This is a genomic window from Methylobacterium frigidaeris, assembly GCF_022179185.1.
Lineage (GTDB): Bacteria > Pseudomonadota > Alphaproteobacteria > Rhizobiales > Beijerinckiaceae > Methylobacterium > Methylobacterium frigidaeris.
The window spans coordinates 57413-113677 of the sequence record NZ_BPQJ01000021.1 but is presented as its reverse complement, the minus strand read 5'-3'; the positions used below and the strand labels follow the sequence as shown (position 1 = coordinate 113677).

50 protein-coding genes (2 of these 50 only partly in view) are annotated in these 56265 nt (G+C 71.3%); 15 read left to right on the top strand and 35 right to left on the bottom strand.

Annotated elements, in window-relative coordinates:
* Positions 1-1160: the 3' portion of an MFS transporter gene (locus tag MFF64_RS21320; RefSeq protein ID WP_099908459.1), read on the top strand. Its footprint begins 100 nt before the window's first position; the window shows 1160 of its 1260 coding nt (coding positions 101-1260); the start codon falls outside the window, past its left edge; it ends in the stop codon at positions 1158-1160.
* Positions 1161-1270: 110 nt separating this feature from the next.
* On the opposite strand, the gene MFF64_RS21315 is transcribed toward MFF64_RS21320, so the two are convergent.
* A complete protein-coding gene (locus MFF64_RS21315) occupies positions 1271-2014 on the bottom strand; it encodes a ComF family protein (protein WP_099908475.1) in 744 nt (247 codons plus the stop codon).
* 247 nt (positions 2015-2261) lie between these two features.
* On the opposite strand from MFF64_RS21315, the gene MFF64_RS21310 reads away from it, so the two are divergent.
* Positions 2262-2504 carry a hypothetical protein gene (locus MFF64_RS21310; protein ID WP_099908461.1) on the top strand — a complete coding sequence of 81 codons (243 nt, stop codon included), beginning with the start codon at positions 2262-2264 and terminating at the stop codon, positions 2502-2504.
* Positions 2505-2588: 84 nt separating this feature from the next.
* Here MFF64_RS21310 and MFF64_RS21305 read toward each other — a convergent pair whose 3' ends face one another.
* Positions 2589-3356 carry a restriction endonuclease gene (locus MFF64_RS21305; RefSeq protein ID WP_099908477.1) on the bottom strand — a complete coding sequence of 256 codons (768 nt, stop codon included), beginning with the start codon at positions 3354-3356 and terminating at the stop codon, positions 2589-2591.
* A 290-nt stretch (positions 3357-3646) separates the two neighbouring features.
* On the opposite strand from MFF64_RS21305, the gene MFF64_RS21300 reads away from it, so the two are divergent.
* The gene (locus MFF64_RS21300) at positions 3647-4441 is read left to right on the top strand and encodes a DUF1194 domain-containing protein (protein ID WP_099908464.1); all 795 of its coding nucleotides are present in this window, start codon (positions 3647-3649) and stop codon (positions 4439-4441) included.
* Between the two features lie 61 nt (positions 4442-4502).
* On the opposite strand, the gene MFF64_RS21295 is transcribed toward MFF64_RS21300, so the two are convergent.
* Positions 4503-4958 carry a Ros/MucR family transcriptional regulator gene (locus tag MFF64_RS21295; protein WP_099908466.1) on the bottom strand — a complete coding sequence of 152 codons (456 nt, stop codon included), beginning with the start codon at positions 4956-4958 and terminating at the stop codon, positions 4503-4505.
* A gap of 663 nt (positions 4959-5621) precedes the next feature.
* A complete protein-coding gene (locus MFF64_RS21290) occupies positions 5622-6662 on the bottom strand; it encodes an adenylate/guanylate cyclase domain-containing protein (RefSeq protein WP_238192353.1) in 1041 nt (346 codons plus the stop codon).
* 314 nt (positions 6663-6976) lie between these two features.
* Between MFF64_RS21290 and MFF64_RS21285 the strand changes: the two genes are divergently transcribed.
* Positions 6977-7210: a hypothetical protein gene (locus MFF64_RS21285; RefSeq protein WP_099908470.1), complete on the top strand. Its 234-nt coding sequence runs from the start codon at positions 6977-6979 to the stop codon at positions 7208-7210.
* A gap of 80 nt (positions 7211-7290) precedes the next feature.
* Here MFF64_RS21285 and lanM read toward each other — a convergent pair whose 3' ends face one another.
* A complete protein-coding gene (gene lanM, locus MFF64_RS21280; protein WP_099908472.1) occupies positions 7291-7698 on the bottom strand; it encodes a lanmodulin LanM in 408 nt (135 codons plus the stop codon).
* Positions 7699-7824: 126 nt separating this feature from the next.
* Positions 7825-9147, bottom strand: coding sequence for a hemolysin family protein (locus MFF64_RS21275; RefSeq protein WP_099908473.1), 1323 nt, complete (start codon positions 9145-9147; stop codon positions 7825-7827).
* 270 nt (positions 9148-9417) lie between these two features.
* Between MFF64_RS21275 and purH the strand changes: the two genes are divergently transcribed.
* On the top strand, positions 9418-11019 hold the full coding sequence (gene purH, locus MFF64_RS21270; protein ID WP_238192349.1) for a bifunctional phosphoribosylaminoimidazolecarboxamide formyltransferase/IMP cyclohydrolase: 1602 nt from the start codon (positions 9418-9420) through the stop codon (positions 11017-11019).
* Between the two features lie 126 nt (positions 11020-11145).
* On the opposite strand, the gene MFF64_RS21265 is transcribed toward purH, so the two are convergent.
* Positions 11146-12312, bottom strand: a complete 1167-nt coding sequence (locus MFF64_RS21265; RefSeq protein WP_238192348.1) for a GGDEF domain-containing protein — start codon at positions 12310-12312, stop codon at positions 11146-11148.
* Positions 12313-12710: 398 nt separating this feature from the next.
* Here MFF64_RS21265 and MFF64_RS21260 point away from each other — a divergent pair, with 398 nt between their 5' ends.
* Positions 12711-13991 carry a DUF3422 family protein gene (locus MFF64_RS21260; protein WP_099898992.1) on the top strand — a complete coding sequence of 427 codons (1281 nt, stop codon included), beginning with the start codon at positions 12711-12713 and terminating at the stop codon, positions 13989-13991.
* Positions 13992-14021: 30 nt separating this feature from the next.
* On the opposite strand, the gene MFF64_RS21255 is transcribed toward MFF64_RS21260, so the two are convergent.
* The 10 genes from MFF64_RS21255 to MFF64_RS21210 form a co-directional block, all read right to left on the bottom strand.
* Positions 14022-14531, bottom strand: coding sequence for a GNAT family N-acetyltransferase (locus MFF64_RS21255; protein WP_099898994.1), 510 nt, complete (start codon positions 14529-14531; stop codon positions 14022-14024).
* A 4-nt stretch (positions 14532-14535) separates the two neighbouring features.
* Positions 14536-14829: a type II toxin-antitoxin system TacA family antitoxin gene (locus MFF64_RS21250; protein WP_099898996.1), complete on the bottom strand. Its 294-nt coding sequence runs from the start codon at positions 14827-14829 to the stop codon at positions 14536-14538.
* 102 nt (positions 14830-14931) lie between these two features.
* Positions 14932-16620 carry a cation acetate symporter gene (locus MFF64_RS21245; RefSeq protein ID WP_099898998.1) on the bottom strand — a complete coding sequence of 563 codons (1689 nt, stop codon included), beginning with the start codon at positions 16618-16620 and terminating at the stop codon, positions 14932-14934.
* A complete protein-coding gene (locus tag MFF64_RS21240) occupies positions 16617-16925 on the bottom strand; it encodes a DUF485 domain-containing protein (RefSeq protein WP_099899000.1) in 309 nt (102 codons plus the stop codon). Before MFF64_RS21240 ends, MFF64_RS21245 begins: the two co-directional genes overlap by 4 nt.
* Positions 16926-17220: 295 nt before the next feature.
* Positions 17221-19170: an acetate--CoA ligase gene (gene acs, locus MFF64_RS21235; RefSeq protein ID WP_238192347.1), complete on the bottom strand. Its 1950-nt coding sequence runs from the start codon at positions 19168-19170 to the stop codon at positions 17221-17223.
* A 160-nt stretch (positions 19171-19330) separates the two neighbouring features.
* Complete coding sequence (locus MFF64_RS21230) at positions 19331-19591, bottom strand: hypothetical protein (RefSeq protein WP_099899003.1); 261 nt, start codon at positions 19589-19591, stop codon at positions 19331-19333.
* Positions 19592-19707: 116 nt separating this feature from the next.
* Positions 19708-20187 (bottom strand): nucleoside deaminase, encoded by a 480-nt coding sequence (locus MFF64_RS21225; RefSeq protein ID WP_099899005.1) that lies wholly within the window; start codon positions 20185-20187, stop codon positions 19708-19710.
* 201 nt (positions 20188-20388) lie between these two features.
* Positions 20389-21279: a LysR family transcriptional regulator gene (locus MFF64_RS21220; protein ID WP_099899018.1), complete on the bottom strand. Its 891-nt coding sequence runs from the start codon at positions 21277-21279 to the stop codon at positions 20389-20391.
* 112 nt (positions 21280-21391) lie between these two features.
* Entirely contained in the window at positions 21392-22384 is a 993-nt protein-coding gene (gene trxB / locus MFF64_RS21215) for a thioredoxin-disulfide reductase (protein ID WP_099899007.1), read from the bottom strand.
* A gap of 31 nt (positions 22385-22415) precedes the next feature.
* On the bottom strand, positions 22416-23402 hold the full coding sequence (locus MFF64_RS21210) for a mitochondrial fission ELM1 family protein (protein WP_238192346.1): 987 nt from the start codon (positions 23400-23402) through the stop codon (positions 22416-22418).
* A 94-nt stretch (positions 23403-23496) separates the two neighbouring features.
* Here MFF64_RS21210 and gltX point away from each other — a divergent pair, with 94 nt between their 5' ends.
* Complete coding sequence (gltX, locus tag MFF64_RS21205; protein ID WP_099899011.1) at positions 23497-24843, top strand: glutamate--tRNA ligase; 1347 nt, start codon at positions 23497-23499, stop codon at positions 24841-24843.
* A 6-nt stretch (positions 24844-24849) separates the two neighbouring features.
* Here gltX and MFF64_RS21200 read toward each other — a convergent pair whose 3' ends face one another.
* The 4 genes from MFF64_RS21200 to MFF64_RS21185 all read right to left on the bottom strand — a co-directional run bounded on the left by MFF64_RS21200 (position 24850) and on the right by MFF64_RS21185 (position 28735).
* On the bottom strand, positions 24850-26259 hold the full coding sequence (locus tag MFF64_RS21200; RefSeq protein WP_099899013.1) for an amidase: 1410 nt from the start codon (positions 26257-26259) through the stop codon (positions 24850-24852).
* A gap of 4 nt (positions 26260-26263) precedes the next feature.
* Positions 26264-26611, bottom strand: a complete 348-nt coding sequence (locus MFF64_RS21195; protein ID WP_099899014.1) for a hypothetical protein — start codon at positions 26609-26611, stop codon at positions 26264-26266.
* Positions 26612-26625: 14 nt separating this feature from the next.
* Complete coding sequence (locus tag MFF64_RS21190; RefSeq protein WP_099899016.1) at positions 26626-27192, bottom strand: Uma2 family endonuclease; 567 nt, start codon at positions 27190-27192, stop codon at positions 26626-26628.
* A gap of 109 nt (positions 27193-27301) precedes the next feature.
* Positions 27302-28735, bottom strand: a complete 1434-nt coding sequence (locus tag MFF64_RS21185) for a homospermidine synthase (protein ID WP_238192345.1) — start codon at positions 28733-28735, stop codon at positions 27302-27304.
* A 331-nt stretch (positions 28736-29066) separates the two neighbouring features.
* On the opposite strand from MFF64_RS21185, the gene MFF64_RS21180 reads away from it, so the two are divergent.
* On the top strand, positions 29067-29279 hold the full coding sequence (locus tag MFF64_RS21180) for a hypothetical protein (protein ID WP_238192344.1): 213 nt from the start codon (positions 29067-29069) through the stop codon (positions 29277-29279).
* Positions 29280-29433: 154 nt separating this feature from the next.
* Here MFF64_RS21180 and deoA read toward each other — a convergent pair whose 3' ends face one another.
* The 3 genes from deoA to MFF64_RS21165 are packed head-to-tail and all read right to left on the bottom strand — an operon-like array spanning position 29434 to position 31989.
* On the bottom strand, positions 29434-30747 hold the full coding sequence (gene deoA, locus MFF64_RS21175; protein WP_099901986.1) for a thymidine phosphorylase: 1314 nt from the start codon (positions 30745-30747) through the stop codon (positions 29434-29436).
* 22 nt (positions 30748-30769) lie between these two features.
* Positions 30770-31594, bottom strand: coding sequence for a purine-nucleoside phosphorylase (locus MFF64_RS21170; RefSeq protein ID WP_238192343.1), 825 nt, complete (start codon positions 31592-31594; stop codon positions 30770-30772).
* Positions 31591-31989, bottom strand: coding sequence for a cytidine deaminase (locus MFF64_RS21165; RefSeq protein ID WP_099902436.1), 399 nt, complete (start codon positions 31987-31989; stop codon positions 31591-31593). The genes MFF64_RS21170 and MFF64_RS21165 overlap by 4 nt, the downstream gene beginning before the upstream one ends.
* Positions 31990-32116: 127 nt before the next feature.
* Here MFF64_RS21165 and MFF64_RS21160 point away from each other — a divergent pair, with 127 nt between their 5' ends.
* The gene (locus MFF64_RS21160; RefSeq protein ID WP_099902438.1) at positions 32117-32338 is read left to right on the top strand and encodes a DUF2093 domain-containing protein; all 222 of its coding nucleotides are present in this window, start codon (positions 32117-32119) and stop codon (positions 32336-32338) included.
* Here the strand turns inward: MFF64_RS21160 and lpxK are convergent.
* The 3 genes from lpxK to MFF64_RS21145 are packed head-to-tail and all read right to left on the bottom strand — an operon-like array spanning position 32324 to position 35327.
* Positions 32324-33295, bottom strand: coding sequence for a tetraacyldisaccharide 4'-kinase (gene lpxK, locus MFF64_RS21155; RefSeq protein ID WP_099902440.1), 972 nt, complete (start codon positions 33293-33295; stop codon positions 32324-32326). The genes MFF64_RS21160 and lpxK overlap by 15 nt on opposite strands.
* Positions 33295-34599 carry a 3-deoxy-D-manno-octulosonic acid transferase gene (locus tag MFF64_RS21150; protein WP_238192342.1) on the bottom strand — a complete coding sequence of 435 codons (1305 nt, stop codon included), beginning with the start codon at positions 34597-34599 and terminating at the stop codon, positions 33295-33297. The genes lpxK and MFF64_RS21150 overlap by 1 nt, the downstream gene beginning before the upstream one ends.
* Positions 34596-35327: a lysophospholipid acyltransferase family protein gene (locus MFF64_RS21145; RefSeq protein WP_238192341.1), complete on the bottom strand. Its 732-nt coding sequence runs from the start codon at positions 35325-35327 to the stop codon at positions 34596-34598. The genes MFF64_RS21150 and MFF64_RS21145 overlap by 4 nt, the downstream gene beginning before the upstream one ends.
* Positions 35328-35568: 241 nt before the next feature.
* Here MFF64_RS21145 and mbfA point away from each other — a divergent pair, with 241 nt between their 5' ends.
* Positions 35569-36537 (top strand): iron exporter MbfA, encoded by a 969-nt coding sequence (gene mbfA, locus MFF64_RS21140; RefSeq protein WP_238192340.1) that lies wholly within the window; start codon positions 35569-35571, stop codon positions 36535-36537.
* Between the two features lie 129 nt (positions 36538-36666).
* A complete protein-coding gene (glcF, locus tag MFF64_RS21135; protein WP_238192339.1) occupies positions 36667-38007 on the top strand; it encodes a glycolate oxidase subunit GlcF in 1341 nt (446 codons plus the stop codon).
* Between the two features lie 35 nt (positions 38008-38042).
* Here glcF and MFF64_RS21130 read toward each other — a convergent pair whose 3' ends face one another.
* From MFF64_RS21130 to MFF64_RS21095, 8 genes are all read right to left on the bottom strand, one after another.
* Positions 38043-38972, bottom strand: coding sequence for a DMT family transporter (locus MFF64_RS21130; protein WP_238192338.1), 930 nt, complete (start codon positions 38970-38972; stop codon positions 38043-38045).
* 26 nt (positions 38973-38998) lie between these two features.
* Positions 38999-40270, bottom strand: a complete 1272-nt coding sequence (locus MFF64_RS21125) for an arsenic transporter (protein ID WP_099906988.1) — start codon at positions 40268-40270, stop codon at positions 38999-39001.
* A 280-nt stretch (positions 40271-40550) separates the two neighbouring features.
* Positions 40551-41642: a metallophosphoesterase gene (locus MFF64_RS21120; RefSeq protein WP_099906986.1), complete on the bottom strand. Its 1092-nt coding sequence runs from the start codon at positions 41640-41642 to the stop codon at positions 40551-40553.
* A 10-nt stretch (positions 41643-41652) separates the two neighbouring features.
* Positions 41653-42978 carry an MFS transporter gene (locus tag MFF64_RS21115; protein WP_099906984.1) on the bottom strand — a complete coding sequence of 442 codons (1326 nt, stop codon included), beginning with the start codon at positions 42976-42978 and terminating at the stop codon, positions 41653-41655.
* A 135-nt stretch (positions 42979-43113) separates the two neighbouring features.
* On the bottom strand, positions 43114-43821 hold the full coding sequence (locus MFF64_RS21110; protein WP_099906982.1) for an OB-fold nucleic acid binding domain-containing protein: 708 nt from the start codon (positions 43819-43821) through the stop codon (positions 43114-43116).
* 99 nt (positions 43822-43920) lie between these two features.
* Entirely contained in the window at positions 43921-45342 is a 1422-nt protein-coding gene (locus MFF64_RS21105) for a sigma-54-dependent transcriptional regulator (RefSeq protein ID WP_425324407.1), read from the bottom strand.
* Positions 45312-46820 (bottom strand): sensor histidine kinase, encoded by a 1509-nt coding sequence (locus MFF64_RS21100; protein ID WP_238192337.1) that lies wholly within the window; start codon positions 46818-46820, stop codon positions 45312-45314. The genes MFF64_RS21105 and MFF64_RS21100 overlap by 31 nt, the downstream gene beginning before the upstream one ends.
* Before the next feature lie 1943 nt (positions 46821-48763).
* Positions 48764-51637, bottom strand: coding sequence for an ATP-binding protein (locus MFF64_RS21095; RefSeq protein ID WP_238192336.1), 2874 nt, complete (start codon positions 51635-51637; stop codon positions 48764-48766).
* A 280-nt stretch (positions 51638-51917) separates the two neighbouring features.
* On the opposite strand from MFF64_RS21095, the gene MFF64_RS21090 reads away from it, so the two are divergent.
* The 4 genes from MFF64_RS21090 to MFF64_RS21075 form a co-directional block, all read left to right on the top strand.
* A complete protein-coding gene (locus MFF64_RS21090) occupies positions 51918-52874 on the top strand; it encodes a GlxA family transcriptional regulator (protein WP_238192335.1) in 957 nt (318 codons plus the stop codon).
* A 154-nt stretch (positions 52875-53028) separates the two neighbouring features.
* Positions 53029-53985, top strand: a complete 957-nt coding sequence (locus tag MFF64_RS21085) for a GlxA family transcriptional regulator (protein ID WP_238192334.1) — start codon at positions 53029-53031, stop codon at positions 53983-53985.
* Between the two features lie 157 nt (positions 53986-54142).
* The gene (locus MFF64_RS21080) at positions 54143-54589 is read left to right on the top strand and encodes a (2Fe-2S)-binding protein (RefSeq protein WP_099903522.1); all 447 of its coding nucleotides are present in this window, start codon (positions 54143-54145) and stop codon (positions 54587-54589) included.
* Between the two features lie 13 nt (positions 54590-54602).
* Positions 54603-56265: the 5' portion of a xanthine dehydrogenase family protein molybdopterin-binding subunit gene (locus tag MFF64_RS21075; protein ID WP_099903520.1), read on the top strand. The gene runs 596 nt beyond the window's last position; 1663 of the gene's 2259 nt are visible here — the first part of the coding sequence; the start codon lies at positions 54603-54605; the stop codon falls past the right edge of the window.

Sequence of the window (56265 nt, the reverse complement as noted above, 5' to 3'; positions counted from 1 at the left end):
GTGCCATGGGCCCGTTCATCACCGAGACCTACAAGCTCACACCGGCTCAGACCGGATTCATGATCTCGCTGCCGATCCTCGCTGGCGCGATCATGCGCTTCCCCCTCGGCGTGCTCGCCCAGTATATCGGGCGCAAGAACGCCGCGATCACCGAGATGTCGCTGATCGTCCTGGCGATGGCCTACGGCTTCTTCCTTGTGCACTCGTTCAACGACGTGCTCGCCATGGGCGTGCTGCTCGGCATCGCCGGCGCCTCGTTCGGCGTGGCGCTCTCCCTCGGCTCGGGCTGGTTCCCGCCGGAGCACAAGGGCCTGGCGATGGGCATCGCCGGGGCCGGCAATTCCGGCACCGTGCTCGCCGTGCTGTTCGCCCCGCCCCTCGCCCAGGCCTATGGCTGGCAGGCGGTCTACGGCTTCGCCGGCGTGTTCATGCTGATTCCGCTCGCCGTGATGATCGTCTTCGCCAAGGAGCCGCCGGACCGCGAGCACCAGAGCTTCAAGGAGCACGTCTCCTGCCTGTTCGAGAAGGACGGCTGGGCCTTCAACCTGATCTACGTCATTACCTTCGGCGGCTTCATCGGCCTGTCGAACTTCCTGCCGACCTTCTTCTACGAGCAGTTCGCCGTCACCAAGATCGAGGCCGGGCGGCTCACGATGCTGGCTGCCCTGATGGGCTCCGGCATCCGCATCCTCGGCGGCTACTTCGCCGACCGGATCGGCGGCATCCTGGTCCTCACCGTGGTGCTGCTCGCCGCCGTCGGCTCGTTCCTGATGCTCACCGCGGCGCCGACGCTGTTCGTCACCACGCTGCTGTTCATGTTCTGCTTCGCGGCGCTCGGCGCCGGCAACGGCGCGCTGTTCCAGCTCGTGCCCCTGCGCTGGCCGACCAACACTGCGGTGGCGGGCTCGATGATCGGCGAGGTCGGGGCGCTCGGCGGCGCCATCCTGCCGAACGCCATGGGCCTGTCGAAGCAGTATACCGGCGGCTTCGCGGCGGGCTTCCTGTTCTACGCCGCCTTCACGGCGGTGGTGCTCGGCTGCCTCGCCCTATGGTCGCGAAAGTGGGTCGGCGCCTGGGTCGGCCCCCGCGGCAAGGTCCTGGTCGATGCCGCGGAGTCGGCCAAGCCGGACGGCGTCATCGGGGGTGTGCAGCGCGCCTGACCTGACCGCGAAGCAGATTTCGCAAAAATGGTTGCCGGTTTTGCCACGATAATCTGAAACGAAAGAAGAATCCAAGCGGACGACTCTTTGGCTTGCCAATGCAAGTCTGCTTAGACGACATCGCGCCCGTCGCTCACCACGCGGGCGAAGACCAGCACGTCGACCGCCGCCGCCCCGCCGCGCAGCAGCGCCCGGGCGGCGGCGTTCGCCGTCGCGCCGGTGGTCAGCACGTCGTCGACGAGGAGGACCCGCTGGCCGGTCAGATGCGGCCGGCCTGCCTCCGGTACCCGGAAGGCACCCTGCAGGTTCTCGGCCCGGGCGGCACGGCTCAGGCCCACCTGCGCCCGAGTGCGCCGCACCCGGGCCAGCAGCTCGGGCGCCACCGGCACGTTGCTGCCGCGCGTAGCCATCCGGGCGAGCAGGGCGGCCTGGTTGAAGCGCCGCCACCACAGCCGCCAGCGCCAGAGCGGCACCGGCACCACGACATCGGCCTCCGCCATGAGCTCGGCGCCCGCCCGCGCCATCATCGCCCCGAGAGCGCCTGCGAGGTCGAGGCGGTCCTCGTATTTCAGCCTTTGCACCAGCCGTCGCGCCGTGGCGTCGTAGCGCGCCACCGCCCGGGCGCGCTGATAGACCGGCGGATCCGAGAGCGCCGCCGGCGAGAGCAGGCCGGGCGCCCCGAGATCGACCGAGAACGGCGTGCCGAGCCGCTCGCAATAGGGCCGCTCGATGAAGCGCATCTCGCTCCAGCAGCCGGCGCAGAGGGCGTGCGGCACCGCCGTGGCGATCCCGCAGGCGATGCAGCTCGGGGGATAGACCAGCCCGACGAGCCCGCGCAGCGCGAGACCCGGCATCCCGGCGAGGCGGCGCAGACCGGTCACGACCGCCGCTCCCCCGATCCGGAGCGTGCCCGCCCGATGCGCAGGCTTGCCGTTCCGGATGGCGGAAATCCGTGGCTCATCGGGCCGACCTGCTGTGTTCGAGCGGGGACAGCATAGAGCAAACGCTTAGCCGTGACCATTTCTCGGGCGGGAGGCATTGCATCGCGGCAGTGGAGGCCGCAAGATTAGGCATAACAAGGGCAACGAGGAGGAAACGATCATGACAATGGCCCCGACTCAGTCCCGGCCGCTCGACATGCTCGATGCGTCGCAGCAGAAGCCTCTCCAGGCCCCGCTCGGTGCACGCGACCTCGCCGATGGCACCGAGGCCGTCGCCATGCGGGGCGACTCCGCTGATCAACCCGACGTCTTCTGCCCCGCTGTCGTGTCGATCGAGGACCAGCGGGCACGAGCGCAGCAGGAGTTCAAGCGGATCTGGGATCTCTGCACACTGACGCATTAGAGCCTCGTCCCGATACGGCTCCCCGCCGATCACGGGGCGATATCGAAGGCCCGGAATCGTGATCCGTCGCGGCTCCGCGGCCGCTCAGCGCGGACGTCCCGTCGGCCGCGCCCCGAGGGCGGCGAGCGCGTCGTGGTGCAGCAGCAGCACGTCGGTCGCCGCCGCCAGCTTGCGGGCCGCCGGCGTGAACCCGGCATTCGACACCACGGCGGCGCAATCGGCGCTCCAGTAGCTGCGGGCCGCCACCACCTCCTGCACCGCGCCGTTGCCGACCGGCTTCGCGTAGCGCTTGCACTGGACCACCAGCCGCACCCCGTCCCGCTCCGCCACCACGTCGGCGCCCTGGTCGCCCGCGGCCTTCGTGGTGCGCGCCTCCCAGCCGGCCCGCTCGAGCAGGGCGGCGCAGTAGCGCTCGTAGGCGAGCCCGTCCTCCGGCAGCGCCTCGGCCTCGTCCGGCGCCGCGACGCTCAAGGACGCCGCCTCGACGATGTCCAGGATCTCGTCCCAGCGCGGCTCGATCAGGTCGCCGTAGCCCGCGGCCTCCAGCCGCGGCAGCACCGTGCGCTCGGCGAAGTAGCTGCGCTCGCGCAGCCAGCCATCGAGGATCTCGTTGCCGTAGGGATCGACGTAGCTCTCCTGCCGGCGGCGCAGGGCGAGGGTCTCGCGGTGCCGGCGGGCGATCGCCCGGACCCGCCGCCGGAAGCGTCCGCCGCGCCCGAGCCGGTGCACGACCAGCGCCAGCACCGCCAGACCGGCGACGGCGAGCGCCTTGGGGCCGAACCACAGGCTCGCCGCACCCCCGGCCACGATGGGCCAGAACAGGCGGTCGGCGAGGCTGGAGGGGCGGCGCATCGGCATAGAGTCTCGGGCAAGTTTCTCGAGAACGACGCTCGTGCCGCGCGGCGCGGCCGAATGGTCCGGACTCTCTGTCGGACCTCCTTGTCCCCAGCCTAAGACACCGTCTGTCCCCGGACTCATCCACAGCAGAACGCGTCGCACTCCCCACCGACGGAACGCGCGGCGCGCAGCCTCACGGGAGCGTGTCGAGGCAAGGCCTTCGCGGCGCTTGCATTCGGGCCGCCGGGCATCCGATCCTGGCGTTTCGCCGGTGCCCGTCCGGGCCGGTGCAGGGGAGTCCCCGGATGAGATCACGCGTCGTCGCGCTTCTCGCCTGCCTGCTCGTCGCGGGAACGGCCGGCCCCCCCGTCCGGGCGGGGGGCGACCCGGTCGAGGTCGACGTCGCCCTGGTGCTCGCCGTCGACGTCTCCCTGTCGATGACCGGCGACGAACAGGCGGTCCAGCGGGAGGGCTATATCGAGGCGTTCCGCAATCCGGCGGTGCACCAGGCGATCCGCCAGGGCATGGTCGGGCGCATCGCCGTCACGTACGTCGAGTGGGCGGGCGTCGGCAACCAGCGGGTCGTGGTGCCCTGGACGCTGATCGCCGGGCCCGAAGAGGCGACCGGCTTCGCCGAGAAGCTGGGCCAGAGCCCGCCCCGGCGCTCGACCTGGACCTCGATCGCCAGCGCCATCGACTTCTCCGCCGGCCTGCTCGCCGGCAGCGGCTTCGACGCGACGAGGCGGGTGATCGACGTCTCGGGCGACGGCCCGAACAACCAGGGCCGTGCGGTGACCAAGGCGCGGGACGATGCCGTCGGCCAGGGCATCGTGATCAACGGCCTGCCGCTGATGATCCGCGAGCCCAGCGGGCCCTGGGACATCAAGGACCTCGACCTGTATTACCGCGACTGCGTGATCGGTGGCAGCGGCAGCTTCATGGTGCCGGTGCGCGAGCGCGACCAGTTCGCGGCGGCGATCCGCACCAAGATCATCCGCGAGGTGGCGGGGCGCGAGACCGAGCCGCTGCTGCGGCGGGCGCAAGGCGAGCCCCGGGCCAACTGCTTCGTCGGCGAGCGTCCTAATCCCGACTGGGATTAGGACGCCCAGCCAATACAAGCACAGCGTGTATTCTCGGGCGCCGTTCCGGCCCGCCCGCGGATTAGTCCTCCGCCTCGTCGTGCCCGATGCTGCCGCCACCGCGCTGGGATTTACGCCGCTGCTGCCCCAGACCCATGGTCTTCGCCAGTTCCGATCGGGCCGCCGCATAGTTGGGCGCTACCATCGGATAGTCGGGCGAGAGATTCCAGCGCGTCCGGTAATCCTCGGGCGACAGACCGTAGCGGGTGCGCAGGTGGCGCTTGAGCGATTTGAACTTCTTGCCGTCCTCGAGACAGACGAGATAGTCCGGCATGATCGACTTCTTGATCGGCACGGCCGGGGTGAGGGGCTCGGACGGCTCGGCCACCGCGCCGCGGTTGAGGCCGTCCAGCGCGGAATGGACCGAGGTGATCAGGCCCGGCAGGTCGGCGACCGGAACCGAATTGTTGCTCACGAAAGCCGCCACGATATCCGCGGCGAGCCCGATATGGTTCGTCGACGCCTCACTCTCACTCATCACAACGGCCCTCTGTTCAGGGTAGATCCGCAAGACGCTTCGACATTCCCTCTTCAGGACTCGGTTGCCGCAGGGCCTGCCTGTCTTTGCTAAACGGTGCAACTATGATGTCGGCGCCGGAACTGCAAGGAAAAAAGAAGCAACGCCGGCTCGCGGTCAATCGCTCGCCGAATTTCTTGTTGAGGCCGGTTGCAGGGTGAGGTTGTGCTGCACTCACCGTTGGCGGGAGGGCCGTCCAACTCGGCTGAGGGTGAAGCGCCGGAACCATCCTCTTCGGCTCATGTCGCGCACGTGACGACAGCACCTTTCGGACGAGAGGAAGAACATACATCGTTGGTGGATAATGGCGGGCAGCAGGATGCGCCACGGCGGCAGCAACCGTGAGGTGGTAAGACGTCCACCGATGGTTACCGGCGCATATGATGTCTCGCGATCTCATCATGCGCGAGGAGATCGGTCGCGAATCGCGATCCTCGCGCGGCCGCGTTCTCCGATCCCTGGCTGCGGACCGGGTTTTCGATCAACGAAAGTTAGCGGCTTGGCGGCGATGACCGGCGAAAGCGGACATCCTCCGGCCCGCAATGAGCCGATGACTGAGGCGTGACGGCGCGCGAGATCCGGGGGAGGGCGCGCCGGTCTTCGCGAAGCGGCCCCGCTTCGCTCTCAGGCGGCGGCGCGCCCGGCGCGCGGCGCGTGCTCTAGGGCGGCGACTGCCAGGACCTGGTCGCGCCCGCGCACGGCGTGCTCGCCCAAGGGCCGCGCCCGCACGCCGTCGGGCAGGCGCGGCAGCTTGGCCAGGAGGTCGCCGGAGATGAGCACCGGCGCATCGAGGGTGCGGCACAGGGCCTCGAGCCGGGCGGTGACGTTCACCGCATCGCCGAAATACGCGATCTTGTGCCGGTCGACCCCGACCTCGGCGGTGACCACCGGCCCGCCATGGAGGGCGGCGCGGATCCGCGGCACGGCGCCGAAGCGCTCCTGCCAGGCCGCCGCATCCCGGGCCAGGCTGTCCTGGATCGCCAGCACGCAGGCGACGCAGCGCGCGCCCTGGAGCCCGCGGGCCATCGGCCAGGTAATCATCGCCATGTCGCCGATGAAGTCGTCGGTCGAGCCCTGGCAGCGCCGCACCGGCTCGGCCAGTGTCGCGAAGACCGCGCCGAGGAAGGCCTGGGTCTTGAGGGCGCCGTGCGTCTCCGCGTAGGCCGTCGAGCCGACGACGTCGATGAACAGGAAGATGCGCTCCTCCTCCACCGGCCGGTGGTAGCGCCCGACCAGCAGGTTGACGAAGACCTCGGCGCCGATGAGGTCGCGCATCCGCACCACGAAGACGAGGAGCGCCGACACGGCGAGCGCGTAGACCAGGACCCGGAGCGAGGGCACCACCGCCACCGCGAAGGGCTCGGGGCTGAGCCCCGTGCCCCAGACGATCACCCCGCCGGTGGCATGGCCGAGCGTGATCATGCCGACATAGGCGAGCTCGGCGATCGGCACGTAGAGGAAGGTCGGGAGGCGGCGCAAGCGCGCCTGCAGCCGCGGCAGCAGGGTGCCGCGCTCCATCAGCAGCGCGCAGGCGCCGATGAAGAAGCCGTGGATCGCCGCGACCAGCGGGATGCCGTTCTGGAACAGCGCGTCATAGAGCAGGCCCGCCCCAGCGCTGAGCAGCAGGATGCCGATCCAGAACCAGGCGTGCTGCGGGATCGGCAGCCCGGCCGCCCGCCAGGATTCGGCGAGACGCGCCGGGAAGCCGGCTTGCGCCGCCTCTCCCGGTGAGCTGCGGTCGACGGGGCCGGCTGCGGGCACGGTGATGGTCTCCTGCGGCCGGTGCGGCTCGAGGTCCGGCCCACGGCGCTGCGGCAATTCAACCGCCATTCGCGCCGTTTTGAGGGCATCGGCAAGGCCGAAATGCTCACCACCCCGGATGGCGCCCGGACCTCCGCGAGACTTGGTGAAAACTATGGAACCGTCGTCTTGACCGTGGCGTTCGTAGCGCGATTCAACGCTGAAGCCTGGAGACCGGCATGTCTTTCCGCCTCGCCACCCTCGCGACCCTCGCCGCCTTGGTCACGGTTCCGGCTCTCGCCGAGGACGTGACGGTGATCCGTCGTGACTCCGCCCCGGTGGAGCGCAGCACCGTCATCGAGAAGCGCTCCGTCGAGTCGACCGGATCGGTCGGCGGCTGCGAGACCAAGACCGTCAAGAAGACCAACGAGTTCGGCGACAGCAAGACCGTCCACAGCGAGCGCTGCGACTAACCTGACGGGAGGGCGGCCCGCGCCGGGCCGCCCCAATCAGAGCTCCGGGCGGCCCGCGCCGGGCCGCCCATCACCGAATGTTACTTCAGCAGACGGGCCAGGGCCTTGCCCGCCGGAGTCCGCATCTCCTTGGCGTCGAGAGTGCCGTCGTTGTCCGGATCGGCGAGCTTGAAGCGGGCCTCGACCAGGGCGAGGTACTCGTTCTTGTCCAGGGTGCCGTCATTGTCCGGATCGGCCTGCTTCATGTCCTTGCGGCTGACGCGACCCTGCAGCTCCTTGGCGTCGAGGGTGCCGTCCGCATCCTTCTCGAGCTTGTCGAACACCGCGCCGGCCGCGGCCTTGGTCTCGGCGAGGTCGATCGTGCCGTCCGAGTCCGTATCGACGGCCGCGATGGTGCGATCGGCCTTCGGCTTGGCCTCGGCCGAGGCGGGCAGGGCGAGCGGCGCGGCCAGGACGGCAGCGAGCAGAAGGGTCCGGTTGAGGGTCATCGGGGAAGCTCCGTCGAAGGCCGGGCGCCCGATCCTGTCTGGCAGGCGAGACCCGGGATAATCTGGCAGTCGGATACGTAACCGGGCAGCGAAGGTTTGCAAGTCCGATTCACGCTGGGTAAGAAGTCAGGCCTCCACCCTTTCGGCCAGGACCTTGTCGACCCGGCGCCCGTCCATGTCGACCACCTCGAAGCGCCAGCCGCTGCGCTCGAACCCGTCGCCGGCGGTGGGGATGCGGCCGAGCTGGAAGATCACGAAGCCGGCCAGCGTCGAGAAGTCGTCCGTATCGGGCCGCTCGGCAAGGCCGAGGCGCTCGAAGGCGTCGACAACCGGCATCATCCCGTCGATCAGCAGCGAGCCGTCCTGACGCTCGACCACCATCGGCTCCTCGTCGTCGGTCTCCGGGATGTCGCCGGCGATCGCCTCGAGGAGGTCGGTCTGGGTGACGATGCCCTCGAGGTCGCCGTACTCGTCGACGACGATCGCCATCCGGACGGGCTTGGCCTTGAAGGTCTCGAGCACCCGCAGGATCGGCATGCCCTCGTGCACGACGATCGGCTCGCGGATGATCGCATCGAGGGTGATCGGCGCCCCGTCGAGGAGCTGGTTGAGCACGTCCTGCTTGCGCAGCACGCCGACGATCTCGTGGATCTCGCCCCGGCTCGCCACCAGCTGCTCGTGGCGACAGGCCCGGATCGTCTCCAGCACCGCCTCGCGGGGATCGTCGACGTCGATCCAGTCGACTTCGTGGCGCGGGGTCATGATGTCCCGCACCCGCCGTTCGCCGATGCCGAAGATGCGCTGCACCGCGGCCTGCTGAGCCTCCTGGATCAGTCCGGCCTCCTGGCTCGCCGCGACGAGGAGCGAGAGCTCGGCGGTGGAGTGCAGCGAGCCCTCGCCGGAGCCCGGCTGCAGGCCGCATAGGCGCAGCACGCCGTTGCCGAGCCCGTTGAGGAAGGAGATCGCCGGGCGGAAGACCAGCAGGAAGAGGCGCAGGGGCCGCACGATGGCGAGCGCCGTGCGCTCGCTGCGCTGCAAGGCCAGGCTCTTCGGCGCCAGCTCGCCCAGCACGATGTGCAGCGAGGTGATGACCACGAAGGAGAACACCACCGCGACCGCGTGGGCGCCGACCGTGCTCACGCCCTGCGGCAGGAAGGCCAGCAGCGGCTCGATCAGGTGGGCCAGGGCCGGCTCGCCGACCCAGCCGAGGGCGAGCGACGAGATGGTGATGCCGAGCTGCGTGGCCGCCAGATGCGAATCCAGGTTGTCGACCGCCCGTTGCAGGGCACCCGCATTGGCTCGCTTCTCGGCTACGAGCTCCTGAACCCGGCTGCGCCGGACCGCCACCAGGGCGAACTCGGCCGCGACGAAGAACCCGTTCGCGAAGACCAGGAACACGATGGCGAACAGGCCGAGGCCTGTCCCCCAGGGACTGTCGGAGAAAATCACCGCCTCCCGTGGCGCGACCGGCCGCTCCCGGGCTGGGGCGCGGCCGGCTCCCTCATAGCAAGTCTGACCCCCGGAGCCTATCCGTCAGAAAGCGTGACGGCGCGCTCCTCCACGGCCGATGCCGCCGAGTAAGAGGGAAAACGTCCGACGTCGTTTTGCGGCGCAACATCTGGCCTCGACCGGCGGTTTCTGATAGGCGCGCCCGAAATTCCTGTGCCGGCTCGGATTCCGTTCCGGGCCCGCCCCACGACCGAAAGACCCGGTGTCATCATGGCGAGCGACCTGTCCCGCATCTCCCGCGCGCTCCTCTCCGTCTCGGACAAGACCGGGCTGGTGGAGTTCGCTCGGGCGCTTGCCGCCCGCGGCATCACCCTGGTCTCGACCGGCGGCACCCACCGGGCGCTCGCCGAGGCAGGACTGACCGTCACGGAAGTCTCCGACCTTACCGGCTTCCCCGAGATGATGGACGGGCGGGTCAAGACCCTGCATCCCGGCGTGCATGGCGGGCTGCTCGCCGTCCGCGACAACCCGGAGCATCAGGCCGCCATGCTGGCCCACGGCATCGCGGCGATCGATCTCCTCGTCGTCAACCTCTACCCCTTCGAGGCCACGCTGGCGGCGGGCAAGCCGGCGGCCGAGTGCATCGAGAACATCGATATCGGCGGGCCGGCGATGATCCGCGCCGCGGCCAAGAACCACAAGGACGTGGCGGTCGTGGTCGACGTCGCCGATTACGGCGCGGTGCTCGCCGACCTCGACGCTCATGACGGCGCGGTCACCTTCGCCACCCGCCGCCGGCTGGCCCAGAAAGCCTATGCCCGCACCGCCTCCTACGACGCCGCCATCTCGACCTGGCTCGCCGGCGAGATCGCGGCGGCGCCCGAGGCCCAGACCTTCCGGGCGCTCGGCGGCACCCTCGCCCAGGGCCTGCGCTACGGCGAGAACCCGCACATGAAGGCCGCGTTCTACCGCACCGCCGGCGCCCCGCGCCCCGGCGTCGCGACCGCGCGCCAGCTCCAGGGCAAGGAACTCTCCTACAACAACATCAACGACACCGATGCCGCCTACGAGGCCGTGAGCGAGTTCGACCCGGCCCGCACTGCCGCGGTGGTCATCGTCAAGCACGCCAATCCGTGCGGCGTCGCCGAAGGCGCGAGCCTCCTCGATGCCTACGAGCGGGCACTTCGCTGCGACCCGGTCTCGGCCTTCGGCGGCATCGTCGCCCTCAACCGCACGCTCGACGCGGAGGCGGCGCGGAAGATCGTCGAGATCTTCACGGAAGTGATCATCGCTCCGGACGCCACCGAGGAGGCGGCCGCGATCGTGGCGGCGAAGAAGAACCTGCGCCTCCTCACGACCGGCGGCGTCGCCGATCCTCGGGCGCCCGGCCAGGTCTGGCGCACGGTCGCCGGCGGGTTCCTGGTGCAGGATCGCGACAACGCCGTCGTCGACGACATGCTGCTCAAGGTCGTGACCAAGCGGGCGCCGAGCGAGGCCGAACTGTCGGACCTGCGCTTCGCGTTCCGGGTCGCCAAGCACGTGAAGTCGAACGCCATCGTCTACGCCAAGGACGGCGCCACGGTCGGTATCGGCGCCGGGCAGATGTCGCGGGTCGATTCCTCGCGCATCGCCGCCTGGAAGGCGGCGGAAGCCGCCAAGGCCGCCGGCCTGCCGGAGAGCCTCGCCCGCGGCGCCGTGGTGGCGTCCGACGCGTTCTTCCCCTTCGCCGACGGCCTGCTGGCGGCGGCCGAGGCCGGCGCCACGGCGGTGATCCAGCCCGGCGGCTCGATGCGCGACGACGAGGTGATCCGTGCCGCCGACGAGGCCGGCCTCGCCATGGTGCTCACCGGCCACCGTCACTTCCGGCACTGATACCGCCGCACCTTCGAACGGACGCGTTCGAAGGCGCAAGGCAAGCCCGAATGGGCGCCGGCGCTGATGCGCCGGTCGCCTTCGCAGCGACGCGTCGATGCGAAGGCGCGAGGGTATGAGACCCGCTCACGCGGCCGCGGGTTCGGCGACCGCCCCTGCGACGGTCTCGGGCGCGGCGCAGGTCCGGTTGCGGCCTCCGCGCTTGGCCGCGTAGAGGGCGCCGTCGGCCCGCCGGAGCAGCGCGCCCAGGTCGCCGCCGCCCGCCGCGATCCCGATGCTCACGGTGACGCGGAGCGGTGCCCCGCCGGCGCGGAACGGCTCGGCCTCCGTCGCCGCCCGGATGCGCTCCGCCAGATCGGCACCGGCGCCGGCCAGCCGGGGTGGCAGGAGAAGCAGGAATTCCTCCCCGCCCCAGCGCGCCGGCAGCGCGCGCGGACCCGCGACGTGCCGCAGGCGCGCCGCGAACTCGGCCAGCACGGCATCCCCGGCCTCGTGACCGCTGCCGTCGTTGATCGCCTTGAAGTTGTCGATGTCGGCGAGGAGGACCGCGGCGGGCCGCATCCGGCCCTGCTCGATTGCCTGGAACACCCCGCGGCGGTTCGTCAGGCCGGTCAGCGGATCGGTGGTCGCGAGCTCGGTCAGGCGGGCGTTGCAGCGCTCGCCCGCCATCGCCAGGAACCCGACATAGATCAGCACGCTGCAAGCGTGATCGATGAGCAGGGCGGCGTTGGCGCTCTGCGCGTCGTCACCGACCTCCCGGCCGGCGAGGAAGAGGGCGACCGAGGTCGCGAACGCCGCCAGGTAGACGCTCAGCCCGCTCGCCGCGACGTAGCGCGACCATTCCGCGCCCCGGCTCCGGTTCCGCGCCAACTCCCGCAGCGTGGCGACGATGAGGACGATCAGGACCGCGAAGGCGCCGGTCAAGGCGCCGGACCGGCCGAACCCGAGCTGCAGCGGGACCGCGAAGGCGAGGCCGGGCAGCACGGCGGCGAGGGTCGCGCCGCGCAGGTCGATCGGCAAGCGATGGAACCGCCGCATCCCGCTCCAGCACAATGCCAGGCTGCCGCCGAAGAAGGCATGCGCGACGGCTCCCTCAAAGGGTGTGAGCGTCCGGCCGCTGCCGCCGTCGCCGTAATGGATCAGCGTGCCGATGATCGAGCAGGCGACGCTCCCGCTCCAGTGCAGCAGGCATGGCTCGTCCCGCAGCCGCAGCCCTGAGACCAGGAACACGACAACGTAGCAGCAGCGCGCCGTGACGCCGGCAAACAGCAGGGTCGGGACATCCAGGGTCATGACCAGTCTCTCGCTGTCCGACGGCCGCAGCGTCATGCCGACATGAACCGGCACGGGACCGTCCGACGACGGCCGACGCTGCCGTTTAACCCAAGGGGAGTGCCAAAAAGATTACTCCGACAGCTCAATCCCGACGGGAGTCGGCGCCGCAGCGCCGCCCGGGCGCTCGCGCCCGCCGCGCGTGAATGGCCGTTGACGGGCGGCCCGTGCTTGCGCCAAGCGTTGCCGGTGGCCATCGGGTTCGGCGCGTGCGATGGTCCAAGCCGAACTGCATGGCGCAATTCTGCTCGGGCTCCTGATTTCGCATCCTGCTTGCCGCCGAACCGGTGACCACGTCGGCACTGGCCGACCTGGCCGGCCAACGTGGCCGGCGGAATGATGCTGAGGCGGACCGTATCGTGAGGCTGAGCGAACATCCCCTGCGGTCGCGGGTGCTGGCGGAGGTGCATGCCCGGCCGTTCACCCCGGTCAAGACGCCGCGCCGCTTCCTGCACTACGCCTTCCTGACCGACGGCGAGGCGGCCGCGTCCGACCGCGACGCGCTGGAAGCCTACTGCACCGGCCTTGGCCATCCAGGCCCGGCGCCGGGGGCCAAGCAGCACCGGGTGGTCTTCTCCGGCGCCGTCCTTCGCTGGGAGAGCCACAGCGAGTTCACCACCTATACCTGGGAATACGGCGACGCCCTCGGCCACGCCTTCCAGCCCCAGCCCGACGCGCTGGAGGGCGCGATGGGGGAGGTGGCCCAGCCCGGCCCGCTCCTCGTCGCGGTCGACCTGCACCTCCTGCCCGCGGTGGATGGCGGGCTGCCGTCTGAGATCGTCTCGACCTTCAACGCCGCCTCGCTGGCGATGGCGGAAGCCGAGGGCGGGGCGGCGGTGATCGCCACCGATTTCCAGCCCGATCCGCACGGCTACGTCCGCATCGTGGTGGCCGACCGGCGGCTGAGCCGGCTCGGCGCCGGCGCCCTGGTGCAGCGCCTGCTCGAGATCGAGACCTACCGCACCCTCGCGCTCCTCGGCCTGCCGGAGGCGCAGAGCCTCGGGCCGACGATCCGGCGGATCGAGACCGAGCTGCCCACCCTGATGGAGGCGATGCGCACCAGCGAGGGCTTCGCCGAGAACCACGCCCTCCTCGACCAGCTGATCGCGCTCGCCGCCGAGCTCGAGGCCGGATCGTCGCGCACGATGTTTCGTTTCGGCGCGACCCGGGCCTACGACGAATTGGTGCGCCTGCGCCTCGCGGCCGCCGCCGAGCACGCGCTGCCCGGCCAGACCAGCTGGTCGACGTTCCTCGCCCGGCGCTACAACCCGGCGATCCGGACCTGCCTGGTGACCGCCGACCGCCAGGACCTGCTGTCGCGCCGCCTCGCCCGTGCCGCGCAGATGCTGCGCACACGGGTTGATATCGAGCTTGAGCGCCAGAACCAGGCCCAGCTCCAGGCGATGAACGACCGGGTCCGGCTGCAGCTCCGCCTGCAGCAGACCGTGGAGGGGCTCTCCGTCGCGGCGATCACCTACTACGTCGCGAGCCTCGTCCACCACGTGCTGGAGGGCGTGCACCATGCCGGCGTGCCGGTGGATGCGACGGTTGGGACGGCCCTGGCGGTGCCGCTGGTGCTGGTGGGCGTGTGGTGGACGGTGCGGCGGATCCGGCGGATGCACGCCGACGGGGGTCATTAAGGAAATGACCGGGTTCCACGCGGGACAGCGTCAAGTTCGCGCTTCGTCGAGAGAGGCCGCGATGTCGGCGATCGAGCGGACAAGCTGGTACTCGCTGTCTCGCGTGGAGACGAACCCACGCCGCTGCCAGAATGCCGCAGCCTCATCGTCGACCGCGTGGACCACGACCGTGCGACCACCGACGAGGGCCGCGGCCTTCACGCAACGATTGAGCGCGTGGTTGACGAGGCCGGTTCCCAGGCCGCGGCCGGCCCAACCGCGATCCGTCGCAAACTGGCCGAGCAGCAGGCACGGCACCGGATCGGGTGGCTGCCCGGTCCGGATCGCACGCGGCAGAGCGCTCGGCACCACCGCCGTCGGCGCCAGTCCGTAATATCCGACGACCCGGAGGGCGTCATGCACCACCATGACGGCCGTGAAACCCTTGCCTTGATTGGACAGCGCCCGCGTCCTGAGCCAGCGATCAAGGATCGGCTTGCCGCACGAGAACGCCGAGATGTCGTGTGTCGCGCGTAGCGGTTCGGGCGCGGACAGTGCCACGCACTCAGCCCTCGTCGTCTTCGGCTTCCCACGGTGGCCGGCGTCTGGCGATCGCGACGATTTCCGGCACGACTGTCGCAGGGGCTGAGATGATATCCAGGAATTCCGCGAACGCTTCGGGACCAAGGCGAATGAGGCGCTGATCCATCAGCACTTCCTCGGCCGTGAGAACGGCGGCCTCGCGGACGAAGTCCGTGTGGGATCGGCCTCGCAGGCTGGCAGCACGGTCGATCAATGCCAGATCGGACTCCGGCAGACGCATCGAGATTGGATGATCCTTCCGGCCATTGGCGGGCATGGCACCTCTCCTCCGCGATATGGTAGGGAGGTGTCATGCATTCTGCCATACAATCTGTATGGCCGAAGGGGCGGCAGCCAGCGGCCGCCGCCCTCTACCCCGTCAATGCGCGTGCGCGCCGGCCGCCCCGATGCCGGTCTCCGAGCGCACGTACTGCGCCTCGAAGGCCGCCCGCTCGCGCCGGGCCCGGGCGCTGGTGTCGATCTTCGAGACCGCCCAGATGCCCAGGAAGGCGAGCGGCATCGAGAACAGGGCCGGATTGTCGTAGGGGAAGAGCGCAGCCGGGTGCCCGAAGGTGGTGACCCATACCGCCTTCGACAGCACCACCATCACCACCGCGCTGACGAGGCCGATGAGGCCGCCGACGAGAGCGCCGAGCGTCGTGGTGCCCTTCCACAGGATTGACATGGCGAGGACCGGGAAGTTGCAGCTCGCCGCCACCGCGAAGGCGAGGCCGACCATGAAGGCGACGTTCTGGTTCTCGAACACGTAGCCGAGATAGATCGCCACCACGCCGATCACGACGGCCGAGATCTTCGACAGCCGCACCTCGCCGGCCTCGGTGGTGCGTCCGCGGGCGAAGACCTGGGCGTAGAGGTCGTGGCTGACCGCCGAGGCGCCGGCGAGCGTCAGGCCGGCCACCACCGCCAGGATGGTCGCGAAGGCCACCGCCGAGATGAAGCCGAGGAAGAGCGAGCCCCCGGTGGCGTTGGCGAGGTGCACCGCCGCCATGTTGCTGCCACCGAGGAGCCCGGTGATCCGGTCGTAGGCGCCGTTCGCCCCGGCCTTGAAGTAGCTCGGGTCGCCCATCAGGAAGGTGATGGCGCCGAAGCCGATGATGAAGGTCAGGATGTAGAAGTAGGCGATCAGGCCGGTGGCGTAGAACACCGACTTGCGGGCGGCCTGGGCATCCGACACCGTGAAGAACCGCATCAGGATGTGGGGCAGGCCGGCAGTGCCGAACATCAGGCCGATGCCGAGCGAGATCGCCGAGATCGGATCGGCGACGAGGCCGCCCGGCGCCATGATCGCCTCGTGCTTCGGATGCTCGGCCACGGCCGCCGCGAACAGGGCCTCCGGGTTGAAGCCGTAGCGCCAGAGAACCGCGAGCGCCATGAACGACGCGCCGGCGAGCAGCAGGCAGGCCTTGATGATCTGCACCCAGGTCGTCGCCTTCATGCCGCCGAAGGCGACGTAGACGATCATCAGCACGCCGACCGCGATGATGGCGGTGAGGTAGTCGAGGCCGAACAGGAGCTGGATCAGCTTCCCCGCGCCGACCATCTGGGCGATCAGGTAGAACGCCACCACCACGAGGGTGCCGGTCGCCGACAGGATGCGGATCCGGGTCTGGTCGAGGCGGAAGCTCGCCACGTCGGCGAAGGTGAACTTGCCGAGGTTGCGCAGGCGCTCGGCGATCAGGAACAGCACGATCGGCCAGCCGACCAGGAAGCCGATCGAGTAGATCAGCCCGTCGAAGCCCGACGAGAACACCAGCCCCGAGATGCCGAGGAACGAGGCCGCCGACATGTAGTCGCCCGCGATGGCGAGCGCGTTCTGGCCGGCCGAGATGCCGCCGCCGGCGGCGTAGAAATCGGCCGCCGACTTCGAGCCCGCGGCGGCCTTGTAGGTGATGCCCAGCGTGGCGAGCACGAAGAGCAGGAACATGGCGACGGCGGTCCAGTTCGTCGCCTGCTTCTGGACCGCGCCGAGATCCGGCCCGGCGGCGAGGGCCGCGCCCGCCCCGACGATCGTGAGGAGCGCCACGACGGCGATGCGACGCGCGCTCATCGGCCGAGCTCCCGATTGAGATCGCGGGTCAGGTCGTCGAAGCGGCCGTTGGCCCGGGCGACGTAGATGCCGGTGAGCACGAAGGCCGCCACGATCACGACGAGGCCGAGCACGATGCCGAGCGATGTCACACCGGAGCCGATCTTCGTCGCCATCAAGCCGTGCGCGAAGGCGACGAGCAGGACGAAGACGAGGTAGATGCCCAGCATCGCGCCGGACAGGATCCAGCCGAAGCGGGTGCGTTCCGTCACCAGTTCTCGGAATTTCGGGCTCGCCAGAACCCGTGCGGTATCTGCCTCTGCCATCGGCGGGCCTCCCTTATGTTTCGCATTCATGACCGAGCATGGCTCCGCAGCGCGCCGGAAACGGCACGGGGCAGTGAAGCCGGTCCTTCGGTCTCTGCTGTGTTGCCCCTGGTCTTGCCGGGGTGAGCGTGCGCAGCGGCGTTTGTTGCGGCGCAATAGGCGGATGACCTGATTTTTCGGCAAATGCCAGCGCAAAGAGACTGAAAAGGCATGCGCTACGACGAAGGTCTGATAAGCGCGGCCGTTCATCGCTGGATGAAAAGCCGGGGCTCGACGTGAGCCCCGGCCATCTCGATCACTTGGTCCGGTTCTGCCGGTTCTCGATCAGGTCGTCGACCACCGCCGGCTCGGCCAGCGTCGAGGTGTCGCCGAGCGAGGAGAACTCGTCCTCGGCGATCTTGCGCAGGATGCGGCGCATGATCTTGCCCGAGCGGGTCTTGGGCAGGCCGGGGGCGAACTGGATCAGGTCGGGTGAGGCGATCGGCCCGATGTCCTTGCGCACCCAGGCGACCAGTTCCTTGCGCAGCGCGTCCGAGGGCTCCTCGCCCTGCATCAGGGTGACGTAGGCGTAGATTCCCTGTCCCTTGATATCGTGGGGATAGCCCACCACCGCGGCCTCGGAGACCTTCGGATGCGCGACGAGGGAGGATTCGACCTCCGCCGTGCCCATCCGGTGGCCCGAGACGTTGATGACGTCGTCGACCCGGCCGGTGATCCAGTAATAGCCGTCGGCATCGCGCCGGCAGCCGTCGCCCGAGAAGTAGCGGCCAGGGAAGGTCGAGAAGTAGGTCTGCACGAAGCGCTCGTGGTCGCCCCACACGGTGCGCATCTGGCCGGGCCAGGAATCGTCGATGCAGAGGTTGCCCTCGCAGGCGCCGTCCAGCACCTTGTTGTCACTGTCGACCACCACCGGCTTGACGCCGAAGAACGGCCGGGTCGCCGAGCCGGGCTTGAGCGGGGTGGCGCCGGGAAGCGGGGTGATCAGGATGCCGCCGGTCTCGGTCTGCCACCAGGTGTCGACGATCGGGCAGCGCTGGTCGCCGACGACCCGGTAGTACCATTCCCAGGCCTCGGGGTTGATCGGCTCGCCGACCGAGCCGAGCACCCGCAGGCTCTTCCGCGAGGTCTTCTTCACCGGCTCCTCGCCGGCGCCCATCAGCGAGCGAATCGCCGTCGGCGCGGTGTAGAAGATGTTGACCTTGTGCTTGTCGACCACCTCCCAGAACCGGGAGATCGACGGGTAGGTCGGGATGCCCTCGAACATCAGGGTCGTGGCGCCGTTCGCCAGCGGCCCGTACAGGATGTAGGAGTGGCCGGTGACCCAGCCGACATCGGCGGTGCACCAGTAGATGTCGCCTTCGTGATAGTCGAAGACGTATTGATGCGTCATCGACGCGTAGACGAGGTAGCCGCCGGTGGTGTGGACCACGCCCTTCGGCTGGCCGGTCGAGCCCGAGGTGTAGAGCAGGAACAGCGGGTGCTCGGCCTCGACATGCGTCACCGGGCATTCGTCGGTGACCTGGGCGGCGGCGGCGTCGTAATAGACGTCGCGGACCGGATCCATCTCGACGGCGCCGCCGGTGCGGCGCACCACGATCACGTGGTCGACACTGTCGGCGGGCAGACGCTGGATCGCCGCGTCGACATTGGCCTTCAGCGGCACCTTGCGGCCGCCGCGCAGGCCCTCGTCGGCGGTGATGACGAGCTTCGAGTCGCAGCCCTGGATGCGGCCGGCGAGCGAGTCCGGCGAGAAGCCGCCGAACACCACCGAGTGGATCGCGCCGAGCCGGGCGCAGGCCAGCATGGCGAAGGCGGCCTCGGGGATCATCGGCAGGTAGATGGTGACGCGATCACCCTTGGAGACGCCGCGGTTGCGCAGGACGTTGGCCATCCGACACACCTCCGCATGCAACTCGCGGTAGGTGATGTGGCGCGATTCCGACGGGTCGTCGCCCTCCCAGATGATCGCCACCTGGTTGCCGCGGGCGGCGAGGTGACGGTCGATGCAGTTATGGGCGGCGTTGGTGACGCCGTCGGAGAACCACTTGATCGAGACATCGCCGGGGCCGAACGTCGTCTCCTTCACCTTGGCGTAGGGCGTGAACCAGTCGATCCGCTTGCCGTGCTCGCGCCAGAACGCTTCCGGATCGCGGATCGAGGCCTCGTACCAGGCCTGATACTTGGCCTCGTCGATATGCGCCCGCGCGCGCGCATCCTGGCTGACGTCGACCACCCGCTGGTTCATGGCGCTCTCCCTGTCTCGGCTCTGTTCGTGGCCCGTTCGAGCGGTCGCGGAGCGCGTCCGGGCCGGTTGCAGCCGGTTTAGGCGTCCGCTCGCCGCGCCCGCAACCGATCATTCCGTCTAATGCAGACCGGATTAATGCGCCCGGCCTGTCGTAGCAGGGCTACTCGGTGCAGCCGTCGCAGATCCCGGTATCGATCTTGCGCTGGATCTCGCGGTCGCGCTGCTGCAGGTCCGGTGTCAGGCCGGCATCCGGGCCCAAAGCCGCGCCCGGCGGCTTGGTCTGACCGACCCCGGTGGTCTCGCGGGTGGCGGGGCCGAGTGCCCCGGTCGCGTCCGGCTCCCGCATGGGCGCCTGGGCGAGGAGCGGGCCGGGGGCGAGGACCGCCCCCAGGAGGGCGGCGAGAAGATGCGTGCGGCGCATGTCGGGCCTCCTTCGATGATCGAAAACAACCGGAGAAGAGAGCTAAGTTTCCCGAAGGACAACGCCGGACCCAGGCCCGGGTTTCGCTGCGCCGGGGCCACACGGTCATTCGCCTGTCAGTACGGCACCCGGTCGTCCTTGGCCTCGTAGCGCTTCCAGACCTCGATCGCCTCGGCGCGCATGATCTGGCGGATCGGGATCTTGCGCTGATCGGCGGGCTTGCGGACCTCCTCGTAGATCATGCTGTCGTCGAAATTGCCGTGTCGCAGCGCGTCCTCGTTGGTCGAGGCGTAGAAGATCCGCGAGATGCCGGCCCAGTAAGCCGCCGCCATGCACATCGGGCAGGGCTCGGCCGAGGTATAGAGGGTTGCGCCGGGCAGCTTGAAGCTGCCCTGCGACGTGCAGGCGGCGCGGATCGCCGCCATCTCGGCGTGCCAGGTCGGGTCGTTCTCGGCGACGACCCGGTTCGCCCCTTCGCCGATGATCTGACCGTCGCGCACGATCACGGCGCCGAAGGCGCCGCCGGCGCTCTCGACCAGGGCGGTCTGCTCCGACAGCGCGATGGCGCGCGCCATGAAGGTCTCGTCGTCGGTCATCGGGGCTCCTCGTCGCCTGCCCTTGCGGCTGCCCCGGGGAGCATGGCGCCGGTGGGCGGAAAGGCAAGCGGGGAGGGGGCCGTAGAACTCTCCCGCTCGCACGACAGCGTTGCCAGCCCCCGCGTCATTCCGGGGGCGCGAAAGCGGGACCCGGGATGACGATGGAGAGCGTCGAAGCCGTCCGGGACAATGGATGCGGTCTCAATACGTCCAGCGCTGCGCTTTCGCGACCAGGAAGTCCCGGAACGCCTGGACGCGGGCCACCGTCCGCATCTCCTCGGCATAGACGAGGTAGCTCTCGAGGTTCGGCATCTCGTAGTCGCGCAGGACCTGGACCAGCTGCTCGTTCCCGTCGGCGACGTAGTCCGGCAGGATGCCGATGCCGGCGCCGGTCTCCACGGCAAGCTGGAGCGCCGAGATGTTGTTGACCGTGAAGTGGATGGTGCGGTGCTCCCGGCCCTCGCGTCCGACCGTGGCGAGCCAGTGCGTCGCCATCAGGTAGGAGGGCTGGTCGCCGCCGAACGAGACCAGGCGGTGCTTGTCGAGTTCGTCGATCGTCTTCGGCTCGCCGAAGCGCTTCACGTATTCGAGCGAGGCGAAGACGTGATAGTGCACCGTGAACAGCCGGCGCTGGATCAGGTCCGGCTGGGCCGGGCGGCGCAGGCGGATCGCCACGTCGGCCTCGCGCATGGCGAGGTCGAGTTCCTCGTTGGTGAGGATCAGCTCGACGCGCACGTCCGGGTGCAGGTCGAGGAACTCGGCCACCCGCTGCGACAGCCAGGCGGTGCCGAGGCCGACGGTCGTCGTCACCTTGAGGTCGCCCGAGGGGCGCTCGCTGGTCTCGACGAGGCGGGCCCGGGTGGTCTCGAGCCGCATCTTCATGTCCCGGGCGGCCCGGAACAGGAGGTCGCCCTGCTCGGTCAGGATCAGGCCGCGGGCGTGGCGGTGGAACAGCGGGGCCTTCAGCTCGCGCTCCAGGGCGCTGATCTGACGGCTGACGGCCGACTGACTGAGCCCGATATCGTCGCCCGCCTTGGTGAAGCTGCCGGCTTCGGCGACGTTGAGGAAAATCCGGATCTTGTCCCAGTCCACGGCCGTCAAACCCCTCGCCAGAGCCCCGGCCGGCCTGAAGAGGAGCCGGTGAGTTCAGAGCGAACGCCAAAGGCCGGGGCCGGGGCTCATCCCCGGCCCCGGTACAACTCGCCTACTCGGCCGCGGCTTGGCGCGGCTGCTCGCCGATCGCCAAGTTGGCCAGGTATTTCTCCGCCTCGAGGGCGGCCATGCAGCCCATGCCGGCGGCGGTGATCGCCTGCCGGTATACGTCGTCGGTCACGTCGCCCGCCGCGAAGACGCCGGGGATCGCCGTCATCGCGGTGCCGGGCGTCACGTCGAGGTAGCCGCCGTCCCGGAAGGGCAACTGCCCCTCGAACACTCCCGTCGCCGGCTGGTGGCCGATCGCCACGAACAAGCCGTCGGCCTTGCGCTCGGTGATCGCGCCGGTGACGGTGTCGCGCAGGCGGACATGGGTGACCGAGGGGGCCGGCTTGTCGCGGCCGCAGATCTCCTCGACCGCGTGGTTCCACACCACCTCGACGTTCGGGTGCTTGAACAGACGCTCCTGCAGGATGCGCTCGGCCCGGAACGTGTCGCGCCGGTGAACCACCGTGACCTTGGAGGCGAGGTTCGCGAGGTACAAGGCCTCCTCGACCGCGGTGTTGCCGCCGCCGACGACCACGACCTCCTTGCCGCGGAAGAAGAACCCGTCGCAGGTGGCACAGGCCGAGACGCCGAAGCCCTGGAACTTCGCCTCCGAGGGCAGGCCGAGCCACTTCGCCTGGGCGCCGGTGGCGATGATGAGCGCGTCGCAGGTGAAGACCGCGCCCGAATCCGCCTCGAGCCGGAACGGCCGTTGCGCGAGATCGACCTTGGCGATGTACTCCGAGACGATCCGGGTGCCGACATGCTCGGCCTGGAGCCGCATCTGCTCCATCAGCCAGGGGCCCTGGATCGCTTCGGCGAAGCCCGGATAGTTCTCGACGTCGGTGGTGATCATCAGCTGGCCGCCGGGCTGGAAGCCCGAGATCAGCAGCGGCTCGACCATGGCGCGGGCGGCGTAGATCGCGGCGGTGTATCCGGCGGGGCCGGAGCCGACGATCACGAGCTTCTCGTGCTGGGGAGCCTGCTTGGTGGTGGACATACGGATCTCCGGGGCTGCCGCCGGACAGGCTCTAACGAGCCTGATGGCGGGCGAGCGCGTCGCGATGCCCGATATAGGCATTCGCCACAGCCTGCGCGATCGCGAGTGTCATGTCTAAGGGCTTGGACGGCAACGACTCAACCCGTCCGTCGAAAGCATGCACAGTTCCGTGCCGTTTCAGCGCCTCGAAGAGCGGCCGGTGGCGCGGATAGAGGTTCTGCGGCTCGAACAGCAGGACCGGGACACCGGCGGCGCAGGCCTCCGTCACCATGTTGGCCGAATCGGCGGTCGCCACGATCGTATCGGCCAGCGCCAGCATCGCGAGGTAGGGGTTTTCGCCGCTGCCGTCCCAGAAGAAGCCGCCGCGCCGGCGGGCCAGCTCCGCGAGGGCCGCCCGCAGCGGTTCGGGCGTGCGCCGGGAGGTGGTGATCATCAGGCTCGCCTCTCCCGCCAGGCGCTCCAGCCCGGCGAGCAGGGCCCGCGCATCCGCCTCCGGGAAGCGCCCGTGCCGGCTGTCGCCGCCGACCAGCACGGCGGCGCGGGGGGAGGGCAGGCCGGCGAGGCGCGGGTCGGGATCGTCTCGCGCGGCGGCGAGGCGGAGGGGCGAGACGAGGTGCGGTCCGGTCTCGGTCACGATCACGTTGGCGCCGCGCAGGCGATCATGGACCGGCACCCAGATCAGGTCGGCCGCCCGCGGGCCGATACGGGGATCGCGCAGGAACACCGTGAAGGTCTCAGCCCCCGAGCGGCGTTTGACCGCGCGGAGCGCCGGCACCGCCCGGCGTCCGGTCGCGATGGCGAGGTCGGGCCAGGGTGGGGTCAGCGCCCGCTCGCGCGGATCGGCCGGGCCGCGGGGAGCGAGCCAGGAGAAGGGCGGCCGCGGTGCGATCACCCGTTCCTCCGCCGTCACATCCAGGGCCTCGGCGAGGCCGCGGCAGGGCGCGAGGTCGCCGGCCTTGCCGTCGGTGATCAGCCAGGCCGTGGTGCCGGCGGGCAGCAGGGGGGAGAGGGAGGCCACGGCCCTGCGATGCGGCGTCGGGGCAAGCGGTGTCAAGACTCGCGGAGAAACGCCCGATTGCGCCCCGCTCCGCCGATGCTCTACGAGAGCCGCCATGGCACCCGTCGTTCGCTTCGCCCCCTCGCCCACCGGCTTCCTCCATATCGGCAATGCCCGGCCGGCCCTGTTCAACGCGCTGTTCGCCCGCCGGGAGGGCGGCCGGTTCTGGCTGCGCCTCGACGATACCGACACGGCGCGCTCGACGGCCGAGTTCGCCGCGGCGATCGAGGAGGACCTGAAGTGGCTCGGCATCGTCCCGGACGGGATGTTTCGCCAGTCGGAGCGCCTGGCGATCTACGACGCGGCCGCCGAGCGCCTCAAAAGCGTGGGCCGCCTCTACCCGGCCTACGAGACGGCCGAGGAGCTGGAGCGTCGCCGTCGGCGCCAGCTCGGCCGCGGCCTGCCGCCGGTCTACGACCGCGCCGCCCTGAAGCTCACCCCGGAAGAGCGCGCCGCCTTCGAGGCCGAGGGGCGCCGGCCGCATTGGCGCTTCCGTCTCGATCCCGGCACCGTGACCTGGGACGATCTCGTGCGCGGGCCCTGCCACGTCGAGGCCGACAGCCTGTCCGATCCGGTGCTGATCCGCGAGGATGGCAGCTACCTCTACACCCTGCCCTCCGTGGTCGACGACGCCGAGACCGGGGTGACCCACGTGATCCGCGGCGAGGACCACGTCACCAACACGGCGGTCCAGATCCAGATCTTCTCCGCCCTCGGCGCCCCGGTGCCGGTCTTCGCCCATCACAACCTGCTCACTACGGCGAGCGGCGAAGGACTGTCGAAGCGCCTCGGTCACCTCTCCCTGCGGGGCCTGCGCGAGGCCGGCTACGAGCCGAATGCCGTCGCGGCCTTGGCGGTCCTCACCGGCTCGGCCGAGGCGGTGCGCCCGGTCTCCGGCCTCGACGAGCTGGCCTCCCTCGTCGACCTCGCCCACGTCTCGCGGGCTCCCGCGAAGTTCGACGAGCACGAGCTCGACGGCCTCAACGCCCGCGTCGTCCACGGCCTGCCCTACGCCGCCGTGGCCGATCGCCTGGCCGCCCTCGGGGTCGCGCCGGAGCGGGCGGAGGCTTTCTGGGAGGTGGTGCGGGCGAACCTGACCCGGGTGCCGGACGCCACCGAGTGGTGGCGGGTGGTGCAGGGCCCGGTGACGCCGGTGACCGGCGAGACGCCGGATCTCTTCACCGTGGCCCGCGAGTCGCTGCCGCCGGAGCCGTGGGACACCACGACCTGGAAGCGGGTGACGGACGCCGTGCGCAACGCCACCGGCCTCAAGGGCAAGGCGCTGTTCCTGCCCTTGCGCCTCGCGCTGACCGGCCTCGACCACGGTCCCGACCTCGCCGGCCTTCTGCCGCTGATCGGGCGGGAGCGGGCGCTGGCGCGGTTGCGGGGGGAGACGGCCTGACCTCGGTCAGGCCACCACCGGCCACGGCCGGAGCGCCGGCCGAATCCGCTCGAAGGCGCGAGCCAGCCGCAACACCCCGACATCGTCGAAGCGCCGCCCGGCGATCTGCAGGCCGACCGGCAGCCCGTCGGGGGTGAAGCCCGCCGGGACCGAGATCGCCGGCTGCTCCGACATGTTGAACGGCACCGTGTAGGCGATGTGGGCCATCGCCCGGGCCGGGTCGTTGGTCGGCGAGGCGTGCTCGGCCGGGAAGGGCGGGTTCGGCGAGACCGGGCCGATCAGGAAGTCGTAAGCGCGGATCGCCGCGAGGGCCGCGTCGCGCATCGCCGCCATCTGGCTCATGCCGTGGAAGACCGCCGCGCCGCTCAAATCCCGGCCGCCCGCCGCCCAGTCGCGGATGAAGGGCAGCACCCGCGCGCGGCGCGTCGCGTCCAGGGCCTCGATGTCGAGGGAGGCGCGCTGGCGCCAGAACAGGTCGAGCCCGTCGAGCATCTTTTGGCTGAGGAAGGGCGGGACCGGCTCGACGACGGCGCCGGCATCGGCAAGGAGCTGCACGGCGGCCTCGATCACCGCGCGGTTGGCCGGATCGAGGGGCAGACCGGCGCCGGCCTCCATCACCAGGCCGAGGCGCAGGCCCTTCAACTCCAGGCCGTCGAGGTCGAGCCACGCCAAGTCGGCCGGGGGCAGGGCGGTGGGGTCGCGCTCGTCGGGGCGGCTCAAGCTCCGCATCATCAGCGCCGTGTCGGCGACGGTGCGGGTGAGCGGCCCGGCGCAGCGGCCGTAATAGGGCGGATCGAGGGGCACCCGGCCGTGGCTGGGCTTGAGGCCGACGACCCCGCACCAGGAGGCGGGCAGCCGGATCGAGCCGCCGATATCGGTGCCGAGATGGAGCGGGCCATAGCCCGCCGCGGCCGCGGCGCCCGAGCCGGCCGAGGAGCCGCCCGGGCCCTTGGTGAGGTCCCACGGGTTGCGGGTGAGGGGGTGGATGCTCGAGAGCCCCGAGGACAGCATGCCGTAATCCGGCATGGTGGTAGCGGCGACGATCACCGCCCCGTCCTCGCGCAGGCGGGCGGTGGCCGGCGCGTCGCTCACGCTCGGGGGTACGTCGTCCCGGGCGGCGGTGCCGAGCGGCATCGGCACGCCTTTCCTGGCGATGTTCTCCTTGATGGTGACCGGCACCCCGTCGAGGGGCAGGGCCTCGCCCTTCAGCCACCGCGCCTCGGAGGCGCGGGCGGCCTCCAGGGCCGCCTCCGGTGCGAAGGCGTAGAGCGCGCGCAAGTGCGGCTCGGCGGCCTCGGCCCGGGCGATCACGGCTTGCGTCACCGTGACCGGCGAGAGGGCGCGGCGCGCGTAGAGGTTCAGAAGCTCGGTCGCCGGTAGGTCGGCGGGGTTCGCGGCGGAGGGCTGGGGCGCCATCGTCTCAGCGCGCCTCGGATGCCTTGTCGGGGCGTCCGGCCAGGGCGACGTAGAAGCCGAGCCCGTCCTGGGCCGGCAGGGTCTGGAGTCGCTCGACCCAGCCGCGGCGCTTGGCGTCGAGGAGCTGGCGGCCGATCGGCTGGAACAGGGTCTCGCCGCCGCCGGGCACCGGCCCGTCGAGGCGCACCGCCACGGTCTTGCCCTTGGCGAAGCGGCTCCGCTCCAGCATGTCGGCGAGCGAGGCCTCGGCCTGCGGCCGGGGCGCGCCGCGCAGGTCGAGCACCGATTCGGCGTCGGTCACCCCCAGGGTGCCGCGCAGCTTGTTGGCGTAGAATTCGTCGAAATGGGGCAAGGGCGGCTCGGGCGTCAGAGGGGGATGCCGTTGTACAGGGCGGCGACGGGGACCTCCCCGCCGAGATCCGGCAGCGAGATCACGTCGTCGTGGCCGAGGACACGCAGTGACCAGTCCGGGCCGTTCCCGCGTGACCAGATCTCCACCCGGGCCTCGTCGGAATAGACGACCAGGTAGGCGCGCAGGGTCTGGAGGCCCTGATAGAACTCCGCCTTGCGGCCCCGGTCGTTGTGCATGGTCGACGGTGACAGTACCGCGGTGACGATCAGCGGGTCGCGGGCATAGCCGTCGGAGAGGTGCGGGCCGCGGAGCACGACTAGGCCGGGGATGGGCGCGTAATCCTCGACGAAGTCGTTGCGCAGGCCGAGCCCTGGCAGGGCCCGACATCCCAGCTTCTCGGCCAGCGTCGCAAGCTGGCGGCCAAGATTCATGACGATCTGCTGATGACGCTCGCCCGGAGGCGCCATCAAGACGGCCTCGCCGTCGAGAAGCTCCCAGCGCTCCTCGTCCGGACGGTCTCGGATCATCTTGAGGAATTCGGCGACCCGCATCCGCGGGGCGCGCCGCAGCGCGAGCGACATGACGGCTCCCTGTCACCGCCACGATGGTAGCACCGGGCGGGGACGGGCGACAGCCCGCAACGGTGAAGCACCGCGCCCGAAGATCGGGCGCGGTGCCGCGTGTCGTCGCTCAGGCGCCGTGCACCAGCACGTTGCGGAACTGCCAGGGATCGCTCTCGTCGATGTCCTCCGGGAAGAGGCCCGGGCGGCCCGAGAGCGGCGTCCAGTCGGTATAGACCCCGACCACCGGGCCGAGATACGGCAGCTGCACCTCGAGGCAGCGGCGGAAATCGACCTCGTCGGCCTCGACGATGCCGGCCTCGGGGTTCTCGAGCGCCCAGACCATGCCGGCGAGCACGGCCGAGGTCACCTGGAGGCCGGTGGCGTTCTGGTAGGGGGCGATGCGCCGGGTCTCCTCGATGGAGAGCTGCGAGCCGTACCAGTAGGCGTTCTTGCCGTGGCCGTAGAGCAGCACGCCGAGCTCGTCGATGCCGTCGACGATCTCGTTCTCGTCGAGGATGTGGTGCTTCTCCTGCACCTTGCCGGCCTGGCCCCACATCTCGTGCAGCGACAGCACCGCCTCGTTGCAGGGGTGGTAGGCGTAGTGGCAGGTCGGCCGGTAGACTGCCTTACCGTTCAGGCGCACCGTGTAGTAGTCGGCGATCGAGATCGCCTCGTTATGCGTCACGAGGAAGCCGAACTGCGCCTGCGCGGTCGGGGTCCAGGAGCGCACGCGGGTGTCGGCGCCGGGCTGCAGCAGGTAGATCGCCGGCGCATCGTTCGGGAGGGTGCGGCCGTTCTCCGGCATCCAGGTCTCGTGGGTGCCCCAGCCGAGCTCCGCCGGCTGGTTGCCCTCGGAGACGAAGCCCTCCACCGACCAGGTGTTGACGAACACGCCCTGCGGCTTCTCGGACTTGGCGCGCTGGGTGTCGCGCTCGGCGATGTGGATGCCCTTGACGCCGGTCTCGCGCATCAGCGCGGCCCATTCCTCGCGGGTCTTCGGCTCGGGGGTCTGCAGGCCGAGATCGGCCGCGACGTTGAGGAGCGCCTGCTTGACGAACCACGACACCATGCCGGGATTGGCGCCGCAGCACGACACCGCGGTCGGGCCGCCGGGCTTGCGGCGGCGGGCGTCGAGCACCTGCTCGCGCAGCGCGTAGTTGGTGCGGTCGGCGGGGCCGGCGTTCTTGTCGAAGTAGAAGCCCGGCCACGGCTCGGCGACGGTGTCGATGTAGAGCGCGCCGATCTCGCGGCACAGCTCCATGATGTCCCGCGACGAGGTGTCGACCGAGAGGTTGACGCAGAAGCCCTGGCCGCCCCCTTCCGTGAGCAGCGGCGTCAGGATCTCGCGATAATTGTCCCTGGTCAGCGCCACCTGCTCGAAGCGCAGGCCGTGCTGGTCGGCGAGCGCCTTGTGGGCGTCCGACGGCTCCACCACCGTGAACCGGGCCTTGTCGTAGGTGAAGTGGCGCTCGATCAGGGGCAGGGTGCCCCGGCCGATCGAGCCGAAGCCGATCATCACGATGGGGCCGCTGATGCGGCCGTGGACGGGCCAGTCGGTCATGGCGCTCAAGGTCTCCGGAATGTGGTTGGCGGTGTGCCCTGCCTGCGGGGACTTGCGTCCCCCGAGCCGGTCGGCTCGCCTAGCAGGCCAGGATGACGCGCGGGCGACGGGCTGATTGACGCCTCGGGTCCGCGGGGTCAACCCCGGGTCAAGCCTTTGGCCCCAAACACCGAAGCGTGACCGATGGGTTAACCGGCCCACCGGGACCGGCATGCCGGAATCGCATGGCGCCGCTGCACCCGAGACGCTTGTGTGCGGCGCGGCAGCGTCCATATTGCAATGCAACAAGAACACCGGAAACGCCCGCGCGCAATCTCAACAGGAGATCCCCATGCTCGCGGTCATCACTCACTCGCTCATCTCCCCCGCCGAGGAGCGCTCCGACATGGAGCCCGGCATCCTCACCCTCGTCAGCCGCATCGTCCACGCGGTCCATGCCGCCAACCAGCGCCGCCAGGAGCAGCGCATCGGCGAGTTCGTGGAAACCCGCGGCGGCCGCATCACCGACGATCTCGAGCGCCAGATCGGCCAGTACTTCTGCTGATCGCTCCGCCCCGCCTCGCCGGGGCGACGCACTCGATGCTTCAAGCAGGCGCCAGGGGCGAGGTCATCGCCCCTCAGGCGCCTTCTTCGTGTTCGGGGCCCCGGTCTCGAGAGCCCAGGCGCCGCGGTACCGTCGCAAGGCGGAGAATGCCGCCTCACTCGACCCTTCCCAGGATCACCTTCCGCTCCGCCACCGCCTCCGGGCCGACCTGGTAGGCTGCCAGGATTTCGGCCTCGGCCCGCGCGGCCGCCGCCTCGCTGCGCGCATGCACCACCGCGAGGGGCCGGTCCGGCCCGACCTCGGTGCCGATCGCCGCGAGGTCGGTGAGGCCGACGGCGTGGTCGATCCTGTCTTCCGGGCGGGTGCGGCCGCCGCCGAGCCCGATCACCGCGACGCCGACCGCCCGCGTGGCGATGACGGTCACCCGGCCCGCCCGGGGCGGAACGACCGGGCGCGTCACGGGGGGGGCGGGCAGGTGCCGCTCGGGCTGCGCGACGAGATCGGACGGCCCGCCGAGCGCCGCGACCATGCGCGAGAAGGTCTCGGCGGCGCGGCCGGAGGCCAGGGCCTCTTCCAGGCGCGCGGTCGCGGCCGGGATGTCGGGGCTCAACGTCCCGAGGACAAGCATCTCGGCGCCGAGCGCCAGGGTGACGGCGTGGAAGCGCGGCTCGCGCCGGCGGCCGGTCAGGTAGTCGATGGCGTAGGCCACCTCGGCGGCATTGCCGGCGACGGAGGCCAGGGGCTGGTCCATGTCGGTGAGGAGGGCGCGGGTCGGCATGCCGGCGCCGTTCGCTACCGTGACCAGGCTCTCGGCGAGGCCGTAGGCGTCCTCCGTACGGGCCATGAAGGCGCCGGACCCCGCCTTCACGTCCATGACCAGGCCCTGGAGCCCGGCCGCGAGCTTCTTCGCCAGGATCGAGGCGGTGATCAGGTCGAGGGATTCGACCGTGCCGGTGACGTCGCGGATGGCGTAGAGCCGCCGGTCGGCGGGGGCGAGGTCGGGGGTCTGGCCGATCACCGCGCAGCCCACCTCGCGGGTGACGCGCCGGAACAGGCCCACGTCCGGCTGCGAGATGTAGCCCGGGATGCTGTCGAGCTTGTCGAGGGTGCCACCGGTATGGCCGAGGCCTCGGCCCGCGATCATCGGCACGTAGCCGCCGCAGGACGCGACCATCGGGGCGAGGGCCAAGCTCACCGTGTCGCCGACGCCGCCGGTCGAGTGCTTGTCGACGACCGGTCCGGGCAGGTCCCAGTCGAGCACCGTGCCCGAGCGCGTCATCGCCCGGGTCAGCGCCACCCGCTCCGGCAGCGACAGGCCGCGGAAGAACACCGCCATCGCGAAGGCCGCCGCCTGTCCCTCGGTGACCCGGCCCTCGGTCAGGCCGGCGATGAACGCCTCGATCGCCTCCGGCGGCAACGCGTGGCCGTCGCGCTTGAGGCGGATCAGTTCCTGCGGCAGCAGCGTCATGAGATCGTCCCGAGGAGAGAGGTCAGAGGTGGCCGGAGAGCAGTGCGGCGACGAGCCGCCCGACATCCTCCGCCACTTGCGCCGCCACCCGCTTGGTCTCGGCGTGGTGCGGGTCACCCGTCTGGAAGCCCGCGGCGTAGTTCGTCACGAGCGAGAGCGCGGCGACCCTGAGGCCGAAGAAGCGGGCGAGGATCGCCTCCGGCACCGTCGACATGCCGACGAGGTCGGCCCCGAGGGTCCTGGCCATGCGGATCTCCGCCGGGGTCTCGAAGCTCGGGCCCGAGAACCAGGCATAGACGCCCTCGTGCAGGGGCACGCCGCTCACCGCGGCGGCGGCCTTCAGCGCCGCCCGCAATCGGGGATCGTAGGCCTCGACCATCGGCACGAAGCGGGCGTCGGAGGGCTCGCCGTAGAGCGGGTTCATCCCCGACAGGTTGATGTGGTCGGTGATCAGCGCGAGGCGGCCGGGGCCGGCCTCCGGCATGAGCGAGCCCGCCGCGTTGGTGAGGAGGAGCGGCGGGGCGCCCAGAGCCGCCACCACGCCGACCGGCACCCGCATCGCGGCAGCAATGCCGTGCTCGTAGGGGTGGGCGCGGCCCTGGAACAGCAGCACGGGCCGCCCGCCGAGGCGCCCCGCCACCAGCCGCCCGGCATGGCCCGAGACGCCGGAGGCCGGGAAATGCGGGATCTCGCCGTAGGGCAGGGCGACCGGGTCCTCGACCCGTTCCGCCAGGGGGCCGAGCCCGGTGCCGGTGACGAGGGCAAGCGCGAAAGGTCCGTCGAATCCGCGCGCCCGCAGGAAGGCGGTCGCCTCGGCGACTCGGGGATCGTCGGGTGGGGCGCTCACGCGAGGTTGTCCGGCCCGAACGAGGCGGGCAGCAGCTCGTCCAGGGTGAAGGTTCGTCTCACGCCCTGCGGGCCTGCGACGTGGATCGGCGTGTCCGGGCCGGCGAATTCGCGGATGCGCTGGCGGCAGGCGCCGCAGGGCGTGACCAGCGCCTCGCCGTCGCCGAGGACCAGGATCGCCGCGATGCGCCGGCCGCCGGCCGCCACCATCGCGGCGACGGCGCCGGCCTCGGCGCAGGTGCCGACCGGGTAGGCGGCGTTCTCGACGTTGCAGCCGGCATGCACCGCCCCCGCCTCGTCGAGGATCGCGGCGCCGACGCGGAAGCGCGAATAGGGGGCGTGGGCCCGCGCCTGGACCGCGCGGGCCGCGGCGAACAGGGTATCGGTCGGATCCATCCTCGTCCCGGTGGCCGTTGAGGTACGTTCCGGATCATGGCCGGCCGGGGGCCCGCCGTCGAGCCCGTCGACAAGCCGCCTCGCGCGCCCTAAACCCATGGTCCGTTCACCAGGCAAGGAAGTTTCGATGCTCGGGCGGTTCGAGCGCGGCGGGTCCGGCGAGGCCGTCGTGGAGTATGGCGACAGCAACCTGCGGGTGGTGCGGCCCGGCCGGTTCGTGCGTTGCGCGGTGACCGGCGACGAGATCCCCCTCGACGCCCTGCGCTACTGGAGCGTCGAGCGCCAGGAGGCCTATGCCGATCCCGACGCCGTGATGGTGCGCCTGCGCGACAGCTCAAAGACCGCGTAGCAGGCCCGCCAGGGCTTCGGGCTCCTCAAGCGCCAGCACCACCGGCAGCGTCGTCACCGGCAGTGCCGCCGGCAGGCGCACCCGGTCCTTCTCGGTCGTCACCAGCAGGAGGTCCCGGCGCGTGGCCTCCGCCGCGAGGGCGTCGGTCTCCGCCTCCGTGAAGGCGTGGTGGTCCGGGAAGGCGCGGCTCTCGCGCAGGTCGGCCCCGACCTCGCGCAGGGTAGTGAAGAACTTGTCGGGCCGGCCGATCCCCGCGAAGGCCAGGACCGGGCGCCCGCGCAACCGCTCGGCCGCCGCCGGATCGGGCGCGAGCCGGCCGCGAAGGGCCGGCAATCCCCGGGCTCGCGCCTCCGCCAACACCCGCGCGCCGGGCGCGCCCTCGCCGATCACGAGGACGGCGTGGATCCGCCGCCACTGCCCCTCCGCCGGCGCCCGCAGCGGACCCGCCGGAAACACCTGCCCGTTGCCGAGGCCGACCGCGCCGTCGAACACCGCGATCGCCAAGGTCTTGGCGAGGCTCGGGTTCTGCAATCCGTCATCCATCACCACGACGTCGGCGCCGGCCTCGCGGCAGGCCTGCGCCCCCGCCACCCGGTCGCGGGCGACGATCGCCGGGGCGGCGCGGGCGAGGAGCAGCGGCTCGTCGCCGACGTCACGCGCCCCGTGCCGCGCGGGATCGACCCGCACCGGCCCGGGCAGGCGCCCGCCATAGCCCCGGCTCAGGAAAGCCGGGCGCTGGCCGAGACCGCCGAGCAGACCCGCCACCGCCAGTGCCGCCGGCGTCTTGCCGGCGCCGCCGAGGGTGAAGTTGCCGACGCAGACCACCGGGCAGGGCGGTTGCGCACCGGCCTGCGACATCCGTCGGGCGGCGAGCGCCCCGTAGACGGCGCTCAACGGCGCGAGCAGCCGGACCGCCGAGGTCGGCTCCTCCCGCCACCAGAAGCCCGGCGCCCGGATCACGAGGCGAACCGCCCGGCGATCTTTAATTGGCAGATGAAGGGCTCGATCGCCGCCATCGCCCGGTCGGTGGCGCCGCCGGCGCTCTCGATCGCAGCGCTGCCGGCCTGGGCCATCGCCTGGCGGCCGGCGGGATCGGCGAGGAGCTGGCCGACCGCCGCCGTCAGTTCCTGCCCGTCGCGCACGATCCGGGCCCCGCCGGCGCGGTCGAGCGCGCCGTAGACCTGGGCGAAGTTGCGCACATGCGGCCCGTACAGGATCGCGGCGCCGAGCCGGGCCGGCTCGATCGGGTTCTGGCCGCCGTGGCGGGCGAGCGAGCCGCCGACGAAGACCAGCGGGCACAGGCGATAGAACAGGCCGAGCTCGCCCACCGTGTCGGCGACGTAGAGATCGATCTTGTCGTGCGGCTGCCCGCCGGCCGACCGGCGCCCGACCCTGAGGCCCGCCGACACGGCATCGGCGGCCACGCTCGGCCCGCGCTCGGGGTGGCGCGGCACCACGATGGTGAGGAGACCGGGATGAAGCCGCGCCAGCGCCCGGTGGGCCGCGGTGGCGGCAGCCTCCTCGCCCGGATGGGTCGAGGCGGCGAGCCAGACCGGGCGCCCGGCGATCACGCCGGCGAGCTGGCGCAGCGGCTCGGGATCCGCCGGCGGGGGCCCGGCATCGAATTTCAGGTTGCCGCCGAGATCGACCCGGGGAGCGCCCAGCCGCGCGAAGCGCTCAGCCTCGTCCTGGGTCTGGGCCAGGCAGAGCGCGATGCGCGACAGGAGCGCGCGGGCTACGCCTGGGGTGCGTGACCAGCCGCGGGCCGAGCGCTCGGACATCCGCCCGTTGACGAGGATCAGCGGCACCTCGCGCTCGTGCAGCGCCAGGATGGTGTTGGGCCAGAGCTCCGATTCGGCGACGAGCGCCAGGTCCGGCCGCCAATGGTCGAGGAAGCGGGCGAGGTAGCGCGGCGCATCGAGGGGGGCGAACTGGTGCAGGGCGCCGCGGGGCAACCGCCGCGCCAGCAGCTCCGCCGAGGTGCGAGTGCCGGAGGTGACGAGCACGGTGAAGCCGCGCCCGGTCAGGCGCTCCACGAGGCCGAGCAACGACAGGGCTTCGCCGATGCTGGCGCCATGGGCCCAGACGAGGGGCCCGGCCGGCCGCGGCTTGCTGGGCCGCCCAGTGCGCTCGGGCAGGCGCACCGGATCCTCCTTGCCGCGCCGGCGCCGCCAGGCGAGCAGGCCGGCGAGCGCCGGCTCGCCGGCGATCAGGCCGTAATGATAGGCGCGCAGCAGCGCCGGCACATCCTCGCGCCTCATCGGGCTGACGCCCTTCTGCCGGTATGCACCGGGTCGATCCGGCCGACCTGCGCGAAGGCGCGGGCATGCACCGCGTTGAGGTCGGCCTCGATGCGCAGGCGCGCCGCCTCGATTCCCGCCGGATCGAGGTCGCGGGCGACCGTGATCGGCTCGCCGAAGGCCATCACGCCGCGGCCGAAGGGCAGCCCGAGGCTCGCCCGGTCCCAGCTGTCGAATTGCAGGGCGCGGCTCGTCACCACGGCGGTCGGCACCACCGGCCGGCCGGAGAGGCGCGCCAGCATCACGATGCCCTCGCCGCAGCGCCGCGACACCTTCGGCACGTCGGCGCTGAACGCGACCGATTCGCCGTCCTCCAGCGCCTTGAGGCAGCCGCGCAGGGCCTGCACGCCGCCCTTGGCCCAGATGTCGCTCGACCGCCGGGCGCCGGAGCCGCGCATCACCCGCACGCCCATCCGCTCGAGCACGGCGGTGTTCACCCCACCGTCGATCGAGCGCGACACCATGGTGGCGGCCCGGTCCTGCGGCCGGCGCACGAACGGCACCATCAGGTGCTGGCCGTGCCACATCGCGATGATGAACGGCCGCAGGGGCGACAGCCAGTCATAGGCGCCGGGCGGATCGAGGCTGAAGCGGTTCGTGCGCCGCACCAGCTTCAGGTAGCTCGCGCCGAGAAAGCCGAGGCTCTCCTGGGCCGCCCGGCTGCGGGCGATGCGGGTGACGACGCTCATGCGGGCACTTCGTGGAGGGGAACGCTGTGTTGAGGGACGCGGCGAATCCGGTCCGGCCAGGGTCGGGCGGCCCCCGCGAATCCGGGCGCCGTCATGCTCCGTTCGGGCCCGGGAGGCAACCGCCGGCAGGTTGCAGGTACCTGACGTAACGTGCGGTACCGCACCCACCACGGGGGATCCAGCGCTTGTTTGGAATGGATCCAATCTGTAGATTGGATCCATTCCAAACAGGAGCTTGCCCATGAAGGCCCTGACCGATCTCACCGAGCGCGAGGTGCTGGCTCTCGCCATCGCCAGCGAGGAGGAGGATTCCCGCATCTATCGCAGCTTCGCCGAGTGCCTGCGGGCCGATCTGCCGGGCTCCGCCGGGCTGTTCGAGGCGATGGCCGACGAGGAGCGAGGCCACCGCGACGACCTCTACGCGGCGTATCGCGAGCGCTTCGGCGAGCACCTGCCGCCCCTGCGGCGCGAGGACGTGCGGGGGTTTCCGCGCCGCCGTCCGTTCTGGTGGCAGGGGCTCGATGCCGGCCGGATGCGGCGGGAGACGGAGGCGATGGAGGCGCAATCCGCCGGGTTCTACGAGCGGGCCGCCACGCTCACCCGCGACCTCGGGGTGCGCCAGCTCTTCACCCGGCTCGCCGAGATCGAGCGCGGCCACGGCCGCCGGGCCGAGGCGCTGACGGCCGAGCAGGAGACGGGGGACGCCGCCGCCGAGGAGGCGCGGGCGGCGCACCGGTTGTTCGTGCTGCGCTACGTGCAGCCGGGCCTCGCCGGGCTGATCGACGGCTCGGTCTCGACGCTGGCCCCGCTCTTCGCCGCCGCCTTCGCCACCCACAACAACTGGCAGACCTTCCTGGTCGGCTTCGCCGCCTCGATCGGCGCCGGGATCAGCATGGGCTTCACCGAGGCCCTGTCCGACGACGGCAGCATCACCGGGCGCGGCTCGCCGTGGCTGCGCGGCCTCGTCTGCGGGATCATGACGGCTTTGGGCGGCCTTGGCCACACGCTGCCCTACCTGGTGCCCGATTCCTGGCCCAACGCCTTCGCGGTCGCGACCGTGCTCGCCGCCCTGGTGGTGGCGGTGGAACTGCTCGCCATCTCGGCGATCCGCACCCGCTACATGGAGACGCCGTTCTGGCGCGCCGCCCTCCAGGTGGTGCTGGGCGGCGTGCTGGTGCTGCTCGCCGGCGTCGCCATCGGCAGCGCCTGAGGGAGCCTCATGCGGCACCGTGCGCGGGCGGCGGCCCCGAAAGCCGCTCCCGCCACCTTGAAAATGGTCTAGAAACGGCGCGAAGGCACCGAAGAGCCGCCCCGCAAGAGATCGCCCCGAGGAACACCCGTGCAGACCAGCTTCACTCCCGCGCAGCTCGCCGACCCGGCCATGGCGGCCTCGGAGAAGATCCTGCGCACCTGCGTGCATTGCGGCTTCTGCACCGCCACCTGCCCGACCTACCTGCTCCTGGGCGACGAGCTCGATTCGCCGCGCGGGCGCATCTACCTGATCAAGGACATGCTGGAGGGCGGCAAGCCGGCGAGCCCCGAGGTGGTCAAGCACGTCGACCGCTGCCTGTCGTGCCTGTCCTGCATGACCACCTGCCCGTCGGGGGTGCATTACATGCACCTTGTCGACCATGCCCGCGCCCATATCGAGAAGACCTATTCGCGCCCGGTGGAGGACCGCTTCCTGCGGGCGGTGCTGGCGCAGGTGCTGCCCTACCCGAACCGTTTCCGCCTGGCGCTCCTCGGCGCCACGCTCGGCCGGCCGTTCCGGGGAATCGCCGCGAGGATGCCGAAGGTCGGCAACCGGCTCGCCGCGATGCTCGACCTCGCGCCCGCCGCGCTGCCGAACCGCTCGGCGCAGGACAAGCCGGGCCGCTTCCCGCCCGCCGGCCCGCGCCGGGGCCGGGTGGCGCTCCTGCGCGGCTGCGCCCAGAGCGTGCTGCGGCCGGACTTCAACGAGGCGGCGATCCGGCTGCTCACCCGCCACGGCGTCGAGGTGGTGCAGGCCAGGGGCGAGGGCTGCTGCGGCGCGCTCACCCACCATATGGGCCACGAGGACTCGTCGCACGCGCTCGCCCGGCGCACCATCGATGCCTGGATCGCCGAGATGGACGGCGAAGGGCTCGACGCGATCGTGGTCACGGCCTCGGGCTGCGGCACCACGATCAAGGATTACGGCTTCATGTTCCGCGACGACCCGGCCTATGCGGACAAGGCCGCTCGGGTGGCCGCCATCGCCCGCGACGTCACCGAGTACGTGACGAGCCTCGGCCTGTCCGAGCCGGTGGTCGAGACCGACCTCGTCGTCGCCTATCATTCCGCCTGCTCGATGCAGCACGGGCAAGGCCTGCGCACCGAGCCGAAGGCGCTGCTCTCCCGCGCCGGCTTCACCGTGAAGGATGTGCCCGAGGGCCATATCTGCTGCGGCTCGGCCGGGACCTACAACATCCTGCAGCCGGAGCTGGCCGCCCACCTGCGCGCCCGCAAGGTCGCCAACATCGAGCGCGTCCGGCCCGACGTGATCGCCACCGGCAACATCGGCTGCGCGACGCAGATCGGGAAGGGCACCGCCATCCCGATCGTCCACACGGTGGAACTCCTCGACTGGGCGACCGGCGGCCCGCGCCCGGCGGCCCTCGACGGGGTGGCGGACCGGCGGCCGGCTCTGGCGGCGGAGTAGGGCGAGACGGTCGATCTCGCCCGGCCCGGCTCGGATCAGAACACCGAGATCAGCACGATCCCGCCGACCATCAGGGCAGCCCCCAGGAGGCGCGGCGGGCCCGCCTCGACGCGGCGCATGCCGAGCCAGCCGAAATGGTCGAGCGCCACCGAGGTGAGCAGGTTGGCGGTGATGAGCAGGCCGTTGAGGGCGCCGGCCCCGACCTTGTCGACGAAGAGCAGGCCCGCGAACACCGCGACCGCCCCGGTGAGGCCGGCGAGCGGCATCCACCAGCGCACGCCGGCGAGATCCTTGCGGGTCGGCAGCGGGGTCGGCTTGAGCAGGGTCATCAGCGCGAAGGCGAAGACGACGGGCAGGAACGACACGGTGGCGGCGAGCCAGGGATTGACCAGCGCCCCGCGCAGCTGCGAATTCCAAACCACGCCAACCGCCATGAGCGCACCGGCCACGAGGATGAACGGGTAGAGCAGCTTGCCGCCGACGCCGCTATTCTTCTCGCCATCGTCCTTCTTGCCCGCCGTACGGGCGATGAACACCACGCCGACCGCCATCAGTACCCCGCCGAGCCAGGGCAGCGGCTTGAAGCCGGACGCCTGGAGCCCGAACAGCCCGAACGTGTCGAGGGCGAGCGAGGTGATGATGTTGGCGGTCAGCGTCAGGCCGTTGAACGGCCCGGCCCCGACCTTGTCGATGAAGGCGAGCCCGCCGAACACCGCGACCGCGCCGGCGAGCCCCCCGAGCGGGGCGTACCATGGCATCTTGGCCAAGGTCTCGAGGCTCGGCAGCGGCGTCGGCATCACCAGGAACAGGGTGACGAACACGAACACGATCGGCAGGAACGACACCGTGGCGGCGAGCCACGGATTGACCATCCGGCCGCGCAGCTGTGCGTTCATCGCGTTGCCGAGCGCCTGCAGCGCACCGGCCACCAGGATGAAGGGATAGAGGAGCGCGGCGATCGACACCGGGGAGGCCTTTCTGTGGGAGGGGATCAGACGAGGAGGAGGCCGGCGAGCGCCAGCGCGAGGGCCGGCGGCATCACCAGCGCTCCGAGCTTGAGGAAGCTCCAGAAGCTCACGTCCTGGCCCTCGCGGCGGATCGCGGTGAGCCACAGGATGGTGGCAAGCGAGCCGGTGACCGAGAGGTTGGGCCCGAGATCGACGCCGATCAGCACCGCGCCAGCGACCTTTTCCGGCACGTGGGCGGCCTGCACCGCGGCGCCGGCGATCAGGCCGGCCGGCAGGTTGTTGACGAGGTTGCAGGCGAAGGCGATCAGCGCGCCGGCGCCCCAGGCGGTCTCGGCCGGCGCAGCGGTGGCGGCGCGCTGCAGCTCCCGGGCGATCATCGCCAGCACGCCGGTCTTCTCCAGCGCCTCGACCAGGACGAACAGGCCGGCGACCAGCGGCAGCACGCTCCAGGACACGTCCTTGACCACCTCGAGCGCGCCGCTGCCGCGACGCAGGGCGAGGACGATGAGGGTGGTGGCGAGGCCGGCGACGAAGGTCGGCAGGCCGAGATCGCGTCCGAGGGCCGAGGCGCCGATCAGCACCGCGCCGGTCGCCACGATGCCGAGGCCCGCGACGATGCCGGTGCGGGACAGGGACGCCGTCTCGACCTCCGTGGCGACCTGCTGCTGGCGCAGGGTCCCGTTCTGAGTAAGCCGCAGGACGACGTAGGTCGCCAGAATCGCGAGGGCCGACGGCAGGGCGAACAGCGCCAGCCACCGGGTCAGCGGCGGCATGTGTTCGGCGAAGACCACCAGGTTCGCCGGGTTCGAGATCGGCAGCACGAACGAGGCGGCGTTGGCGATGAAGGCGCAGATGAACAGGTAGGGCAGGGGGCTCTCGACCTTGGCGGCACGGGTCGCGGCGTAGACCGCCGGCGTCAGCACCACTGCGCAGGCATCGTTCGAGAGGAAGACCGTGACGACCGTGCCGACGAGGTAGACGAGGGTGAAGAGCCGCGTCGCCGAGCCCCTGGCGGTGCGCACGGCGATGCCGGCGAGCCAGTCGAACAGGCCTTCCTTCCGGGCAACCTCGGACATCAGCATCATGCCGACGAGGAAGAGGTAGACGTCGGTGCCCTTGAGCACGCCCTCCCAGGCGGTGCCCGCCGGGAGAAGGCCGAGGAGCACCAGGGCGAGGGCGCCGAGCACGGCCCAGACCGCCTCCGGCCAGGAGAACGGGCGCACGATCACGCCGAGCGTGGCGAGGGCGGCGATCGCCCAGGTCGCGAGGTTGGGGCTGAACGTCAGCGCGGCCATGGGGGGAGTAGTCCTGTCGTCGAGGCGGGGAAGGCGTCGGGAGGGGGCTGTTCGGCATGGGCGGCTGATTATTCAATCCGCCGCATCATTCCGGAGCCGTGGAGCGTAGCCCGGAATCCAGAGCCGCTGAGGGTTAAGAAAAAGACGGACGACGTTCCGCTTCATCCTGAACGACTTGAATTTCTGGATTCCGGCCTCCGCTCCGCGGCTGCGCAGTGACGCGGTGGGTGTCAGATCGTCCTTGGACCCAGCCGGGCTTCGGGAAACGTCAGGCCCGCTCTCACCACTGCCGCCCGTTGCGGTTCGGCCCGAGCTGCGTACCGAGCAACCCCCGCCCCGGCCAGGCCTCGAGCGCATCCGCATCGCTGCCGATGCCGCGGGACGTCGGCAGCGCGTTCCGGTCAGTCGCCGGCTCGATCGCGTCGCTATCCTCGGCACCCCGACCCGTCGCCCGGACAGCGATCGTCCGGGCGCCCGCCGGCCAGGCGATTTCGGCCGCATAGCAGCGCGCCCCGTCCTCCCGCGCCATCGCCTGCCACGCTCCTTCGTCGATGCGGAACTCGACCCGCTCCGCCGGACCGACCACCAGGGCGCGCAAGGAGACGCGCGCGCCGATCGCGTGGCCGGCGTCGACGGCGAGGCGTCGGTCGGCTGGAGCGGTGATGAGGACGAAGGGCCAGGGCCGGCTCAGCTCCTTGAAGCGCCAGCTCACCACGCCGCCATCGAGCGCGGCGACCGCGTAGCCGACCGGACCCTCCTCGATCTGGCCGGTGGAGCGGGCCGCCGCGTAGATGGTGCGGCCGTCATTGGCGAGCTCGTTGTAATGGGTGTGGCCCATCTCGACGAGACGCACCGGCCCGCGATGGACGAGGTCGGCGACGCGCGCCGCCTCGCCATCGCCCTTCAGGTCAGCCGGGTAGCTGTGCATGAACAGGACGCAGTCACGCCCGTCCGCCCCCTCCAGCTCGGCCGCGAGCCAGGCGACCTGGTCGGGCCCGAGGCGGAAATCCGGCCCGCCCGTGCCCGGCCCGCACATGTCGAGGAACAGGCAGCGTACGCCCTGCACATCGACGGCGTAGGGCAGGCGCGGCCCCCCGAGCCCGGCATAGAAGGCGTCGAGACCCCCGCCCTCCATGTCGTGGTCGCCCGTGATCACGTGGATCGGTAGGCGGAGCTGGTCGAGGCCCGCGCGCAGCAGGGCGTATTGCTCGGGGCGGCCATTGTCGGCGTTGTCCCCGGGGACGAAGACGAAGTCGAGCCCGTCGACCTCGCCGAGCTGCGCGACGATGGCGGCGAAGTCGCGGGTGTTCTCGGCCTCCGCCCCGGTCAGGTGCAGGTCGCCGATATGCGCGAAGGTCAGCGGGGTCGTCATGGTCCGGCCTTCAGGCGGTCGCGAGGGCCGGGCGGCCGGTCGGATCGGAGGGCGTGCCGGCCTGGGCCGGCGCGAAGCCGCGGGTCTCCGGCATCACCAGCAGGTACAGCGCGAAGCCGAGGCCCGCGATGCCGGCGAGCGTCAGGAACGCCGCCGAGTAGCCGGCCGAGACGATGATCAGGCCGGCGAGCGTGGCGCTCAACGAGGCGCCGAGCCCCTGCGCCGTCGCCACCGCGCCCTGGCTGACGTTGAACCGGCCGGTGCCCCGGGTCAGGTCCGCCACCACGATCGGGAACAGTGCGCCGTAGACGCCGGCGCCGATGCCGTCGAGGAGCTGCACGGCGACGAGGTAGAACGGGTTGTTGGAGACGGTATAGAGCACGCCGCGCAGGGCCAGCACGCCGAAGGCGGCGAGGAAGATCGGCTTGCGCCCGATCGCGTCGGCCTTGTGGCCGACGAACATCGCCACCGGTACCATCACGCATTGCGCCGCCACGATGCAGATCGCGATGAGCGAGGTGGCGTTGTCCTTGCCCGACAGGTGAGTGAGGAGCTGGCCGACCGAGGTCAGCATCGCGGCGTTGGAGAGGTGGAAGATCGCGGCGAGCAGCGCGAACAGCATCAGATACTTGTTCTGTAAAAGTACGGTCAGGCCCGAGGGCTGCTCGCAGGCATCGTCCTCGGCGCAGTCGAGGCCGCGGGCGAGGTCGTTGTCGATGGCCTCCGACGGTACCATCAGCATCGCGCCGATCGACAGGGCGGCGAGGATGCCCATCAGCCAGAACACCACGATCGGCCCGAACAGGTAGGCGAGTCCGCCGGCGAGCGCCGCCGAGACGGCGTTGCCGGCATGGTTGAAGCCCTCGTTGCGGCCGATGCGCTTCGAGAAGAGTTTGGGGCCCACCACCCCGAGGGTGATGGCGGCGAGCGCCGGCGGGAAGATCGCTCCGGCAATGCCCGCCAGCGACTGGGTGGCTGCCACCGCGTAGAAGTTCGAGATGAACGGCAGCGCCAGGCAGCTCAAGGTCACGGCCAAGGCCGCGGCGATCACGATGGCGCGCTTGTGTTGCGAACGATCGATCAGGGCCCCGGCGGGGGTCTGGGCGATCAGGCCGGCGATGCCGGCGATCGTCATGATCATGCCGGTGGTCGCCTCGTTCCAGCCCTGGTCGGGACCGCGCACCGCGATGAGGTAGATGGCGAGGTAGGGCCCGAGGCCGTCGCGCACGTCCGCCAGGGTGAAGTTGAGCGCATCGAGCCCACGCAGGGCGCGCTTCGACAGCTGCCGATCAGGGGCTCCGGACGCAGAGACAGGGGCGGAGGGTGCGGTGCTCACCGTGACGTCTCCTTGAGGAAGGACCGGCCGATCCGGAGCCGAGAACCGGCCAGATCGCGAAAAGTTGCTACTCAAGACGGATTAGTCTCCCGGGGGGAGCCGTAATGCCCCACGGGTCCTTGAAGAGCGTCCTCTTCAGGGTCGCCGGGGAGGCGGAGGCGGAGGAGGCGCGTCGGGACCGCCGGGCGGGCCGGCCTCGCCGCGCGGTCCCGGCGGACGGGGCGGGCGCCCGCCGACCTCGACCATGTCGTCCGGGCTCGTCCCGAGGGCGCGCACCTCCACCACCGTGCCGAGCGGGCTCTTCGTCACCGACCCGCGGACGCTGACGCTCTGGCCGGCCCGCAGGGTCGCGTTCAGGCGCGCCGCCTCGTGCGGCGGCAGCCGAAGGGTGGTGCCGTCCTCGAGGAGCGCTCCGTTCACCTCGCCCCGGCGCCCGTGCAGCAAACCCGCGATCCGCCCGCTCAGCACCGTCTCGTCGGCGGCCGGCTCCGGCGGCCCGAGGGTGACGAGGGTGGCGCCGGTCGCCTCGTTGCGGATCGACGCGCCGTCGACGAGGGGGAGCGCCCGGGCGCGCATGCCGCGCACCGAGACCGCGTCGCCCGGCCGGACCGTGAACACCACCGCACCCGAGAGCCGCGGCGGCAGCTTCACCTCGGTGCCGTCGGTGAGGATCAGGCCGTCGACGTCGCCCCGGGGGGTGAGGGTGTACTGCTTCACCGTTCCCCTGGTCTCCGGCAGGGTGCCGGGATCCCAGACCGAGCTGTCCTGCGCCGCGGCCGGCGCGGCCGCGAGGATCACGGCCGCGAGGCCCGCCGCGAGGCGGCTGTGCTTGCTCGTCGTCATGGCTGTCGCTCGCCTGCGCCGGCGGGCGGCCGGCTCACGGGCCTCCTGTCAACTCCCATGCCAACAGCCAAATCCTTACAGAATCTGAAAAACCCTGCGTCAGGCGAGGGGTGGACCGTCGGGATTCGCGACATCGTCCGTCTGGTTTCCCGACATCGCGGCGTCGCGCAGGCCGTAGCGCTCGATCTTGGCGTAGAGGAGCTGGCGTTGGATGCCGAGGCTCTTGGCCGCCCGGGCGCGGTTGCCGCCGCTCGCGCGCAGCGCCCGGCGGATCATCGCCTCCTCGAGGCGCGCCACCGCGCCAGGCAGGTCGCCGTGGAGCCAGGCCGGCAGGAACCCTTCGGCCCCCGGCGCTTCTCCCGGGGGGCCGGGATCGCGGAGACCGAGATCCTCGGCGCCGATCACCGCACCGCGGGCCAGCACCGCCGCCCGCTCGATCACGTTGCGCAATTCGCGCACGTTGCCGGGCCAAGGGTAGCGCATCAGCGCGGCGGCGGCCTCGGGCCCGAGGCGCTTCTGTCCCGCGCCGCTCCAGCACAGGAAATGCTCGGCGAGGGCCAGGATGTCGGCGAGGCGCTCGCGCAGTGGCGGGAGGGTGATCGGCACCACGTTGAGGCGGTAGAACAGGTCCTGCCGGAAGCCGCCCTCCGCGACGAGGCGCGGCAGGTCGCGATGGGTCGCCGCCACCACCCGGACATCGACCGGCGCGGGCCGGCCGCCGACCGGGGTCACCACCCGCTCCTGTAGCGCCCGCAGGATCTTCGCTTGCATCGACGGGGGCATGTCGCCGATCTCGTCGAGGAAGAGCGTGCCGCCATCCGCCTCCCGGAAGGCTCCGGTCCGGTCGCTCGTCGCCCCCGTGAAGGCGCCGCGCAGGTGGCCGAACAGCTCGCTCTCGAGGAGATCGGCCGGGATCGCCGCGCAGTTCACCGGTACGAACGGCCCTGCCTGCCTGCGGCCATAGGCGTGCAGGGCGCGTGCCGCGACCTCCTTGCCGGTGCCGGTCTCGCCCTGCAGCAGCACCGTCGCGTCGCTGTCGGCGGCCAGGCCCACGGCCTTCTGCACCCGCCGCATCGCCTCGCTGGAGCCGATCAGGGCGGACGGCCCCGCCGGGGCGGAGGCATCCGGCGCCGCATCAGCCGGCAGGGCCAGCATGCCGCCGAGGAGACCGGCGAGTTCGGCCCGGCCGACGGGCTTCGTCAGGTGATCGTAGGCGCCGAGCCGCATCGCCTCGATGGTGTTCTCGGCGCTGGCATAGGCAGTCAGCACCGCCACCGGCGGCGGCCTGGGTCCGGAGCGCAGGCGCTTGAGCACCGCCATCCCGTCGAGGTCGCCGGGCATGCGCAGGTCGAGGAGCACCGCGGCGATCGCCGGATCGGCCGCGACCCGCGCCAGCGCCTCGGCGCCCGAGGCGGCGAGGACCGGGCAGTGACCGAGATCGCTCACCGTCTCGGCCAACCCCTCGCGCAGGGCCGGCTCGTCGTCGACGATCAGGATACGAGTGATGGGGAGGCGGTCCATGGCAGGTCGAGCTCGAAGGTCGCGCCGGGACCCGGTGCCTCGGTGTCGGTCTCCCGGGGAGGTGGGGCGGCGAGCCGCACCTGTCCACCATGGCCGCGGGCGATCTCGCGCACGATCGCGAGGCCGAGCCCGGTGCCGTCCGGGCGGCCGGTGACGAAAGGCTCGAACAGGCGGTTCCGCAGGGAGACCTGGACGCCGGGGCCCTCATCCGTCACGCGGATCCGCAAGCGATCGCCCTCCCGTTCGCCCGAGAGCCGCACGCGGCCTCCCGGTGGGCTGTGCTGGATCGCGTTGAGCAGGAGGTTGTCGAGGGCGCGGCGGATCTGCACCGCGTCGAGGAGCGGGCGCTCGGGCGTCACCTCCGCCACCGCGATCGCGACGCCCTGCGCCCGGGCGAGGTCGTCCTGGAGGTGGGCGCAGTTGCGAAGGACGCGGCCGAGATCGGTGGGAGCGAGGATCGGCCGTCGCGGCTGGGTCAGGCTCAGGAGGTCGCGCAGCAGCCGGTCCAGGCGGGCGACCTGGTCCAACACGAGGTCGAGGGCGGCCCGGCCCCGCGCCGGATCGGCGCTCGCCAGCGCGTTCTCGGCCTTGAGCCGGATCGCCGCCAGGGGGTTGCGGATCTCGTGGGCGATGCCGGCCGCGAGCTGGCCGAGCGCCGCGAGCCGCTCGGCCTCCGCCGCACGGTGGCGGGCGGCGGTGAGGCGGGTGCCGGCGGCGTTCAGCGCCTCGACTAGCCGGTCGAGCTCGCGCAGGCCGGTCGGGCCCAGATGGGGGAGATCGCCTTCCTCCGATGCGCGCCCGAGCTGGCCTTCGAGCCGGGCGATGCGCCGGCCGAGCAGGACGAGCAGCCGCCCGAGGAGCAAAGCCGAGCCGAGAACGGTGGCGGCGAGGAAGCCGAAGCCGGCGAGGAGCTGGCCGTAGGCTCGGCCCTGGTCGGTATGGATCCGCGCCATGGTCCAGGCCGTCGCCCCCTGGATCGGGCCGCGCAAAGGGCAGCCCTGCACGACCAGGGTCTGGGTCCTGGACACGCGCCGCGTCGCCACCGGCCGCTCGGCGCTCAGGGCTTCGGCGTTGATGCGGCGAATCGTGTCGATCTCGGCCGCGGGCAGGTCGGACTTCGGTCCGGTTCCCTCGTAGGTCGGGAACGCGTAGGCCGCGGAGCCCCCGGCCGCGGTCCAGATCCCGCCCTCCACCCCCGGATGGACGGCCAGCGCCGTCACCACCACGTCCGTGAGCTGCCCTTTCAGGGGATCGTCGGGTCCGGTGACGCTGCCGGTCCAGTCGGCACCGAAGAACGCGAACCGGTCGCCGATCTCGCGGCAGGCGCGGGCGACCTGCAGCTCGGTCTGGGCGACCTGCACGGCGGCGGACTGGGTGTAGAATTCGGTGAGCAGATAGGCGGTGGCCGCCGCCGAGGCGAGGAGCAGGATCCAGAGGGCGAGAAGGTGGGCGCGGAGGGAGCGGAGGCGAGGGGCCATGGGATGATGGAGGCGGGCGGCTTTCGCGGAGGCTTCTCCCATAGAGGCCCCTGGCGCGTAGGCGCCTTGGACGCGCCTACGCTCTTCTCCCACACGCCCCCGCCCGCGCAAATCACCGGACGCAACGTCGGATTCTGCTGACCGTCCCGGATTGCCCGCGGATCCTGCTCCAACCGCTCCGATTGCAGGCGGCCATGTTGCGGCACGCCCGCTCCTTCCCGCGCGACATCCCCGACCGGGACATCGCGGCGGTACTTCGTGATCCGGGCTCGGCGGTCTCCCGGCGATTCTTCGTCCCGAGCAGAGGCCGGGGAGTGCCAGCCTACGTGCGGGGAAGCCGAACGTCTTCCCTCAGTCGCGTGAGTTCCCGGGCTACTTTATCGCGAGTATCACCCGGCTCCTCCCCGCTGACGGTCAGCAAGATCCGGCGCCGAGCTACCTCAAGGCACTCTGTCGCGTACTGCCGATTCCCCCTGAGATACAAGCTGGCGATTTTCCTATCCTGCAACATGACGACGATAAAGAACTCCTCTGGGGCAATCTCCTCAAGATCAACACGCAGGTGGTTCTGGCTGTCCGGAGTCATGGATGATGGCTGCCTTGGAGTAGGACTTGGCCATACTCCAAACGCGCGACGTCAGATATCGGGATTCAATCGCATCCACCGTCCGGACTACCGATGTCGGGCCTCAGGGCAGTCGAGACGAAGACGCGGCAGCCCGTCACCGGGAGGGGGCGTAACGCGGGCGCCAGACTGCTGCCGAGCCAGGGCAGGCCGGAACCTTGGGGCGTGCTCGCGGTCTGGCCGTGGAACGGGCCTCAGGGAAGTGCGGCGCAGGGAGGCCGCCGGCAACGGCATGCCCTCTCCGGGCAGCAGAACCTCCGCCTCAGGGTGTCTGATCCGATGCAGGGAATGCGTAGTGAAGTGAGTGTCGCCACCGCCACGGCCCAGCTCCTTCGGATCAAAATCTAAGCAGCTTGATCGAGCGAGGGGCTGCTTTCGACCCACTCGGATCTTCCGGACAAGTCCTGCAACCCGGGTTTCTGATCGTTTGCGGACGATCCCCAGCTCATCATGCCATGTCCGCTTGAAGGGATGAATCGGGCATATTCCAAGCTTGAGAAACCAGAGCGTTCATCTGCCGCAGCTCGGCAACGCGATCGTTGGGCTTGTACTGCCTCGTCCCGAGATGTTCGTTCTCATCCTGGCCCGAAAGCCAGACCTTATGACGGACCCTTTCTGCGGGCGGATCGGACTTGCCGCCCGTGGCCTTCAAACAGCATCATCTGCGGGAGGCCGATCGAGACAACGAGCAGGTCGGCCCGCTTCGTCGGGAACAACTTCCCGAAGCATGCCGGGCGAACGAGCAGGCCGCACCCGTGGGGAAGCACGAGTCGGAGAGCCACGGCGGCGAGATGTGGCCGAGGCGACCTTCATCGACGGCCGAGTGAGACCCCGGAGCTGGATCGCGTCGCCGCGCACGAGGGCGAGGCCGTCTCGCGTCCGCAGGCCAGCGGGCACGAGCCGCCTGATCGCGGCCGTCGAGATGCCATCGTGCGGTGCGACCGCCAGAGCTGTGGGAGCCGATCGGGGATCGACGGCTGAGGCGGACACGAGTAGCCCCGTCGAGGTCGCGCCGGGGGCCGATTGCCGCTCGGACGAACGGCGTAGCATTCGCGCCGAGGCGACGATACCGCCTCGGCGATCGGAAAAACGCATAGGTCCGATCGTTACAACCGAATCTTCCTCATGGCCGTGGCCGGGGAGCCCTGACGGGGCTCAAGGCCGCTGTCGCCTCGTCTTCAGACTGGCAGGAGCGGTGTGCGCCGGCGGCCATGCGGCCGACACCCCGGATCGGCAAGGGCGGGAGATTTACCGAGAGGGCTTGTGCGATCCCATGAGACGGGACGCAGCGAGCCGTGCGGGCGCGCCCGGGGCCCCGTCACGCTGTCAGGCGCTCGAGAAGGCGCGTCGCCCTCAGGACATCCCGGGTGGAACGGCCCTCCGTCACCGTGTCACAGACGTGCGAGAGCAGGCCTGCCGCCTCGTCGGTACGACCCCGGCGGGAGAGATGCTCGGCGAGATCCGTCGCGGCTCGGAGGCGATAGGACAACGCGCCCTGATCCTGCGCGATTCGGAGGGCGTGGCGGAAGGCCTCCTCCGCCGGTCCCGCCTCCTGGCCCGCTTCCTGGGCCGCGAGGGCCCGGCCCTTGATGCGCCATGCCTCGGGGACGAGCGTCAGCTCCTCGTCGCGCTCGATGCGGACCAGGGCGGGCCCGGCTTCGGCGAGGGCCTCGCCGGGCCGCCCCGCCTCGATCAGGGCCTCGGCGAGGGCGAGCTGCAGGGCCGAGTTCATCGTCAGGTGCGACACCTCGACGAGGCCCGCCAGGCCCTCGGACAGGAGCGCCACGCCGCTCTCCAGATCGCCGCGGAGCGCGTGGAGCTGACCGGTCAGCGCCCGGGCGAGAAGCTCGTAGGGGACGAGCGAGTGCCGGGAGGCCAGCACGCGCCCCGTGGCGAGCGCCTCCGCCGCCCGGTCGAGATCGCCCGACCAGAGGGCAACCGGCGCCGTCCAGAGCAACGCCGTGCACAGCGAGACGGGGTGGCCGATCGCCTCGATCTCCCGCACCACCCCGTCGACGGCAGCCTCCGCCTGGTCGGGGAGGCCCTGCACCCACAGCGCGCGGGCGATGGCGCAGTGGGCCAGCATGCGCTGGTCGATGCCGAAGCGGACCACCTCGGGCCGGCGCTGGAGCGGGAAGTTGCGCAGGGCGTGCCCGCAGCGCAGCCGCGCCTCGGCCTGACGCCCCATGAAGTGATCGAGGACGCCCACCATCCAATCGCCGGTCGCGAGGCCGGTATCGGTGAGCGAGTGCCAGACGCCGGCGCGGCCGCGCTCCGCATAGGCCATCGCGGCCTTGAAGTCCGCGAGGCGGAGCGCGAAGATGTACAGGCCCTCCAGCAACCGGATCTGGTACGCGAGGTCCTGCTCGGTCTCCGCCAGGTCCAGGGCGTCGTGGAGCGCGGCTCGCGCGTCCTCGCCGTTGCCCCTGGTGTAGCGCAGGGCGACGCTTCGTGCCGCCTTCAGCTCGAGCCGCAGCTTCGGCCCGAGCGCGGCGAACTCCTTTGCCCCGAGCGCCCGCCCGGTCCAGTCGACGCATTCGGCCAGGAGTGAGAGGTGCAGGAACAGGGGCGCGGAACAGGCCGCGAGCCGGACCGCCAGCTGCGCGTCGCCGCCCGGCCCGAACGCCCAGACCAGTGCGGAGCGGACGTTGCCGATCTCGAAGGCGAGGGCCGCCACCCCGTCGCCACCGTGCCGCGTCCCGCTCGCCGCCCGCGCGCCCTCGAGCAGGCCTGCGTAGCAGGCGACGTGCCGGCGGGCGACGCCCGCTTCCTCGCCCGCCGCCCGGAGCTTCCGGAGGGCGAATTGGCGCGTCATCTGGAGCAGGCGGTAGCGGGCGCCGCCATGTGCGGCCTCCAGACCATGTGCGGCCTCCAGCACGAGATGGGACTTGTCGGCGAGCGCACTGAGGACCTCCAGGTGATCGGACCGGTCCGTACCGTCGTCGAGGACCGACACGGCCGCATTCAGCGAGAAGTGGCCCGTGAAGATCGACAGGGTCCGCAGCGCGCGGGCCTCGGCCTCCGACAGGAGGGCGTAGCTCCAGTCGAAGGTGGCCTGAAGGCTGCGGTGGCGGGGGACGGCGCTGCGGTGGGCGAGCTCGGCGCCGTTGCGCAAAAGCTCGACGAGGCCGGCGAGACCCAGGGTCCGCATGCGCGCCGCGACGAGTTCGATCGCCAGGGGAAGACCGTCGACCTGCCGGCAGATCTCGCCGACGAGCCGGGCCTGGACCGGATCGAGGGCCAGATCGGGTGATTGCAAGCGTGCCCGGTCGCAGAAGAGCTGGACCGCCGAGAAGGCGAGCGGGTCGTCCGCATCGGCGAAGGGCGCCGCCAGCGGCAGGAGGTGGTGGACGGCCTCGCCGGACAGCCGGAGCGGTTCGCGGCTCGTCGCGAGGATGCGCGCGGCGGGCGCGCGCCGGAGGATGGCCTCGGCGGCGAGCGCGGCGGCGTCGATGACGTGCTCGCAATTGTCGAGGACGAGGAGGGCGTCCGCATCCGCCAGCACCTTGACGATCTGCGGCAGGGGATTGGCCGATCCGACCGGGACGCCCAGTGCAGAGGCGACGGCGCTCGGCACGAGCCTGGGATCGTCCAGCGTCGTCAGGTCGACGAAGTACCGCGACTGTGCGGCAGGGCCGCCGATCCGATGCATGACTGCGGCGGCGAGCGTCGTCTTGCCGACGCCGCCCGTTCCAACCACCGTCACCAGCCGATGACGCGCCAGGCACCCGAGCAGGACCTCGACATCGGCGGACCGGCCGATCAGGTTCGGCGGCTCGGGCGGCAGGAGCGACGAGCCGGCCGGCCGGACCAGGGACACCGGCTGGGCCGGCGCGCAGGGCGTCACCGTCGCCGTGAAGCAGTAGCCGCGGCCCGGCACGCTCGTGACGTGCTCGGCCCCGTCCGCGTGCTCGGCGAGCGCCTTCCGGAGCTGCCCGATCTGGAAGCGGAGGTTGCTCTCCTCGACCTGCGCCCCGGCCCAGGCGGCCGCCGTCAGCTCGCGGTGGCTGATCACCTCACCGGGCCGCGACGCGAGATGGATCAGGAGATCGAAGGCGCGGCTGCCGAGCTTGACGACGGACGACCCCGCCAGGAGACGCCGCTGCTCGGGGAGCAGCGTGAAGACGCCGAACACGATCTCCGGGCGCACCGCGCCAGGCGCGCCCGCCGTGGCGTCGCTTGCCTTCGTCATGCCGCCGCTCCCGCACCTGCCCGACGCCGGTCATCCGAGACGCCGCCGGCTCCGTCCCTCCCGGGGACGGCTCCCTGCGCGCGAAACCGGCCGGCGCACCATAGCGCAGCCGTATCCCCGATCATCCGGGCTCTCGGACGTAGATGCCACTTTTCCGGACATTCCTCCGCCAAAGCGTCCACCTTCCCCTAACGGAAGGTGAAGCCTCGTTTCAGGCCGTCATGCTTGCCACGGCCGGCGCCCGGGCCGATGGTGCGGCGCGAGAAAGGGGACGGAGCCGATGACGACGACGCGCCGCACGGGGGTGGTGATCGGCCCCGATTTCGACTTCATGGGTCTCGCCGTGACCTCGCCGTTCGTGGTGGCGAACCGCTACGCCGGGGCGGCGCTCTACGACATCCACCTGCTGTCGGAGCGCGGCGGTCCGATCCGGTCCGGTCTCGGTCCCGACGTCGCCACCGAGCCGCTCGGTGACCCGGCGCCCTTCGACACGCTCCTCGTCGCGGCCGGCATCGGCATACCCCAGACCTCGCCCGTCCTCGCCGACCATCTCCGCGCGGCCGCCCGCTCGACGCGGCGGGTCGCCGGGCTGTGCCTGGGCGCCTTCATGCTGGGCGATGCCGGCCTGCTCGACGGACGGCGTGCGACCACCCACTGGCATTTCGCGCCGCAGTTCCGCGCGCGCTATCCGGCCTGCCGGCTCGACATCGACAGGATCTACGTCGTCGATGGCACCATCTGGACCTCGGCCGGCATGTCGGCCGCCATCGATCTCGCGGTCGGCATGATCGAGCACGACCACGGCCGGGATCTCGCCGTCAGCGTGGCCCGCGGCCTCGTAATGGAGCGCCGTCGGGCCGGCGGCCAGGCGCAGCACTCGGCCTTCCTCGATCTCGACGCCCGCACCGACCGGATCCAGGCTGTCCTGGCCTATGCGCGACGGAACCTGCACCTGCCGTTGACGACCGAGGCGCTGGCGGCGGTGGCCTGCCTCAGCCCGCGCCAGTTCACGCGCCTGTTCCGGGCGGAGACCGGCGCCTCGCCGGCCAAGGCGGTGGAGCGCATCCGCCTGGAAGCGGCGAAGCTGATGCTGGAGCAGAGCCGCCTGCCGGTCGAGGAGATCGCGCGCGAGACGGGTTTCGCCAACCGCGAGCGGATGCGCCGGGCGTTCCTGCGGGCCTACGGTGCCGGGCCGCGCAGCGTCCGCCTCGGGGCCAGTCCCGTCGCCGCCTTGTGACCGGCCGAAGCCGGAGGTCCGGTCCGATCGGCGGAGAATGTCCGGAATCGTGACGTCAACGTCCGGATCCGCCGCTGCCTCGCCCGCCTGATGGTCTAACATACGCTGAAGCCCGACCGCCTCGCGTCCGGTCCGGCAGCAGGCAGGCGAGCCGATGCGGAAAGTGGGAGTTGTGGTCGGCCCGGGCCTGCAACTCATGTCGATCGCGGCGCTCGCGGTCTTCCAGGCGGCGAACGTCCTGATGGAGGATCGCGTCTACGAGACACGCCTCCTGTCGGAGGGCGGCGGCGAGGTCCCCACCGCCGCCGGCTTCGCGGTGGCGAGCCACCCCCTGGAGCCGGAGATCTACGACACGCTGCTGGTGGCGGCCCGCGTCGGCACGGAACCGGCCCCGGACGCCCTGGTCGCGTTCACCCGGGAGGCATCGACGACGTCGCGCCGGATCGGCGCCCTGTGCACCGGGGCCTTCACCCTGGGGCAGGCGGGACTCCTGTCGCAGCGCCGTGCTACGACGCATTGGCGCCACGCCCGCGAGTTGCAGGCACGCTTCCCCGACATCCGGATCGAGGCGGATCGGCTCTTCGTCAATGACGGCCCGATCTGGACCTCGGCCGGGATGATGGCGGGGATCGACATGACGCTTGCCCTCGTCGAGGCCGATCTCGGCACCGACGTCGCCCGCACCATCGCGCGCCGGATGATCCTCGACCGCCGCCGGCCGGGGGCGGATCCGCAGGCCTCCGGGCTCCTGGAGCTCGAACCGCGGACCGACCGGATCCGCAAGATGCTCGATCACGTCCGGCGCCACCTGCGCGACGACCTCTCGGTGGCCCGGATGGCTGCGGTCGCGAACCTCTCGCCACGCCAGCTCGGGCGGGCCTGCGCCGCCGAATTCGGCGCGTCGCCCGCGAAGGTCGTCGAGCGGCTGCGCGCCGAGGCGGCTCGGACGCTCCTGATCGACGGCCGACATTCGTGCGAGGCCGTCGCCGACCGGGTCGGCTTCGCGGACCGCGAGCGGATGCGGCGCGCCTTCCTGCGGCTGTACGGCCGCCCGCCCCAGGATTTCCGGGGGACGACCCGCCTGCCCGACCGGCTGGCGGGGACAGCCTGACGGAGCCGCCAGCCGCCGGCTCACGGAATCTCACGAGGCCTCGCACGACACCCCCGCAGCCAGGCGCCTACGACAGGCTCCACGCGCACGATCCCGGCAGGCCGCGGGCGCTCGTCCCCCGGCCGCCATCCAGGTCCGCCATCCAGGAGAGGTCCCCATGTTCGATCTGACCATCAACGGCCAGACCCGCCGGGTCGAGGTCGAGCCCGATACGCCGCTCCTCTGGGTGCTGCGCGATACGCTGGGCATGACCGGCACGAAGTACGGCTGCGGCATCGCGCAATGCGGCGCCTGCACCGTGCTGATGGATGGTCAGGCCACGCGCTCGTGCCAGGTCACGGTGGATTCGGTCGGCACGGCCAAGGTCGAGACGATCGAGGCGGTGCAGGCCGATCCGGTCGGCCGCAAGGTGGTCGAAGCCTGGGTTGCCGCGCAGGTTCCGCAATGCGGCTACTGCCAGTCGGGCCAGGTGATGGCCGCGACTGCGCTCCTGCGCGAGACGCCGAAGCCCAGCGACGACGATATCGCCAATGCTATGACCAACCTGTGCCGCTGCGGCACCTACAACGCCATCGCCGCCGCCGTGCGGCACGCCGCGGCCTGACGGGAGGCGACTCATGGACCAGATCCTGCGCACGCCCTCCCGGGCCCCCACGGGCACCGCGCCTGCCGGCACCGCGAACCTCTCGCGCCGCAATCTCCTCGGCGCAGCGGCTGGCGCGCTGGTGCTCGCCGTCGCGCTGCCCGGCCGCGTCCGGGCCGAGGCGCAAGGACCCGCCGAGGGCGCCGGCGCCATCGCGCCCAAGCCCGGAACTCGCGTCCCGGCCTTCCTGGAGATCCGCCCTGACGGGACGGTCCGCTTCCTGTCGCCCTTTGTCGAGGGCGGCCAGGGCATCGCCACCGGCATGGCCCAGATCGTCGGCGAGGAGCTCGACGTCGATCCGGCGCGCTTCGTGGTCGAGTGCGCCCCGCCCGGCCCGGATTACGCGGTGGTCAACGGCATCCGCATGACCGGCGGCAGCTTCTCGACGCGCTCCAGCTATCCGCTGATGCGCCAGCTCGGGGCCACCGCCCGCGACATGCTGGTGCGCGCAGCGGCCGCGCGGCTCAAGGTGCAGGCGGCCGAGCTCACCACCCGTGACGGCACCGTGGTCCACGCCGCGTCCGGCCGCACGCTGCCTTACGGCGCGCTCGCCGCCGACGCGATGGCGCTCAAGCCCAACGAATCCGCGCCGCTCCGCGACCCCACATCCTTCCGCTACATCGGCAAGCCGGTGGCCCGGATCGACGTGCGCGACAAGTCAACGGGACGCGCCGTCTACGCCATCGACCAGAAGGTCGAGGGCATGCTCTACGCCGCGGTGGCCCACGCACCGCATCCGGGCACCGAGCCGGCCGGGCTCGACAACGAGGCGGCCGTCCGCGCAATGCCGGGCGTGCACTCGGTCCACCGCCTGCCCGGGGCGGTAGCGGTCGCCGCCGACAGCTGGTGGCGGGCGCGCAAGGCCGTCGAAGCACTGACCGTGCGCTGGAGCGCCCCGAAGGCGACCGGCCTCGACACGATCGCGGCCGACTTCTCCTCCGACGGGCTGCTCGCGGCGCTCAAGGCCTCGGCGGAGGCCGGCCACGCGGCGGAAGCGGAGGGCGACGTCGCCGGGGCCTTCGCGCGTGCCGCCAAGGTGGTCGAGGCGGAGTATGCCGCGCCCTACTTGGCCCACGCCCAGCTCGAGCCGCCCTCGTCGATCGCGCGCTTCAACCCGGACGGGACGCTCGACGTCTGGTTGCCCAACCAGATGCCGGAGCTGTTTCAGACCATCTCGGCCAAGGTCGCGGGGGTGGAGCCCGACAAGGTCCGGATCCACTCGCCGATGCTCGGCGGGTTCTTCGGACGGCACTTTCCCTACGATGCCGGCAACCCGTTCCCCCAGGCGATCCTGCTCGCGAAGGCGACCGGCCGGCCGGTGAAGGTGCTGTGGTCGCGCGAGGAGGAGTTCGCCCGCGACGGCCTGCGGCCCCTGAGCTTCAGCCGCTTCCGCGCCGCCCTCGACGCGGCCGGCAACCCGACGGCGATCGAGGTGCGCACGGTCGGCGAGGGGCCGATCGGCCGCTATTTCGGCGCCCTGATGAAGACGCCCGTCGATCCCTCCGCCGTCGAGGGAATCGTCGAGAAGCCCTACGCGATTGCGAACCGACGGATGACCTTCACCAAGGTCGCCCATCCGGTGACGATCGCGTTCTGGCGCTCGGTCGGGCACTCGATGAACGACGCCTTCTACGAGA

What these genes read in the sequence shown, in the direction of transcription:
- MFF64_RS21295 (WP_099908466.1), bottom strand. Translation starts at nt 4,958, where the DNA reads ATGAGTGAGAGTGAGGCGTCGACGAACCATATCGGGCTCGCCGCGGAT.
- MFF64_RS21250 (WP_099898996.1), bottom strand. Translation starts at nt 14,829, where the DNA reads ATGCCCGCCAATGGCCGGAAGGATCATCCAATCTCGATGCGTCTGCCG.
- MFF64_RS21200 (WP_099899013.1), bottom strand. Translation starts at nt 26,259, where the DNA reads ATGGCGCCCCAGCCCTCCGCCGCGAACCCCGCCGACCTACCGGCGACC.
- MFF64_RS21310 (WP_099908461.1), top strand. Translation starts at nt 2,262, where the DNA reads ATGACAATGGCCCCGACTCAGTCCCGGCCGCTCGACATGCTCGATGCG.
- MFF64_RS21145 (WP_238192341.1), bottom strand. Translation starts at nt 35,327, where the DNA reads ATGAGCGTCGTCACCCGCATCGCCCGCAGCCGGGCGGCCCAGGAGAGC.
- MFF64_RS21245 (WP_099898998.1), bottom strand. Translation starts at nt 16,620, where the DNA reads ATGAGCGCGCGTCGCATCGCCGTCGTGGCGCTCCTCACGATCGTCGGG.
- purH (WP_238192349.1), top strand. Translation starts at nt 9,418, where the DNA reads ATGGCGAGCGACCTGTCCCGCATCTCCCGCGCGCTCCTCTCCGTCTCG.
- MFF64_RS21165 (WP_099902436.1), bottom strand. Translation starts at nt 31,989, where the DNA reads ATGGATCCGACCGATACCCTGTTCGCCGCGGCCCGCGCGGTCCAGGCG.
- MFF64_RS21190 (WP_099899016.1), bottom strand. Translation starts at nt 27,192, where the DNA reads ATGTCGCTCGCGCTGCGGCGCGCCCCGCGGATGCGGGTCGCCGAATTC.
- lanM (WP_099908472.1), bottom strand. Translation starts at nt 7,698, where the DNA reads ATGACCCTCAACCGGACCCTTCTGCTCGCTGCCGTCCTGGCCGCGCCG.
- MFF64_RS21285 (WP_099908470.1), top strand. Translation starts at nt 6,977, where the DNA reads ATGTCTTTCCGCCTCGCCACCCTCGCGACCCTCGCCGCCTTGGTCACG.
- MFF64_RS21230 (WP_099899003.1), bottom strand. Translation starts at nt 19,591, where the DNA reads ATGCGCCGCACGCATCTTCTCGCCGCCCTCCTGGGGGCGGTCCTCGCC.
- MFF64_RS21305 (WP_099908477.1), bottom strand. Translation starts at nt 3,356, where the DNA reads ATGCGCCGCCCCTCCAGCCTCGCCGACCGCCTGTTCTGGCCCATCGTG.
- MFF64_RS21225 (WP_099899005.1), bottom strand. Translation starts at nt 20,187, where the DNA reads ATGACCGACGACGAGACCTTCATGGCGCGCGCCATCGCGCTGTCGGAG.
- deoA (WP_099901986.1), bottom strand. Translation starts at nt 30,747, where the DNA reads ATGACGCTGCTGCCGCAGGAACTGATCCGCCTCAAGCGCGACGGCCAC.
- MFF64_RS21185 (WP_238192345.1), bottom strand. Translation starts at nt 28,735, where the DNA reads ATGACCGACTGGCCCGTCCACGGCCGCATCAGCGGCCCCATCGTGATG.
- MFF64_RS21100 (WP_238192337.1), bottom strand. Translation starts at nt 46,820, where the DNA reads ATGGCCCCTCGCCTCCGCTCCCTCCGCGCCCACCTTCTCGCCCTCTGG.
- MFF64_RS21315 (WP_099908475.1), bottom strand. Translation starts at nt 2,014, where the DNA reads ATGCCGGGTCTCGCGCTGCGCGGGCTCGTCGGGCTGGTCTATCCCCCG.
- MFF64_RS21085 (WP_238192334.1), top strand. Translation starts at nt 53,029, where the DNA reads ATGCGGAAAGTGGGAGTTGTGGTCGGCCCGGGCCTGCAACTCATGTCG.
- MFF64_RS21160 (WP_099902438.1), top strand. Translation starts at nt 32,117, where the DNA reads ATGCTCGGGCGGTTCGAGCGCGGCGGGTCCGGCGAGGCCGTCGTGGAG.
- MFF64_RS21090 (WP_238192335.1), top strand. Translation starts at nt 51,918, where the DNA reads ATGACGACGACGCGCCGCACGGGGGTGGTGATCGGCCCCGATTTCGAC.
- MFF64_RS21120 (WP_099906986.1), bottom strand. Translation starts at nt 41,642, where the DNA reads ATGACGACCCCGCTGACCTTCGCGCATATCGGCGACCTGCACCTGACC.
- MFF64_RS21300 (WP_099908464.1), top strand. Translation starts at nt 3,647, where the DNA reads ATGAGATCACGCGTCGTCGCGCTTCTCGCCTGCCTGCTCGTCGCGGGA.
- gltX (WP_099899011.1), top strand. Translation starts at nt 23,497, where the DNA reads ATGGCACCCGTCGTTCGCTTCGCCCCCTCGCCCACCGGCTTCCTCCAT.
- MFF64_RS21125 (WP_099906988.1), bottom strand. Translation starts at nt 40,270, where the DNA reads ATGGCCGCGCTGACGTTCAGCCCCAACCTCGCGACCTGGGCGATCGCC.
- MFF64_RS21240 (WP_099899000.1), bottom strand. Translation starts at nt 16,925, where the DNA reads ATGGCAGAGGCAGATACCGCACGGGTTCTGGCGAGCCCGAAATTCCGA.
- MFF64_RS21110 (WP_099906982.1), bottom strand. Translation starts at nt 43,821, where the DNA reads ATGACGACGAGCAAGCACAGCCGCCTCGCGGCGGGCCTCGCGGCCGTG.
- trxB (WP_099899007.1), bottom strand. Translation starts at nt 22,384, where the DNA reads ATGTCCACCACCAAGCAGGCTCCCCAGCACGAGAAGCTCGTGATCGTC.
- MFF64_RS21265 (WP_238192348.1), bottom strand. Translation starts at nt 12,312, where the DNA reads ATGACCCTGGATGTCCCGACCCTGCTGTTTGCCGGCGTCACGGCGCGC.
- MFF64_RS21105 (WP_425324407.1), bottom strand. Translation starts at nt 45,342, where the DNA reads ATGGACCGCCTCCCCATCACTCGTATCCTGATCGTCGACGACGAGCCG.
- acs (WP_238192347.1), bottom strand. Translation starts at nt 19,170, where the DNA reads ATGAACCAGCGGGTGGTCGACGTCAGCCAGGATGCGCGCGCGCGGGCG.
- MFF64_RS21180 (WP_238192344.1), top strand. Translation starts at nt 29,067, where the DNA reads ATGCTCGCGGTCATCACTCACTCGCTCATCTCCCCCGCCGAGGAGCGC.
- mbfA (WP_238192340.1), top strand. Translation starts at nt 35,569, where the DNA reads ATGAAGGCCCTGACCGATCTCACCGAGCGCGAGGTGCTGGCTCTCGCC.
- MFF64_RS21095 (WP_238192336.1), bottom strand. Translation starts at nt 51,637, where the DNA reads ATGACGAAGGCAAGCGACGCCACGGCGGGCGCGCCTGGCGCGGTGCGC.
- MFF64_RS21150 (WP_238192342.1), bottom strand. Translation starts at nt 34,599, where the DNA reads ATGAGGCGCGAGGATGTGCCGGCGCTGCTGCGCGCCTATCATTACGGC.
- MFF64_RS21080 (WP_099903522.1), top strand. Translation starts at nt 54,143, where the DNA reads ATGTTCGATCTGACCATCAACGGCCAGACCCGCCGGGTCGAGGTCGAG.